This is a genomic window from Streptomyces sp. MBT53 (assembly GCF_016654115.1).
GTDB lineage: Bacteria > Actinomycetota > Actinomycetes > Streptomycetales > Streptomycetaceae > Streptomyces.
Window position 1 is genome coordinate 1 of record NZ_JAEQAZ010000027.1, and the last position, 55,226, is coordinate 55,226.

The following is a 55,226-nucleotide window of genomic DNA, read 5'->3' on the forward strand; positions in this document are numbered from 1 at the left end:
GGCAAGGACCTCTCGGCCAGCGAGGCCGTCCTCGAACTCGTCGTCGCCGGCTACGGAGTCTCGTACGCCGTGCTGCTCGTCCTCGGCGGCCGGCTCGGCGACCTGTTCGGGCGCCGTCGGCTCTTCCTGGGCGGGATGGCCGCGTTCGGCGTGACCTCGCTGGCCTGCGGGCTCGCGCCGACCGCCTGGACGCTGGTCGCCGCGCGGATCGCGCAGGGCGCGGCCTCCGCCGCGATGCTCCCGCAGGTGCTCGCGACCATCCAGGCCGCGACCCAGGGCCCGCGCCGCGCCAAGGCGATGGGCCTGTACGGCGCGACGGCCGGCCTCGCCATGGTGGCCGGGCAGATCCTCGGCGGGGTCCTGGTCGCCGCCGACATCTGGGGCACCGGCTGGCGCGCGGTGTTCCTAGTGAACGTGCCGGTGGTCGTCGTAGGACTGTTCCTGGCCGCCAAGGTCGTACCGGAGACGCGTTCGCAGCACCCGGAGCCGGTGGACGTGCCCGGCACCTTCCTGCTGGCCGCGTCGCTGCTGGCGCTGCTGGTGCCGCTGACCGAGGGCCGGGCGGCGGGCTGGCCGCTGTGGACGTGGCTGTCGCTGGCCGCGTTCCCGGGGATCGTGTCCGCGTTCTACGCGGTGGAGCGCCGGGCGGACCGGCAGGGCCGTACGCCGCTGGTGCCGCCGAGCCTGCTGGCGCTGACCTCGCTGCGGCGCGGGCTGACGATCATCCTGCCGCTGTCGATCGGCTTCTCCGGGTTCATGTTCGTGATCGCGGTGGGGCTGCAGCGCGGCGCCGACCTGGGCCCGGTCGCGGCCGGCCTGGCGCTGGCCCCGATGGCCGTGGCCTTCTTCCTCGTCTCGCTGGCCGGGCCGCGTCTGGTGACCCGGTACGGCACCCGGGTCGTGGCGGTGGGGTCGGTCGTGCAGGGGGTGGGCGTGGGCCTGATCGTGCTGGCCGCGTGGCGCTCCTGGCCGGACCTGGGCTTTGTCGAGCTGCTGCCGGCGTGATGGTGACCACCCAGCAGTCGGCGCTGGCGCTGGGCGTGGCCACCCTCGGCACGCTGTTCCTGTCGCTGATCCCGGGCATGGGCATGCGGGACGCGCTGGTGACCACGCTGCTGGTGCAGCTGGCGGGTGTGGTGCTGACCGGGCTGCTCAGCCTGCGGCTGCCGCGCACGATCGGCTGACCGCGGGACGAACAGTGGGATGACATGTTCACAGCTTGGACAACTCGCCGTGAATTGTGCCCCGTTGATGTTGGTCTTGCTGCACACTCCTTGCCGGAGACTCCTGAGCGGAGGCGAGGCGCATGTTGCAGATCAACACGAGCAAGGTGAGCCGCTGGGACCAGCACGGGCGGGAACATGTCGTCCGCGTGCAGCGCAAGGGCGCGCAGCGCATGATCGTGTGCGACACCTGCGGCTGGAAGAAGAGCGCGCAGTTCCTGCCGTGGCTGAAGGCGGAGGAGCATCTGGCGGAGGAGCACCAGGCGACGGTGGATCCGTCCGGCGGCTGAGCGGGCAGCGATGAGTTCGCGGGGCGGGGGGAGTCGTATCCGGCGTGTGCGGCACGACCGTATGCGAGATGACCGTATGCGAGATGACCGTATGCGATACGACTCCCCGGACCGGAAGGCCGACCGATGAACTCTCTCCACGACACCCTGCGGCGATCCGTCGACGACGGCACCGTGCCGGGGGCGGTGGGCCTGGTGGCCCGTGGCGACGACGTCGAGGTGGTGGCCGTCGGCTCCGCCGACGTCGAGGGCACCGCGCCGATGGCCCGCGACTCGATCTTCCGGATCGCGTCGATCACCAAGCCGATCACGGCGGCGGCGCTGCTGACGCTGGTGGACGAGGGCCGGATCGGGCTCGACGACCCGGTGGCCGAGTGGCTGCCGGAGCTGGCGAAGCCGATGGTGGTCCGCACACCCACGAGCCCCGTCGACGACGTCGTGGCGGCCGAACGCCCGGTCACCGTCGAGGACTTGCTCAGCTTCCGCACCGGCTGGGGACTCCCCTCCGACTTCGGACTGCCCGCCGCGCAGTCCCTGTTCGCGATCCAGGACCACAGCCGCCCCTTCGGCGACTGGCCGGACCCGGACACCTGGCTCGGCCAACTCGCCCAGGTGCCGATGCTGCACCAGCCGGGCGAGGCCTGGCTCTACGGCACCTCGTCCGCCCTCCAGGGCATCCTGGCCGCCCGGGTGTCGGGCCGCGCTTTCCCCGACCTCCTGGCGGAGCGGTTCTTCGAACCGCTGGGCATGAGGGACACCGGCTTCGAGGTACCGGCCTCGAAACGCGACCGCTTCACCTCGTCCTACGCCCCGGCCGAGGACGGCACCCTGCGCCTCACGGACACCCCGGACGGCGACTACAGCCGCGTCCCGCGCTTCCCCTCGGGCGGCGGGGCCCTGGTCTCCACGGCCGACGACTGGCTGGCGTTCGCCCGCATGCTGCTGGCCGGCGGGCAGGGACTCCTCTCCCCCACTTCAGTGAGCCGCATGACCACGAACCACCTCACGGCCGCCCAGCGCGAGGCCGCGACCCTCTTCCTGGAGGGCCAGGGCTGGGGCTACGGCGGCCAGGTCGACGTAGACGCGATCGACCCGTGGAACGTCCCCGGCCGCTACGGCTGGATCGGCGGCACCGGCACCACGGCCCACATCGTCCCGCCGACGGACACGGTCACGATCCTGCTGACCCAGGTGGCGATGACGGGCCCGACACCGATGCGGCTGATGCGGGAGTTCTGGGAGTGCACGGCCTGAAGGCCGTCAGCCGCGCAACCCGCGCAGCAGCAGTTCCACCATCGCCTCGAACTCCGCCTCCACGCCCGGCTTCAGCCACTCCCGCGCGTAGGACGGGTCGTGGAAGCGGCCCGTGGCCTGGAAGACGGTGCGGGCGGCGACGGCCGGGTCGGAGACCGTGAAGACTCCGGCGTCGACGCCCGCCCGGACGATCTCGGTGAGCTGGCCGGTCAGCTCGTCGATGTGCGCGCCGACGACGTCGACCGCGTCCTCCGCGAGCACCGAGTACGTGGCGAACAGCTCGGGATCGCCGCCCGCCTTCTGCCGCTTGGCCTCGAACAGCCCCGCGAGCCAGGCCCGCAGCCGGTCCTCCGGGCCGCGGTCCTCCGCCACGAAACCCGCCAGCGTCGACGCCGTACGGTCCAGCCAGCGCTTGGTGACCGCCTCGCGCAGCGCCGCCTTCGTCCCGAAGTGCCGGTAGACGGTGCCGTGGCTGACGCCGAGCGCGCGGGCCACGTCCACCACGGTCGCCTTCGCGGGGCCGTGGCGGCGCAGCACCTCCTCGGTCACTTCGAGGATGCGCTCGGCGGTCAGGGTCTCGCTCGCTGCCATGGGGAAGACCGTACCCGCAGGCCGGATGCGGATCAGTGCTCGCTGTCGAGGTGCGCCATCGCCGCGGCCGGGTAGCGCTCGCCGAGCGCCGAGTCCGCCGGTACGGCCGCCTCGATCGCGGCCAGGTCGGCCGCGTCCAGTACGACGTCCAGCGCGCCCAGCGACTCGGTCAGGCGCTCCGGGGTCCGCGCGCCGATCAGCGGCACGATGTCCTCGCCCCGGGACAGCACCCAGGCCGTGGCGAGCTGCGCGACGGTGACGCCCTTCTGTTCGGCGAGCTTCCGCAGCTGCTCGACCAGGCCGAGGTTGTGCTGGAGGTTGTCGCCCTGGAAGCGCGGCGAGTACGTCCGGTAGTCGCTCGCGCCGAGCTGCCGGTCGGCGGCGAAGTGCCCGGAGATCAGACCGCGGGACAGCACGCCGTACGCGGTGACGGAGATGCCCAGTTCACGGGTGGCCGGCAGAATGCGGTCCTCGATGCCCCGGGTGATCAGCGAGTACTCCAGCTGCACGTCCGCGATGGGCGCTACGGCGGCGGCCCGGCGGATCGTGTCGGCGCCCGCCTCGCTGAGGCCGATGTGCCGGACGTAGCCCTGCTCGACCAGTTCGGCGATCGCGCCGACCGTCTCCTCGATCGGTACGTCGGGGTCGACCCGGGCGATCCGGTACACGTCGATGTGGTCGACGCCGAGGCGCTGGAGGGAGTAGGCGGCGAAGTTCTTCACGGCGGCGGGCCGGCCGTCGTACCCGTTCCAGGCACCGTCCGCACCGCGCAGCGCCCCGAACTTCACGCTGGTGAGCGCCTGTTCGCGGCGGGCGGCGGGGGCGGCGCGCAGGGCCTCGCCGATCAGCATCTCGTTGTGGCCCATGGTGTAGAAGTCGCCGGTGTCGAGCAGGGTGACGCCCGCTTCGAGGGCGGCGTGGATGGTCGCGATGGCCTCGGTCCGGTCGGCCTCGGCGTAGGCGGAGGACATGGCCATGCAGCCGAGGCCGAGGGCGGAGACCCGGGGGCCGGTGGTGCCGAGCGAGCGTGTGGGGATCGGGGGGGTCGTGGGGATCGTCATGCGGACCACCTTGGCATGACAACTGACAGATTTCAATATCTGTCATTCCAACTCTCACTTTTACTGCCGCCGGAGTGGTCCATACCTCTTGACGAAAGGTCTGGACCACGCGCACTCTCATGCCAGCACTGTCATGCCTACGACACCTCACCGCACCCCCACCGGGAGGCCCCGTATGCTCCGCCGCCTGCTCACCGCCGCCCTGACCGCGGCCGCCCTCGTCGTCCCCCTCGGGATCGCCACCGCACCCACCGCCTCCGCGGCCGACACCTGCGCCGTCAAGTCCCGCCCGGCCGGCAAGGTTCTCCAGGGCTACTGGGAGAACTGGGACGGCTCGTCCAACGGCGTCCACCCGCCCTTCGGCTGGACCCCGATCACCAACTCCGCGATCGCCACGCACGGTTACAACGTGATCAACGCGGCCTTCCCGGTGATCCGTTCCGACGGAACGGCTCTCTGGGAGGACGGCATGGACGCCGGGGTGAAGGTGGCCACGCCCGCCGAGATGTGCGCGGCGAAGGCGTCGGGCCAGACGATCCTGATGTCGATCGGCGGCGCGGCCGCGGGCATCGACCTCAGCTCGACCACCGTGGCGAACAAGTTCGTCTCGACGATCGTCCCGATCCTGAAGAAGTACAACTTCGACGGCATAGACATCGACATCGAGACCGGCCTGGTCGGCAGTGGAAACATCGGCCAACTCTCGACATCCCAGGCCAACTTGATCCGCATCATCGACGGCATCCTCGCCCAGATGCCGTCCAACTTCGGCCTGACGATGGCCCCGGAGACCGCGTACGTCACCGGCGGCAGCATCACGTACGGCTCGATCTGGGGCGCGTACCTGCCGATCGTCAAGAAGTACGCGGACAACGGCCGCCTGTGGTGGCTCAACATGCAGTACTACAACGGCAGCCTGTACGGCTGCTCCGGCGACTCGTACTCGGCCGGCACGGTCGCGGGCTTCACCGCCCAGACCGACTGCCTCAACAAGGGCCTCGTCGTGCAGGGTACGACGATCAAGGTCCCGTACGACAAGCAAGTACCTGGCCTGCCCGCCCAGTCGGGCGCCGGCGGCGGCTACATGACCCCGTCCCTGGTCTCCCAGGCCTGGCGGCACTACGGCACGTATCTCAAGGGCCTGATGACCTGGTCGCTGAACTGGGACGGCTCGAAGAACTGGACGTTCGGCGACAACGTGAAGGCGCTGCAAGGGCGTTGAGACCCCCATGCGAAAGGCCGGACGAGCCACTCGGCTCGTCCGGCCTTTCGTTTGAACGGAGTTGAGGCTAGGCGCCGATCAGGCGACCCGCGAGGTAGCCCTCGATCTGGTCCAGCGACACGCGCTCCTGCTTCATGGAGTCGCGCTCGCGGACCGTCACCGCGTTGTCCTCAAGGGTGTCGAAGTCGACCGTCACGCAGTACGGCGTGCCGATCTCGTCCTGGCGGCGGTAGCGGCGGCCGATGGCGCCGGCGTCGTCGAACTCGATGTTCCAGTTCTGCCGCAGCGCCTGGGCGAGGCCCTTGGCCTTCGGGGACAGCTCGGGGTTGCGGGACAGCGGGAGCACCGCGACCTTCACCGGGGCCAGGCGGTGGTCGAGGCGCAGCACCGTGCGCTTCTCCAACTTGCCCTTGGCGTTGGGGGCTTCGTCCTCGACGTAGGCGTCGAGCAGGAACGCCAGCATCGCGCGGCCGACACCGGCGGCGGGCTCGATGACGTAGGGCGTCCAGCGCTCCTGGGCCTCCTGGTCGTAGTAGACGAGGTCCTGGCCGGAGGCCTTGGAGTGCGCGGTGAGGTCGTAGTCGGTGCGGTTGGCGACGCCCTCCAACTCACCCCACTCGTTGCCGCCGAACTGGAAGCGGTACTCGATGTCGGCGGTGCGCTTGGAGTAGTGGGAGAGCTTCTCCTTGGGGTGGTCGTACCACCGCATGTTCTCCTCGCGCATGCCCAGGCCGGTGTACCAGTTCCAGCGCTGCTCCATCCAGTACTCCTGCCACTTCTCGTCCTCGCCCGGCTTGACGAAGAACTCCATCTCCATCTGCTCGAACTCGCGGGTGCGGAAGATGAAGTTGCCGGGCGTGATCTCGTTGCGGAAGGACTTGCCCATCTGCGCGATGCCGAACGGCGGCTTCTTGCGCGAAGCGACGTGCACCTGGGCGAAGTTGGTGAAGATGCCCTGGGCGGTCTCGGGGCGCAGGTAGGCGATGGAGCCGGTGTCCTGCGTCGGGCCCAGGTGGGTGGAGAGCAGGCCCGAGAACTCCTTGGGCTCGGTGAACTGGCCCTTGTTGCCGCAGTTGGGGCAGTTGATGTCGGCAAGGCCGTTCTGGGGGGCGCGGCCGTGCTTGGCCTCGTACGCCTCCTCCAGGTGGTCCGCGCGGAACCGCTTGTGACAGGAGGTGCACTCGGTCAGCGGGTCCGAGAAGGTGGCGACATGGCCGGAGGCGACCCACACCTCGGGGGCCAGGATCACGGACGAGTCGATACCGACCACGTCCTCGCGCGACGTCACCATGTAGCGCCACCACTGGCGCTTCAGGTTCTCCTTGAGCTCGACACCCAGGGGTCCGTAGTCCCAGGCGGCCTTCTGGCCACCGTAGATCTCACTACTGGGGAATACGAAGCCACGGCGCTTGCTCAGGCTGACGATGGTGTCGATCTTGTCGGCGGCCACGATGCTCTCTTCATGACGAATGGACGGCGGCGAATGACTTAGGTTACCGGCGCCTCCTACCTCCGTATCAAATCGGTTCCGTACTCGAACCTTGTTGACAACGGTTTCCATCTCAGTTGAAAATGACTGTCATGAACGTACGACGACGCCACATATCCGGGATCGCGATAGCCGCGGCCACCGCCCTCGGCCTCGGGACCCTCTCGGCCTGCTCCGACAGCGCGGCGGCAGCCCAGACCGACAAGTTCGACGTCGTCGCGTCGTTCTACCCGATGCAGTACCTCGCCGAGCAGATCGGCGGGAGCCACGTCCACGTCACCAGCCTCACCAAGCCCGGCCAGGAGCCGCACGACCTGGAGATCAGCGCGCAGCAGACCGCCGCGCTGGGCGAGTCCGACGCCGTGCTCTACCTCAAGAACCTCCAGCCCGCCGTCGACGACGCGGTGAGCCAGTCCGGGCCCAGGACGAAGATCGACGCCGCCTCCCTGACCACGCTGGAGAAGCACGGCAACGAGGTCGGCGGCCACGCGGCCTCCCACGACACCTCGAAGAACGAGGAACTGGCCGGCCTCGACCCGCACATCTGGCTCGACCCGGTGCGCTACGCCCAGGTCGCCGCGGGCGTCGGCAAGGCCTTCGAGAAGGCCGACCCCGACAACGCGGCCGACTACAAGGCCAACACCGCGGCCCTGGTCGAGAAGCTGAACGCGCTCAACACGGAGTTCAAGGCCGGGCTGGCGAACACGAAGACCAAGGTGTTCATCACCACCCACGCCGCCTTCGGCTACCTCGCCGAGCGCTACGGCCTCACCGAGGAGGCCATCAACGGCCTCGACCCCGAGTCGGAGCCCAGTGCCGAGCGGGTCAAGGACCTTGAGAAGATGGCCAAGGCCGACGGCGTCACCACCGTGTTCTACGAGACGCTCGTCAGCGACAAGACCGCGAAGACCGTCGCCGCCGACGCGCATCTGAAGACCGACGTCCTCGACCCCATCGAGGGCATCACGAAGAAGTCCCGCGGCACGGACTACTTCTCGGTCCAGCGGGCCAACCTCAAGGCGCTGCAGACCGCGCTGGGAACCAAGTGACCGTTACGGAGGACGTCATGGGCGAGCCCGTCATATCGCTGCGCGGAGTCCGCGCCGAGCTGGGCTCGCGCCCCGTCCTGCGCGGCATCGACCTCACCGTGCACCGCGGTGAGGTCGTCGCGCTGCTCGGCGCCAACGGCTCCGGCAAGTCGACCGCGATCCGCACGATCATCGGCCAAGTCCCCCTCAGCGAGGGCGAGATCGAGCTGTTCGGCACGGACCGGGCCCGCTTCCGGGACTGGCGGCGTGTGGGGTACGTACCGCAGCGCACCACGGCCGCGGGCGGAGTGCCCGCCACGGTCACCGAGATCGTCACCTCCGGCCGCCTCTCCCGCACCCGCTTCGGCCTGCTGCGCAAGGCGGACCACGCGGCCGTACGGCACGCCCTGGAGCTGGTCGGCATGGCCGACCGTGCCAAGGACTCGGTGAACGCGCTGTCCGGCGGCCAGCACCAGCGGGTGCTGATCGCCCGCGCGCTCGCCGCCGAACCCGAACTGCTGATCATGGACGAGCCGATGGCGGGCGTCGACCTGGCCAGCCAGCAGGTGCTCGCGGACACCCTGTCCCGCCAAGTCGCCGAGGGCACAACGGTGTTGCTCGTGCTCCACGAACTCGGCCCGCTGGAGCCCCTGATCGACCGCGCGGTCGTCCTGCGCGACGGCTGCGTGCAGCACGACGGCCCGCCGCCGCGCGCGCTGGGCCAGCACGCGCTGCCCGGCCACGACCACGTACACCCGCACGAGCCGCTCCACACAGGACTGCTGAGCTGATGGACTTCCTGAACTACGCCTTCATGCAGCGGGCCCTGCTCGCCGCCGTCCTGGTCGGCATCACCGCCCCCGCCGTCGGCATCTACCTCGTCATGCGCCGCCAGGCCCTCATGGGCGACGGCATCGGCCACGTCGCCATGACGGGCGTGGGCCTCGGCTTCCTCCTGAACACCTCCCCGGTCTGGATGGCCACCGGGGTCTCCGTGCTCGGCGCGATCCTCATGGAACTGATCCGCTGGTACGGCAAGACCCGCGGCGACATCGCCCTCGCGATGCTCTTCTACGGCGGTATGGCCGGCGGCGTGATGTTCATCAACCTCGCGCCCACGGGCTCCAACGCGAACCTCACGTCGTACCTCTTCGGATCGCTGTCGACGGTCTCGCAGTCCGACGTGACCGCGATCTGTCTGCTCGCCGCCTTCGTGGTGGTCGTCACGCTGGGGCTGCGCAGGCAGCTGTTCGCGGTCAGCCAGGACGAGGAGTTCGCGCGGGTCACCGGGCTGCCGGTGCGCGCGCTGAACCTGCTGACGGCCGTCACGGCGGCCGTCACGGTGACCGTCGCGATGCGGGTCGTCGGACTGCTGCTGGTGTCCGCGCTGATGGTGGTCCCGGTGGCCGCCGCCCAGCAGCTGAGCCGGAGCTTCGCCGCGACCTTCGTGATCGCGGTGGCGATCGGCGTGAGCGTGACCATCGGCGGCACGGTCACCTCGTACTACCAGAACGTCCCGCCCGGCGCGACGATCGTGCTCCTGACCATCGGCACATTCATCGCGCTCACCGCCCTCGCGACCCCGCTCGCCCGCCGCCGGGCCCGGGCGGCGGCCGCCGCGCGGCCCGCCGGAGACCCGGTGGAGTGCGTGATTCCAGCCACCCGGGGGGCCGCCGACGAGGTCGGCGTCTGACCAAGCACAGTCCGGGCTGGCACAATGGCCCGGCAAAGTGCAGACGTGAGGAGGCAACGGTGACGACGGCCGGCCCGCCCGTGAAGGGACGATCCACCCGCCAGCGTGCCGCCGTGTCGGCGGCGCTCAACGAGGTGGACGAGTTCCGCAGCGCCCAGGAACTGCACGACATGCTCAAGCACAAGGGCGACTCGGTCGGCCTGACCACGGTCTACCGCACGCTCCAGTCCCTCGCCGACGCCGGCGAGGTGGACGTCCTGCGCACCGACGAGGGCGAGTCCGTCTACCGCCGCTGCTCCAGCGGCGATCACCACCACCACCTCGTCTGCCGCGTCTGCGGCAAGGCGGTCGAGGTCGAGGGCCCGGCCGTCGAGAAGTGGGCGGAGGCGATCGCGGCGGAACACGGCTATGTGAACGTGGCCCACACGGTGGAGATCTTCGGCACGTGCGCGGAGTGCGCGGCGGCGGCCGGATAGGCCCTGCGGCCTAGACCCGGCTGAGGTGGGCGTCGAGGATCTCTCGCAGCCGGTCCGCGTCGGCGGGGTCCCGCAGGCCGCGCTTGGGCAGCATCGTGAAGTTGGCGGCGTTCTTCTCAGGGCTGAACATGTAGAAGCCGTCCGCCGTCTCCCGGTAGCGGGGCTGCACGGTCCACTGGAGCGAGGTGGACGAGTCGTCGCCGGCCACGGTGACCCCGACGTCCGTCACGGTGACCCGGATCACGCCCCGCTGCTGGGCGAGGCGCTGGAACTGGCGGGCTTGGATCCGGGGCATGAACACCACCAGCAACACCACGGCGCACGCGCCGGCGATCATGGGGATCGGTATCGACTCGCCCTTGTTCAGTGAGGTCACGGTCGCCATGGCGATGCAGAAGACCCCGATCACCAGCAGCCAGCGCTGTCTTCGCGTCGACGGGAGGACGCTTCTGCGCGCTCTCAGCGCCGCCGCGAAGTCCTCGACGACCGGCCGGAACTCCAGCTCGACCACTCGCCCTGTCACGTCATCCCGCCCCATGTCCATGAGGCGGGATCGTAGCCGTAGTGTCTAGCCCTCCTCGGGCCGCCCCCGCATCGCCGCTTCCATCGCGAGCAGCTTCTCGTTCGGTACCGCGCCGCCGAACCGCCGGTCCCGCTGGGCGAATTCGACGCAGGCGCGCCACAGGTCACGGCGGTCGAAGTCCGGCCACAGCACGTCCTGGAAAACCAGCTCGGCGTAAGCGCTCTGCCAGAGAAGGAAGTTGGAGGTGCGCTGCTCGCCGCTGGGGCGCAGGAACAGGTCCACGTCCGGCATGTCCGGGTAGTACAGGTACTTCGCGAGGGTCTTCTCGTTGACCTTCGACGGGTCGAGCTTGCCGGCCTTCACGTCCTCCGCCAACGCCCGTGCGGCGTCGCCGATTTCGGCCTGGCCGCCGTAGTTCATGCAGAAGTACAGCGTGAGCGCGTCGTTGTTCTTGGTCTGCTCCTGAGCGATCTGGAGCTCTTTCGCCACCGACCGCCACAGCTTGGGCATACGCCCCACCCACCGCACCCGGATGCCGAGTTCGTCGAGGGTGTCGCGGGTCTTGCGGATGAAGTCGCGGTTGAAGTTCATCAGGAAGCGCACCTCGTCGGGCGAGCGCTTCCAGTTCTCGGTGGAGAAGGCGTACAGCGAGATCGCGCCGACGCCCATCTCGACGCCGCCCTGCAACACGTCCAACACCCGCTCGGCGCCGACCTTGTGGCCCTCCGTGCGCGGCAGCCCGCGCTGCTTCGCCCACCGCCCGTTCCCGTCCATGACGATCGCCACGTGCTTCGGAATCAGCTCACCCGGCAGCTTCGGCGCGGTGGCCCCCGACGGGTGCGGCTCCGGCGCCCTGTACTCACGCCGCTGGCGCCCCAGGATCCCGCGTACAACCATGACGTTCCCGTCTCCCTCTACGACCTCTATGACTTACGACGACCTACGACGACCTACGACTTCTCCACGTACCGCAGCGAGCGCAGCCCGCGTTCCAGATGCCAGTGCAGATAGGCGGAGACCAGCCCGCTCCCCTCCCGCACATGCCGTGCCTCGCACGCGTCCGCCGTCTCCCAGTCTCCCGTGAGCAGCGCACCGAGCAGTTCGAGGGCCTGCGGTGAGGGTACGACGCTCCCGGCCGGCCGGCAGTCCGCGCAGACGACGCCGCCGGACGCCACGGAGAAGAACCGGTTGGGTCCGGCCATGCCGCACTTCGCACAGTCTCCGAAGCTCGGGGCGTACCCGTTGACGGCGAGCGACCGCAGCAGGAACGCGTCGAGAATCAGATGCGGCGCGTGCTCCCCGCCGGCGAGCGTCCGCAACCCGCCCACCAGCAGCAGATACTGCTGTACGGCGGGTTCGCCCTCGTGGTCGGCGAACCGCTCCGCCGTCTCCAGCATCGCCGTACCGGCGGTGTAGCGGGCGTAGTCGCTCACGATCCCGCCACCGTACGGAGCGATCGTCTCACTCTGGGTGCACAACGGCAGCCCGCGGCCGATCAGTTCGCTCCCCCGCGCGAAGAACTGGACGTCCACATGCGAGAAGGGCTCCAGCCTGGCCCCGAACTTCGACTTGGTCCGCCGCACCCCGCGCGCCACCGCGCGTACCCGCCCGTGCCCCCGCGTGAGCAGCGTGATGATCCGGTCCGCCTCACCGAGTTTCTGGGTGCGCAGGACAATGCCGTCGTCCCGGAAGAGACTCATCGGGCACCCCCGCGGGTTTTCTGCCGGGGGTACGGGGGTCGGCCCCCGGGAGACTGCAGCATGATCCGGTCCGCCTCGCCCAGCTTCTGGGTGCGCAGCACGATGCCGTCGTCGCGGAACAGACTCATGGCTCCCATTGTCCCCTACGGCCCAGCGGCCCTACGACGTTCCCGGGCACCAGTGCCTCAAGGCACCTCGCCGCGGCTGCGGGCGTTCGCGTACGCGGTCGCCGCGCTGAGCCGCTCGGCCGGGGTCGCGTCGCGCACGGCGGCCGGTTCGGCGTCCCACTCCCGTCCGCCGCCGTACGGCCGCAGCTGGACGTAGGGTCCCTCGTGGCCCATGACGATGCCCACTCTCCCGGTCCGGGTGTCCACGGCGACCGATCCGACAGTCGGCTTCATCGCACTCCTCGCACCCGAACAACTCCGGCGACCAACGGCACCGACCACGATTCCCTCAAGGTGTCCTCCGCCTCCGAGCAGTGTGCCCACACCTGGCTCCCCTCCCCTTCCGGGTTTCACGCTTCTCCTCTCCGGGGTGCCTTGCTCCGCCTACACTCGGCAGGAGTCTGTCGACGGGGTGTCACCTAGTTCACGGACACAAGTCCCGCCTCATAGGCGAGGATCACCAGCTGGACCCGGTCGCGCGCGTCCAACTTGGTGAAGAGCCGGGTGAGATAGGTCTTCACGGTGGCGACGGTGATGCACAGCTCGGCCGCGATCTCCGTGTTGGACAGCCCCGAGCCGACCAGGGTCAGCACCTCGCGTTCCCGCTCCGTGACGCCCCTCAACTCGCGGCGGGCGGTGGCCTGTTCGGGGCGGGACGAGGCGAAGTGCCGGATCAGGCGCCGGGTCACGCTCGGGGCGATCAGGGCGTCCCCGGCGGCCACCACGCGGACCGCGCCGATGATGTCGTCCAGGGCCATGTCCTTGACCAGGAACCCGGACGCGCCGGCGCGCAGCGCGCCGTAGACGTAGTCGTCGTCGTCGAAGGTGGTGAGGACGAGGACCCGGGCCGCCGCCGAGTTCTCCGCCGGATCGGTGGTGATGCCGCGGGTGGCCTCGATGCCGTCCATCCCGGGCATGCGGATGTCCATCACCACGACGTCCGGGGCGAGTTCGGCCGTGAGCCGTACCGCCTCGGCGCCGGTGCTCGCCTCGCCGACGACCTCCATGTCGTCGAGGTCGGCCATCACCATGCGCAGTGCCGTGCGGATGAGTTGCTGGTCGTCGGCGAGGAGCACGCGGACGGGGCCGTTCATCGGGCCGCCGTCGCCGGTGCGGGCAGGCGGGCCGCGACCCGGAAGCCGCCCTCGGGACGCGGTGCGGCCGTGAACTCCCCGTGCAGCAGCGCCACTCGCTCGCGCATACCGGCCAGCCCGAAGCCGGTGCCGGTGCCGGTTTCGTGGCCTCGTCCGTCGTCCGTGACCTCCAGGGCGAGTTCGTCGGCGCGGTAGTCGAGGGTGACCCGGCAGGCGCGGGTGCCCGCGTGCCGTACGACGTTGGTGACGGACTCCTGGACGATGCGGAAGGCCGACAGGTCGATGTCGGGCGGGAGTTGACGCGGTTCACCGCGGCGGCGCACCTCGACCCGTACCCCGGCCGCCGTGGTCGTGGCGGCGAGGCGGTCGAGGTCGCCGAGGCCCGCGGCCGCGACGGGCGGCTCGCTGTCGGCCGCCCGCAGCGCGACCAGCATGCGGCGCAGCCCGGCCAGCGTCTCCCGGCCCTCGTGCTCCACCGCCCGCATCGCCTCCCGGGCGGCCTCCGGCTGGGTGGTGGTGACCCGGGCCGCCGCACCCGCCTGGAGGGCGATGATGCCGATGCTGTGGGCCACGGTGTCGTGCATCTCCCGGGCGATCCGCAGGCGTTCGGCGGTGACGGCCTGGGTCGCGGCCTGGGTGGTGAGCCGCTCGGCGTAGACGCGGTTCTGCCGGACGGAGTTGCCGATCAGCCAGGCGACGACGGCCGTGAGGACGAGCACCGACCAGCTCTGCCAGTCGCCCCGGCCGTTGTCATAGGCGGCGAGGAGGGGGCGGCCGAGACCGGTCCGGGTGAGTTGGTGGGCGGGCAGGACGGCGATCGCCAGGGCGAGGGCGGTGAGGCTTCGGCGGCGGTCGGCGGTCGTGGCGATCCAGCCGACAGCGATGTCGATCGCCGCGTAGTGGACCAGGCCCACGGTCAGCCCGTTCAGGCCCAGCGTCACGGCGTACGTCCCCGCGAGCAGCAGCCCCAACGCCGGCAGCGGGCGGCGGCGCAGCAGCGCGCATCCGGCCGGGGCGAGGACACTGCCCGACGCGATGAGCACCCAGCCGTCCGGCGTGGGCGGGAAGGGATCGGTCGGCATGAGGGGGAGGTGGAAGAAGGCCCGGATCGCGAACAGCGTGCCGTAGATCCAGGGCACGGCCGTCCAGGCGACCGGCGGCACGCGCTTGAGCAGAGGCCGGGTCGGTGTGGCGGGCATACCGCGATCGTAGGAGCGCGGGAGGGCCCCGGTCATCGGCCCGGAGACGTACGACCACGGTCGACATGGTGTGGGTGGTGGTCATGGTTGTCGCAGTGGATCGGCGGGGCGGGTGACCGTCCCGCCGCCGTCCGCCGCCGGGTCCGGTGCGCTGTCGGGGGTCGGTTCCGTCGCCTCCCACAGGACGTCGAAGCGGTTGACGCGTTCCTCCACGTGTTCGCGGGTCATCTTCAGGGTCGTCTTGGCCGGCATGACGTGGATGTCGGGCTCGGTCTCGTAGGAGAGTTCGCCGTCGAAGATGATGAAGTCGTTCAGCGAGTTCATCTGGGCGGTGGGTTCCAGCAGGGTCCGGACCGCGATCCGCGCGTCGATCCCGAACTTGCGGTGCCGCTCGCAGAGTTCGCGGAGGTCGCGGGTGACCTCCGACTCCTCGTCGACGAGGAACACGCGCCGGATCTGCACCCGCCGTGACTTGATGGCCGTCTCCTGGGCGGCCAGATAGCGCCGCGCGGGCTCGCTCGACCAGAAGTCGCGGTCCACGGACGTACTGGTGGCGTAGAGCGTCCGTTTGACGCACCTGGTGAGATCGATCAGCCACTCGTGGTTCTCACCGGGGCAGTCCGCCGTACGGTTGCCGAGGTTCTCCATCAGCAGCGCGAGCCGGCCCAACTCCTCCTCGGCGAAGGCCTTCACGATGTCCGCGCCCTGCTCGCCGACCTTCGTGTAGCCCAGCACCAGCCGGGTCACCTCGTCCGAGCGCAGCACGGAGCCGTCGACCTTGCTGTACAGCTCCGTCGCGGCGTTGATCTTCGCGAAGCTCTCGTCGACCGCCGCCCGCATCTCCACATGATGGGCGGACAGGCTGTCCCGCATGTCCCGGATGCGGCGCTTCTGGCTCTCCTGGACGGCCTCAAGACGCTCACCGAAGTCCACCAGCAGCTGCACGATCAGTGTCGCGCTGCCGAGGACGATGGACATCGTCCACTGCCACAGGGCGCCGTTGTCCTCGTTCAGGACGTTGGTCACGAAGAAGGCGGCGCCGCCCGCTAATATCGCGAACAGCGTCTTGAGGAACAGTTTCGATCTGCGCTGGTCCTGGCCCTGTTGCGGTACGGACCGTAGCCCGCCTGCTCCTGTTGTCGTCGCTCCGTTCATGTCGAGCCTCCCCCGTCGGAAATGCGGTACGTGCCGCCCCGTCAGCTTGTGCTCAGTGCCTGGTGCAGCAACGGAATGGCCTGTATGGCCAGTTGGTCCCGGATACGCTGGCGAAGGTTCTCCCACTGGCGACTGAAGCCCGGTTCCCGCTCCAGTACGTCCCAGAGGTGACCCAGCGTGCGGTCCACGTGCGCGCGCGGCATCCACAGATGCAGCAGATGATCGACGGCCGGGCGCAGGGCCAGGACCGCCGCGGGCCCGTCCGCCGCTCCGAGCCTGCTGTGCTCCAGCATGTGGACGACGGTCGTCAAAAGCCAGTCGTGCAGCGCGAGGTCTTCGCACAGCCCGGCGACCGCGGCGGCCGGTACGTTCTCCGGCACGCGCAGTTCGACGGTCCGCAGTCCGTCCTCGGCGAGCGTGAAGCGGTCCAGCGAGGGGCCGCCGTTCTCGGGCGCCTGCCGCGCGGCCCAACGCAGGTGTGTGCGGCGGGACTTGAAGGGTGCCTTGTGGTCGAGGAGCGGATGCCGCACGAGCTGCGCCAGCAGTTCCTCGGCGATCGCCCCCAGGTCCAGTTCGCCGCGTCCGGCACCACGGAGCACACCGTCCGCGGTGGCCTGTACGGGCAGTTTCCCGAACGGCTCGACCATCCCGGGCCGTACCAGGTAGTGCCCCCAGGGACGGCGTACGTCGGGGCCCTCGGCGGGGGCGCCGAAGTAGGCGGTGGCCTGCAGGACGCGGCCCTCGGTGAGCGCCGCGCGGGCGGTGACCGTGCCGACGGCCCGGACCTTGGCGCCGTTCGCGGTGGGCAGCCGGCAGTCCACTCCGGTCAGGATCTCGGGCGAGAGGGCGTACAGGTTGGGCCGCTCGGAGACCCGGACGTGTTCGTCGGCGCGCAGCCGCAGCAGTTGGGCGGCGGCCCGGCCGTCGAGGGACTGGAAGGACGGCAGCAGACAGGTGCGCACCTCACCGCAGGCGAGGACCGGACGCGCCGGCCTGCCGAGTGCCGTCATGTCATGTCCCTTCGGGTAAGGGGGAGTTGGAGTGGGTGGGCTCCTCGTAGAAGACGTAGGTCGCGCGCTGTGCCACCGCCTCCGGCACCTCGATGCCCTCGCTCCTGGACCGTTCGGCGACCTGTTCGAGCGCGCCGGAGTCGACGTCCACCTGGTCGAGGATGAGCCGTACGGCGTCCTCCACGGCGAGGAACCGGTTCGGCATCAGCGTGCAGGTGCGGTAGGCGCTGAACGCGACCCGGGAGTCGCTGAGTTTGAGCAGCGGCGGCAGCCGGTCCCAGTCACGGGGGAAGTCCCCGCCTGTCCAGGGCCGCGGGGTCAGCACGGGCTCGCCCAGGTGCCGTAGCAGGCCCAGGCGGGCCAACTGCCATACGGCGGCCAGGAACGGGCAGGACCAGAGCCGGCCGTCGTCCGTCTTGGACCACAACTCGACGTCCATGAAGACCGAGTGGTTGCGGGCCGCGGTCTCCTGCGGCGGCTGCCAGGCGGTGATCTCGGCGAGGGCGCTGCGGGTGGGGGCGGTGCGCCGGCCGTTGGCGAGCCAGCCGGTCTGGCCGACGGGGGGCCGGGAGCCGTGGCTGCCCGGCGGCGGCGACTCCACCAGGCGGTGCATGACGGACTCGGCCGGCTCGATCCGGTCGGCGACCGCGCACCCCGACTCGCGGGCGAGGTAGTCGATGACGAGCCCGGCCTTCGCTGCCTCTTCGAGGACCAGCGGGATGAGTTCGGCGGGGGTGGAGAAGCGGGTGAAGTAGTCGTCGATCAGGAAACAGGTGCTGACGCGGGGGCGTTTGCCGCCGATCCGGCGGGCCGCGGAGGCGCGGGCGGCGTCCACCCAGATCCGTACCTCGGCGAAGTGCTCGCGCAGCCGCTCGGGGCCCGCCTCGAAGTCCTCCATGTAGAGGTGGCCCAGCTCCAGTGAGAGATGGGCCAGGGGCACGGACTGGGTACGCGGGTCCGCGGTGGTCTCCCGGAACACGGCCTCGGTCACGCCTGCTCCCAGTGCTTGTCGTCGGTGAGCCGCCCGGCCAGGTCGCTCAGCGCCTGCCAGGTCTCCATGGTGGCGATCTGGCTGTCGAGCACGTCCTCGTCGGTGATCAGCTGCTCGCGCCACTGCAGGACCGGTTCCAGCGGAATGGAGCCGAGGACCTGGCTGTAGCCGATGCCGTGGTGCGAGGCCAGCTGCTTCAGTTCGAGGTCGCACTGCTCCATCCACGCCGACTGGGTGGGGGTGGCCTGCGACCACAGCGCCGACTCGGGATCGGGTACGGCGGCCCGGACGAAGCGGATGGCGCCGCGCAGCGTGTCCTCGTCGTGCCCGCGGGCGACCCCGCCGGCGACGATGCCGCGCTTGCCGAAGACCAGGCTCGCCGCGGCCTCCACATGCTGGCGGGTCCAGCGGTGGAAGACCAGCCAGCGGGCCTCGACACCGCTCAACTCCCGCTGTGCGGTGGCCGCCAGCGCCATGTCGACGGCGTAGCTGCGGCCGGCGCTGAGGTCGACGACGATCAGGTCGAACTCGCCGTTGAGGCGCAGCAGCAGGTCCACGCAGCGGCGCAGATTGTCCCCGGTGGTGGCGAACTCGCCGCCGCTGAGGTCACCGGGCATCAGGATCAGCCGGCCGGCTCCGGGCGGCTGGTTGCGCAGCACCCGGTGTTCGGTGTCGGCCCAGACGTCGATCCTGACCGGTTCACTGATCTCGCCGATCAGATACGAGTGCAGCCCGCGGTCCTCGGCGGCCTGGCGGGCGTCGGGCACGTCGAAGACCGCAGAGGCGGTGGGCGAGCCGAAGTCGAAGTCCAGGTAGCAGACGTCGTCGCCGGTCAGCGCCCGCTGGTAGGCGAGGTTGGCGCTGGTCACGGAGCGGCCGGTGCCGCCCTTGTCGGAGGCCGCGAAGATCAGCACGGTTCACACTCCCTGGACCGCGGCGGCGCGGGCCCGGGCGAGTGCGTCGAGCTGGCCGAGCACTTCGAGCGTCAACGCGTAGGCGGTGCCGGGCTGTTCGTCGATCAGGTCGCGGGCGCGGCGTAACTTGACCTCGATTCCCCTGAGTTGCATACCGCGTTTTCCGTCGGAGTTCGGCGCGGGGGCCATCTGCTCGTTGCCGAGGAGGTGGGTGGACTCGGAGAGCAACGCCTTTGCCAGTTCGGTGAGTTCGAGGCTGCGGATCGGGGGCTGCGCGTACATGCTGTGGACCTGGACCATCACCTCGGTGACCCGCTCGGTGATGCTCCAGGACACCGGCCCCTCGGTGAGGGAGGTGCCCGGGTAGGCGGCGTGCACGTTGTCCCAGAGTCCGGAGCCCTCGCCCTCGCCCATGCGGCGCCGCCACACATGGCCGAAGATGTCCTCGGCCAGCCTCAGCAGCCGGTCGTGCGCGGAGAGGTTGCGGGAGAGCGTGCACAACTGGACGGTCCGCTTGAGGAGTTGGGCCGAGAAGTCGCTCATCGTCCAGTTCATCGGCGGACCGATGGTGCCGCCGCCCTGCAACGGCAGGGTGACTCCCGGGCTGTGCAGCTGGATCATGGGGTCGTCGCGGGTCATCCGGCTGGTGATACGGCCGCGTTCGGCGAGGCGCTCCATGACGGTGACCGTGCGGGTCAGGTCGTCGTCGGTGGCCCGGCGGCGCATCAGGTCGTGCACGAGGATGGCCGCGACGGAGAGGGAGAAGTACTCGGACTCCAGCCGCTGTCCCGTCGTACGCCAGGGGATGTCCTCCAGCGGCCAGCGCTCGCGGTCGAAGCGGGCGATGCGCGACCAGTACTGCTGGGTGATCTCCCAGCGCAGCCGCAGCGCCTCGGCGAGCTTCTGCTGCTCGGCGTTGAGGAGGCCGAGCGTCAGGGTGCGGTCGGAGAACAGGTCCTGGATGCCGTCGAGGGCGACCACGGTGAAGTACAGGTACGGCACCGGGTTGGCGACGCCGACGGGCTGTGCCCCGATGTCCTCGTCGGTCTCCACCTCGGGCGCGTCCCGGACCAGGCTCCAGGCCCAGCCGCACTCGAAGAGCTGGCTCTCGTCCTTGAGTGCCTCCTGCACGTCGACGCCGAGGATGAAGCTCTCGATGATGGCGGCGCGCAGCGGCCTGAACCGCTTCTGGAAGTTCTCCAGCACCTGACGCTGCGACAGCCGTCCCTGGCCGAGGAGTTCGCAGAGTGTCTGGCCCTGGGAGGACTCGGTGTCGTAGATGTTGACCGTGAACGAGCGCAGCAGGCTCACCATGGCGGCGGTGAGCCGGTTGCTGGTCGCGGCCTTCAGTTCCCTGATCGTCTCCTGCATGTCGGAGCGGCGGGTCTTGGACTCGTAGACCTTGAGGAAGCCGAGCAGTGCCAGGCAGAGCGTGATGGACATGGAGAACGAGTCCGTGACGCCGAGTTGGCGCTGTTCCTCGGTGAGGTCCTTCTCCGTGTCCCGGGACTGGAAGTAGTAACCGCCCGCGAACGTGGGCCGCTTGTCGTCCCTGTGGGTGTGCATGAACTCGGCGGCGGCCGTCACGAGGTTGGCCGGGATGTCCTGCCGTCCGCCCGCCTTCTTCAGCGACTGCTGGACGTCGCTCTGGGTGGTGTCGGGGTCGTCCAGCCGGAACGACGGCAGTTCGGTCGCCGGGTACAGCAGACAGAGCAGGCGCTCGGCGTCGGCGACGCTGCTCTCCCCGCCCCATTTGCCCCACGCCCACGCGCCGTCCTCGAAGGAGTGGCGGGCGACCGCCTGCCAGATGTCCAGCAGATGCTGGCGCGGCTTGATCTGCATTCCATGCCCCTCACACAGACCGCACTGCCATCAGTCGAGGAATGTCCCTCTTCTGTTGTGACGACTCACCGATCATTTTCGATCGGCCCGATCGGCCCGGTCGCTTCGATCAGCCGACCGGAACATGTGCGTCCGAATTCCCGCGCCAGCCATAGGAGAGGATCATTCCGGAATATCCGTCACGTACCCGGTCCTTGGCTTCGAGCCGGTGCACCTCAAAGTCATCCGCGAATGGTTCGAGACTCGCACGCACCTCCGATTCTCCCACGTCGCACGCCGGAAAGAAGTTCTTTCCCGTGTAATAACCCTTCGAATGTTCCATGAAAGCTGCGGCGAAGGGTGCCTCTGGGGCCAGTGCGCGCATGAAGCAGGCGACACCCAGGGTGAACTCCTCGTAGGAAGTGGTCATCGACTCGGCGACGAAGAACATCGTCCCGGCGGACCGCGGGGGGCCGAACCGCTCAAGATCGAAGATGTTGCCCTGCTCGACCTTGACGACCTTGCGGAATTGCTGACGCGGGTCGATGGGGAACTCGCCGTAGGCCTTGTGCTCGCCCAGGACACGCCAGAACTGGTCCCAGTTCGGGCGGTAGTTGTCGAGCTGGCCCCGGAGGTACTTCACGTTCGCGGGCGAGCGCTCGACGAGCGTGACCTCGTCGCACCACGGCATCAGGGCGAACGCGGGGTAGAGATTGGCACCCGCGCCCACGTCGATACCCGAAACCGGGCCGACGTCCTGCTTCCGGAAATGACCGCCGAAATGATCCCGGATGATATGCAGGATCTCCTCGTCCTCCGGCTGCAGGTAGCGGTAGTTGTGCTCGACGTAAGCCGTCGAGTCGAATGCTTCCCAGGAGACGTCAGCATTCATCACCTGGGTGTCCCCCGAAGATCTCGCGCTCATTTACTCACGGTACCAACACCCAAGACTCGTTGCGGCGATATCGCGCCATCGCAGACCGGCCACCGGGGGCGCACAGGGGGCGCATCGTCGCGAATGTATTCTTGCGACCAGAATCGGCCTTGAACTGCCGGATTACCCCGCCCAAGATGTTCGGAAACCAGTCGAAGATGCCGGAAATATAGAGAGATCAAACCCGCACCACTCGTACGAGTGTCGCGGCACCCACGTGACCCGCTCCCCCCAGGAGGCAGCATGACGGTTTTTCCGGAGGAACGTTCCTCTTCCCTGGGCCGCCGCGCTGACCAGGCGTTCCTGGCCGACCGCGGCGACCGGCACCTGACCCTGAGAGGCATCACCGAGGCCGATCTCCCCGAACTCCTCCGCGTCGACAGGGAGGCCTTCCCCGAGGAGCCGTACCCCGTCTTCGTGGTCCGTCAGCTCTACGACATCCACGGCGACCGCATCCTCGTCCTCGACGACGGCGAGGCGCTGCTGGGCTACATCCTGTTCGTGAACACCTCGGACGGCTATGTGAGTTGGATCATGAGCCTGGCCGTCACACCCCACCAGCAGGGCCACGGGCTGGGCCGGCGCCTGATGGTCGAGGCCCTGCGCCGACTGCGCGCGGAACACGTCCACCAGGTGCGCCTGACGGTGGAACCGACCAACGCGGCGGCGATCATGCTGTACCGCTCACTCGGGTTCTCCTCCGAGGAGGGCGTCCAGCGGGACTACTTCGGGCCGGACGAGCACCGCCTCCTCATGACCCTCGCCCTGTGACCGCGGCGCCGCGCCGACGAGGTCTCAGGCGGCGAAGCCGTCGACCGCCCCGGCGATGTCGTCCCCGGTCAGAGGCTGCTGCATGTCGCTGAGCAGCCGTGCCAGGGCGGGCAGTGCGGTCCCCTGGCCGGCGAGGGCCACGCTCACGTAGTCCCGGTCCGGGACCAGGACCATGGCGGCCCGGTAGCCGGGCAGCCGTCCGTTGAGATACATCTGGCCAGACCGTCCCAGGGCCCAGCCGAGCCCGTATGTCATGGGGTCGTCGGACCGGGTGCGCGGACGGCCGATCTCCGCCAGGAGAGCCCGGTCGGCCAGCAGGCCCTCGCCGACGGCCAGGAGGTCCGACACCGACGACCACAGGCCCCCGCTGGGCCGGCGGGTGCGCGGATAGCCGGACAGCGGGAGTTCCGTCGTGCCGTTCCATCCGGTGACGGACGCCGCCGGGGTGTCGAAACCTGTCCGCGTGAGGCCCCAGGGGTCGAGGAGGTTTCCCCGCAACGCGCTCTCGAAGGTCGTGCCGCTCAGGGCCGCGAGGAGCGAGCCGGCCAGGAAGTAGTTGCCGTTGTAGTAGGACCACCGCTCGCCCGGCTCCCGCTCGTTCCCGGCCCGGACCACGAGCCGGGCGGCTTCCAGGAGCGCGCCGTCCCCGTCGCCCAGGGCCGTCACGGTTGCCGCGTCCACCGATTCGCGCAGGCCGGAGACCTGTCCCAGGATCTGCTCGACGGTGAGGCTCTCGTCGGCCCGCCAGTCCGGCGCGAGGCCGGGAAGCAGTTCGACGACGGGTGTGGCCAACGGGACGCCCTTGTCCCGCAACGTGCGGACCAGCGCCGCGGAGGTGAGGACCTTCGTCAGCGACGCGATACGGAAACACGACTCCGCCGTCACCGCGACCGGCCCTCGTGCGTGCGCCCGCCACCGATGAACCTGCCGCTACCGCCGGGACATCACGAAGACTCGTCTGCTCCGCCATCAGCTCCTGAAGATTCACAGTGGGCATGGTAGTGACGGAGAGATCGTCGACGGGAACCGACCGGTCGTCGACGCAGACCGAACAAGGGAGAGCGTGATCTCAGGCTCCGAACAGTCCCCTACGACCCCTACGACCCCTGCGACGACCCGCCGCGGTCTCCTCGCCGCCGGTGCCGCCACCACCGCGGCCCTCCTCGCCGGCGCCACCCCCGCGCAGGCATCCACCGGCACCAACGTCTCCGCGCGTCTGGCCGCCCTCGAAGAGCAACACACCGCCCGCGTCGGGGTGTTCGCGCACCACCTCGGTACGCGGAAGACCGTCGTGCACCGTGCCGACGAACTCTTCCCGATGTGCTCGGTGTTCAAGACCCTCGCCGCAGCGGCCGTCCTGCGCGACCTGGACCGGCACGGCGAGATCCTCTACAAGGTCGTGCACTACACGGAGGCCGATCTCGTCGACGGTTCGGACCGGACTCGGGCGCACCTCGCCGACGGCATGACGGTCGAGCAGCTCGCCGACGTGGCGATCCGCTACAGCGACAACGGCGCCGGCAATCTGCTCCTGCGCGAGCTCGGCGGCCCGACCGCGATCACCCGCTTCGCCCGTTCCCTCGGCGACCCCGTCACCCGCCTCGACCGCTGGGAGACCGAACTCAACTCGGCCGAGCCGGACCGGATCACCGACACCACCAGCCCGCGCGCGATCGCCGGACTGTACGGCAGGCTGGTCCTCGGCGACGCCCTGCGCCGCCCCGACCGCGACCGGCTCACCGCCTGGCTGCTCAACAACACGACGAGCGCCGCCCGTTTCCGCGCCGGACTCCCCGCGACCTGGACGATCGCCGACAAGACGGGCAGCGGCGACTACGGCACCGCCAACGATGTCGGCATCGCCTGGACACAGGCCGGTGACCCGGTCGTCCTCGCGGTCCTGACCACCAAGCCGACGCTGCCCGACGCGCCGTACGACAACCAACTGGTCGCCGAGACCGCCGAGTTGGTGGCTGCGGCTGTCGGCTAGCGCGGGAAGTACTGCCTCGGTGTCACCCCCACCACCCGGTGGAACGCCGCCGTGAAGGAGCTCGCCGAGGCGTACCCGACCCGCCGTGCCACGGACTCCACCGGCAGCCCCTCGACCAGGTACGGCAACGCGGCCTGCATCCGTAGCCGTTCGCGCCACTGGCCGAAGCCGAGGCCGGTCTCCGCGACGAAGAGCCGCGCCAACGTCCGTGCGCTGGCGCCGACTTGAGCGCCGTACGCGGCGAGGGCCCGTCCGTCCGCCGGGCGGGCCCGCAGCGCCTCGGCCACCGCGCGCGCCCGTGGATCGCGCGGTTCGGGCACGGCCACACTGGTCACCGGCACCGGACGCAGCTCGTCGAGCAGCACCAGCTCGGCACGTGAACGGGCCTCCCGTGTCAGGTCGGTTCGGTCCAGATGCACGACGAGCGCGTGGAGAAGCGGGGTGACCGCGACGACCGTGGGGTCCCGCCAGGCGATGTGCGGGCAGCTCCCCGGTTCGACGAACGCGCCGCGCATGACGGCGTCACCCTCGGAGGCTGTGGCGTGCGGGACGTGCGCGGGGATCCACAGGGCCAGCGACGGCGGCAGCAGCCATGTCCCGTGCTCGCTGCGGATACGCAGCAACCCCCGTTCGGAACAGAGGAGTTGGTGGTCGGGATGCCAGTGCTCGGCGAAGGCGGTGCCGCGCGGCATGACGAACTGGCCGACGAGGATGGCCGTGCCGAACCGGCGGTCGCGCTGCTGTCCGTTCCGCGACATGACACGGCAGCCTAGCCCGTGGCGGACAACCGCCGGCCCCGCCTAGCGTCGACGTATGCCGATGAACCGAGCCCATCGCAAGATTTGCAGCTCAGAGGAGTGGGCACAGACGACGAAGGACCGCATCCTGCCCTGGGCCCTCGAACACGTCGAACTCGGCGCGGACGTACTGGAGATCGGGCCCGGCTACGGCGCGAACCTCCGCGTTCTCGTCGAGCGGGTCGACCACCTCACCGCCGCCGAGATCGACGCCGACAGCGCCCGGATGCTCCGGTCCAAGTGGGGTGACCGGGCCGATGTGCTGCACGCGGACGGCGCCGAACTGCCCCTGCCCGACGGGTCGTTCGACTCCGTCGTCTGCTTCACGATGCTGCACCACGTGCCCACCGCCGCCCACCAGGACCGTATCTTCGCCGAGGCGTTCCGTGTGCTGCGCCCCGGCGGCACCTTCGCGGGCAGCGACAGTCAACCCAGCTTCCGTTTCCGGGTGTTGCACTTCCGGGACACCATGAACACCCTCGATCCGGCGACGCTCCCGGCCCGGCTGGAGCGGGCCGGATTCACGGACGTGGCGGTCGACCTGGAACCGGAGAGCCGCCGCCTACGCTTCCGGGCCCACCGGGCCTGACGACGCCCCGAACCGCAGCACGTACCGCCGCTGCCACGGTGTCTCCACCGCGTGCCGGTCGTAGTGGGCGCGGACGTAGGAGACCGCCTCCCCGGGCGGTACCCCGTCGAGGACCGCGAGGCAGGCGAGTGCCGTGCCGGTGCGGCCCCGGCCGCCGCCGCAGGCGAGCTCTACGCGCTCGGTGAGCGAGCGGTGCCAGGCCTCGGTGAGAACCGTGCGTGCCTCGGCGCGGTCGGCGGGCAGCCGGAAGTCCGGCCAGCGCAACCACCGCACCTGCCAAGGGACTTCGGGCGGCGGCCTGCCGAGCAGATAGATGCCGTACGACGGGTTCGGCGCCCCGGGTGCGAGGGGGCGCCGCAGGCCGCGGCCCCTGACCAGACGGCCGGACGGCAGCCGTAGGACACCCGCGTCCCGCTCGTCCCACGCCTCTGTCATCGCGTCGCCTCTCACGCGTCCGGTGCCTCGCGCACCGCCTTCTCCAGCAGGGCGCTCGCCGCCCATCGCATCACGTCCCGCGCCTCCTCGGGGTCGAGTCCGCAGGCGTCGCGGGTCGCGATCAGCGCCTCCACGCCGTACACGAGGGTGACGGCCATGGTCAGGCGGCGGTGGAGTTCGGGCGGGAGGGTCTCGGCGAGGGGTTCGAGGGCGGTGCGGGTGTAGCCGAGGCGGGTCTGGTTGCGGGTGGGAATCTCCGGCTCGCCGCCCTCGTCGCCGTGCCCGTGCTCGTGCTGGGTGAACCAGCGTTCGAGGCTGGCCCGCACCAGCGTCCGCCACATGGCCTCGTCGCCGAGCTGGAGCTCGGCGACCCGGGAGACCAGCGTGTCGAGGCGCTCGGCCGGGTCGGCGGGCAGATCGGCGGTGACATCGGGGGTACGGATGAGGAGTCGCGTCTCCTGGAGCAGCTCCTGCGGGCTGGAGAAGTAACGATACGCCGTGGCCAGGGACACGTCGGCGGCCTCCGCCGCCTCCGCGATCGTGACCGTCCGGCCCTCGCGGATCAGGGCGCCCGCGGCCTCGATCAGCGCGCGGCGGGTGCGCAACTTCTGTCTGCTGCGGCCTTCCGGCATGCGAATACCTTCTTGTCGTGAGAAAATTTTCTCATTACAGTATATCCGTCTCACCAAACGGGGGTCGCGGCCCGACCGGCACGCGGCACGACGAGAGGAGGAGCTCCATGGGCTCCATCACACCGGCGGAAATGGAAGTACTGATCGGCACGCACATGCTCGCCGAGGAGCACGGGGACCCGGCGGCGGCGGTGTCCGTCTACACCGAGGACATCGAGCACGACGCCGTCGGCTGGCCGGGCGGCCCCGCGGTCGGCGTCGCCGCCGCGCAGGCGCGCTACGAGCAGTTGGTGCAGGACATCCGTACCGAGAAGTCCGAGCGCACCCACACCTACTACTCGGAGAACGCGGCGACCGTCGAGGACCTGATCACCTGCACGGTCCCCGGCTCACTGCTGGGCGTACCCGGCAACAACCGCCGGATCACCTTCCGGATGCTGCACGTCTTCGAGTTCACGGACGGCAAGATCTCCCGTGAGAACGTGTGGCTGGACGGCGCGTCGATCGTGGCCCAACTGACCGCCCCCTGACCGCAGTTCAGGGTCTCCCTGAACGTCAGCCCACTCCCCGCGACTCCTGCGCCGCGCGCGCCTCGATGCCGCGGAAGTGGTCCGCCATCGCGCGCTGCGCGCCCTCGACATCGTGGGCGCGCAGCGCTGTGACGATGTCGCGGTGGCGGCGGACGGTGATGCCGGGGGTCGGGTCGTCGGTCCAGCCGCGGGCTCCGGCGACCCGGTGGAACACCGTCCAGAAGGCGCCGAGGAGTTGCGGGACGAGTTCGTTGCCGAGCGACGCGTAGAGCAACTCGTGGAACTCGCGGTCGAGTTCGGGGAAGGGCCGGCCGGCGCGGCCCGCCTCCTCCATCCGGTTCACCACCGCTTCCAGGCGGTCAAGCTCCGGTTCGGTGAGGGTGGCGGAGACCCGATGAATCAGGCCTTCCTCCAGCACCTCGCGCACCTGGAGGATCTCGGCCAGCGCGTCCGCGTCGTCCTCGTGCCGGGTCAGGGTGCGGAAGGTCAGGCCGTCGGCGAGCGGGGTCAGCGAGGCCCGGCCGACGTAGGTGCCGTAGCCGTGCCGGATCTCCACGATGTCGAGGGCCTGGAGCGCCTTGAGGGCCTCGCGGACAGAGTTTCTGCTGATCCCGAGGTCTTCCATCAGCTCGGCCTCGGTGGGCAGGGGCGCACCGGGCTGGAGCTTGCGGTCGAGGATCAGCTGAACGACCTCGCGCTGTATCCGACTGTTCCTCGGCTCCCCGGACATGCGCCGCATCGTAGCCCCACCGGACGTCCCACGTCCCATCTCCGGCCCCGACGCACCCCCGAGAGGGGTCAACTTCCGCCATTTCAAACCGCCATTGGTCCGACCTCTGACGGCTACGCCATTCGTGTGTGATGCCTTGACCGCCCCCACGGGCGCTCTTATGGTCGCGCTGACCGCAGGACGTAGGACGTCGTACCTCCTGGAGGAACCGTGCGCGAAGACGTGAACCGGAACGTGCCTGCGCTGCACCGCCGGGCGTTCCTGAAGTACTCCGGCGCGCTGGGCGCGGCGGCGGCGATCTCCTCGTCCCTGACGGCCTGTTCGTCGGGGCCGCAGTCGACGAACGACACCGGCGGCGGGGGCACCGGCAAGAACCGCACCCTGACCGCGGTGATCGGTTACGGCAACGACGGCAGCTGGGACCCGACGCAGACGGCGTCCGCGTTCGCGATGGCCGGCAACAACCACATCTACGAGGGTCTGATCGACACCGACCCGATCACCCGCGCGCCCTACCCGGCACTGGCGACCGCCGTGCCCAAGGACACCAGCGGCACCTCGTGGAAGTTCACCCTCCGTGCGGGCGCGAAGTTCCACGACGGGCAGCCGGTCACCGCCGACGACGTCGTGTTCGTCTTCGACCGCATCCTCGACCCGAAGACGGCGACGCTCGCGCAGGGCTTCTTCGTGAGCTGGCTGAAGGAGGCCCGGAAGATCGACGCGCAGAACGTCGAGCTGGTCCTCAAGTTCCCCTTCCCGGAAGGGATTTCACGCCTCACCCTCGCGAAGATCATGCCGAGGCACATCTTCTCGCAGCCGGGTGCGTGGGACGACGCGATCAAGGGCAAGGCGGTCGGCTCGGGGCCGTACCGGCAGACCGCGCACCACCCGAAGTCCAACACCACCTTCGCCGCGTTCACCGGCTACAACGGCCCGCGCCCGCCCGCCTTCAAGACGATGAACTGGCTGACGATCGTCGACGCGGCACCCCGCGTCGCCAAGATCTCCGGCTCCAGCGCGGGCGCGCAGATCGCCGACAACATCCCCTACGCCAACATCCAGCGGCTCCAGAGCGGCGGACTGACGGTCGCGGGCGGGGCCGGGATGAACAACCTGTTCCTGATGTTCAACACCCAGCACAAACCCTTCGACGACGTACGCGTACGCCAGGCACTCCACTACGCCATCGACACCGGCAAGATGGTCCAAGTGGCCCTGCGCGGACACGGAAAGCCGTCCTCGTCGTTCCTCAACGAGGGCAACCCGGCCTACCGGCGGGCGAAGACGGTCTACGACTACGACCCCGACAAGGCGAAGGCTCTGCTGAAGGCGGCCGGGGTCAGCGGACTGAGCGTCAATCTCATGTCGGTGAACGTGAGTTGGATCGTCGACTGCCTGCCCACCATCAAGGCGTCCTGGGACGCGATCGGCGTGAAGACCACCCTCTCCCCGCAGGAGACCACGGCCGTCTTCACCAAGATGGACCAGAAGCAGGACTACCAGATTGTCGCCGCCGCCTCGAACCCCAACCAGTTCGGCCTCGACGCCGACCTGATCATGCACTACAACTACGGCCCGCAGAACCTCTGGATGGGCTACGCCCGTTGGGCCGGCAACTCCACCGCCAAGCAGCTCTTCAAGGACATGGACCGGGCGACGCAGGAGCCGGACGCGGCGAAGAAGAAGGCGATGATCCAGGACTACATCGACATCGTCGCCGAACAGGCCGTGCTCTACCCGGTCGTCCACAACGAGCTGATGACCGCCTGGGACCCGAGGAAGCTGACCGGGATAAGGGCACAGCCCTACCCCGGCATAAACGTCCTCCAGGCCAAGTGGGTCTAGCCGTACAGGAGTTGACCAGTACAGGAGTTGTTGACCCATGGTCACCGTCGTCAGGATTCTGGCCCGCCGTGTCGTCCTGCTCGTGCCGCTGATGCTCGGCATCGTGCTGTTCGTGTTCGTGGTGATGCGCTTCTCGGACGTCGACCCGGCGTCCGCGTTCTTCCAGGGCGCCAACCCGACCGCGCAACAACTGCACGACTTCCGCGAGCGGAACGGCCTGCTCGATCCCCTCCCCCTCCGCTACGTCCATTTCGTGGGCGCGCTCCTCCACGGCGACATGGGCACCAGCGCGCTGACCCGGGCGCCGGTCGTCCAGCAGGTCACCACCGCGCTGCCGCTCACCCTCCAACTCACCTTCCTGGGGCTGGCGATCGCGATAGTGCTGTCGCTGCTCGGCGGGGTGACGGCGGCCATCTACCGGGACCGGCTGCCCGACCAGATCATCCGCGTCGTGTCGCTCACCGGGGTCGCGGCGCCCGGCTTCTGGCTGGCGCTGCTGATGATCCAGTACCTGGCGGTCGACCGGGGCTGGTTCCCGACCGGCGGCTACATCAACCCGGCGGACTCCCTCACCGGCTGGCTCAAGACCATGGCGCTCCCGGCACTCGCGCTGTCACTGCCGGTGGCGGCCCAACTCACGCGCATCGTAAGGACGTCGGTGGTCGAGGAGCTGGACAAGGACTACGTCCGGACCGCGATCGGCAGCGGCCTCCCGCCGCGGGTCGTGGTCGGCCGGAACGTACTCCGCAACGCCCTCATGAACCCACTGACCGTGCTGGGCCTGCGCGTCGGATACCTGCTCGGCGGTGCGGTCGTCATCGAGACCATCTTCTCCCTCCCCGGGATGGGCAAGTTGATGATCGACGCCGTGCAGAACGGCGACCCGGCCGTCGTCCAGGGCGTGGTGCTCACGACGGCGACCGGGTTCGTCGTGGTGAACCTGGTCATCGACATCCTCTATCTGCTGGTCAACCCGCGCCTGAGGGATGCCTCCTGATGTTCACTCAGCTCCCCCGGTTCTCCCGCAAGGGCCTCGCCGAGACCCTGTCCCGGCCCGGCATCCGACTGCGCGGCTGGCGCCGGCTGCCGCTCGCGTCGAAGGTCGCGGTGTGCTTCCTGGCGGTCGTGGTCCTGGTGGCACTGTTCGCACCGCTCCTCGCACCCGACGACCCGCTCGACCAGCAACTCCCCGTCGACGGCACCGGGCACCCCTCCGCCGACCACTGGATGGGCCAGGACAGCCTGGGCCGGGACATCCTCAGCAGGCTGATGTACGGCGCCCGTTGGTCCCTCGCGATCGGGCTGGGGGCGACCGCGCTGGCGCTCGTCGTCGGCGCGCTGATCGGCGCGGTCGCGGCGACCGCCCGCAAGGGCGTCGACGAGACGCTGATGCGCTGCCTGGACGTGGTGATGGCGTTTCCGGGTATCGCGCTCGCGGCCGTCCTGGTCGCCGTGTTCGGCGGCGGGATCACGGTCCTGATCTGCGCGATCGCGTTCCTGTTCACCCCGCCGGTGGCAAGGGTCGTACGGGCCAACGTACTTGACCAGTACGGCGAGGACTACGTCACCGCCGAGCGGGTGATCGGCGCCCGCACCCCGCACATCGTGATCAGGCACGTGGCCGTCAACTGCGCCGCCCCGATCCTGGTGTTCTGCACCGTCCAGGTCGCCGAGGCGATCGTCTTCGAGGCGTCGCTGTCGTTCATCGGCGCGGGCGTACGGCCCCCGGACCCGTCGTGGGGCAGTGTCATCGCGGACGGCAAGAACATGGTGCTGACCGGGGGTTGGTGGGCCACGGTCTTCCCCGGCCTGCTGATGCTGATCACCGTACTGTCCCTGAACATACTGTCCGAGGGAGTCTCGGACGCGTGGGCGGCTCCGGCCCCGCGCGAGGTGGACGTACGGCAGGCCAACGACGACGACCCGCTCGACGCGCCGGAGCCCGGTACCGGCGAGATCCTCCCGCTCCCCGGCCTGACAGAGGCGGCGCTACGACTCCGGTCCCGCGCACGGCCGTTGCCCGACCTGGACGCGCTTCCGGTGCTTGCGGTGGAGAACCTGGCCATCGGCTTCGAGGGCCGTCACCACGGCGTGGACATCGTGGACGGCATCAGCTTCGAGGTGCGGGCGGGTGAAGTCCTGGGCCTGGTGGGCGAGTCGGGCTGCGGCAAGTCGCTGACGGCGCTCGCGGTGATGGGCCTGGAACCGAAGGGCGCGCGGGTACGCGGCCATGTCCGTTTCAACCAGCGCCAGTTGGTGGGCGAACCGATGCGGGTGCGCCGCAAGTTGCTCGGCCACGAGATGGCGATGGTGTACCAGGACGCGCTGTCGTCGCTGAACCCCGCGATGACGATCCGCGCCCAGCTCAAGCAGGTGATAAGGCGCGGAGGCCGCCGTGGGGCGGGCGAGTTGCTGACCATGGTCGGCCTCGACCCGGAGCGCACCCTGCGCAGCTACCCGCACGAACTCTCCGGCGGCCAGCGCCAACGCGTCCTGATCGCCATGGCGTTGTCTCGCGACCCCAAGCTGATCGTCGCCGACGAACCGACCACCGCCCTCGACGTCACCGTGCAGGCACAGGTCATAGAGCTACTGCTGCGCCTGCGCGAGGAGTTGGGCTTCGCGCTGGTCCTCGTCTCGCACGACCTGGCACTCGTCGCCGACGTCACCGACCGGGTGGTCGTGATGTACGGCGGACAGATCGTGGAGACGGGCGTGACCGCCGAGCTGGTGGAGTCACCGGCCCACCACTACACGCGCGGCCTGCTCGGCAGCGTGCTGTCGTTGGAGTCGGCGGCCGAACGCATGACCCAGATCAAGGGTGTCGTCCCCTCCCCCGCCGACTTCCCGGCCGGCTGCCGCTTCGCCGACCGCTGCCCGCTGGCGAGCGACCTCTGCCGTACGACCGCGCCGGACCTGGTCGGCCCGCGCACACACACGGCGGCCTGCCACCACCCGGCGATCGACCTGGTGACGACGGAGAGCGAGGCGGTGTCATGAGCGGCGCGGAGGTCGAACCGGAGGCGGCCCGCAGTCAACTGGGCGGCCCGCTGGTCGAGTTGACCGGCGCCCATGTCGTGCACAAGGCGCGCAGCGGTGGTCTGTTCAACCGCGACCGGGTCTACGCCCTGACCGGCGCCGATCTCACCATCGCGCCCGGCGAGACGGTCGGCGTGGTCGGCGAGTCCGGCTGCGGCAAGTCGACGCTGGCGAAGGTGTTGGTGGGCGTACAGCGGCCGACGTCCGGCACGGTGTCGTTCCGGGGCCGTGACCTGTGGTCGATGCCGGACGGCGAACGCCGGGCCGCGGTGGGCACCGGCATCGGCATGATCTTCCAGGACCCGTCGACCGCGCTGAACCGCCGACTGACGATCCGCCAGATACTGCGGGACCCGCTGGACGTACACGGCCGGGGCGTCCGGGCCCAACGGGAGGAACGGGTAAGGGAGTTGATGTCCCTGGTCGGCCTCCCGCGCGCGCTCGCGGACGGCCTGCCCGGGCAGCTGTCGGGCGGTCAGCGCCAACGGGTCGCGATCGCGCGGGCGTTGGCGCTGGACCCCGACCTGGTGGTGGCCGACGAGCCCACCAGCGCCCTGGACGTCTCGGTCCGCGCCCAGATCCTGAATCTCCTGCTGGACCTGAAGGAACGGCTGGGCCTGGCACTGGTGTTCGTGTCCCACGACATCCAGACGGTACGGCGGATGAGCGACCGCGTGATCACCATGTACCTGGGCCGGATCGTCGAGGAGACCCCGGCCGACCAGGTGACCGACCGGGCGAGGCACCCGTACACCCGGGCCCTGTTCTCGGCGACGCCGGGCCTGCTCCACCCCATCGACCCGATTCCGCTGGTCGGCCCGGTGCCGTCGGCGACCCGTCCGCCGAGCGGGTGCCCGTTCCGGACCCGCTGCTGGAAGTCCGACAACGTGTGCGCATCCGCCATGCCGGACTTTTCGCCCGCGTCGACGCCGGGACATCGCTACCGCTGCCACCATCCTGTGGAGGAGGACCTGACCACCCGCGACCTCGTTCGCCAAAGCCGCCCCATGGAGCCTTCATGACCTTCCCCGCCCCGCTGACCGGTGTCGTACCGCCCGTCTGCACGCCCATGACACCGGACCGCGAGGTGGACGTACGTTCACTGCTCAGGCTCGTCGACCACCTGGTCGGGGCCGGGGTGCATGGACTGTTCCTGCTCGGCTCGACCTCGGAGGCGGCGTATCTGACGGACCGGCAGCGCAGGTATGTCGTCGAGGCGGTGGTGGCCCACGTGGGCGGCCAACTCCCGGTACTGGCAGGCGCGATCGACATGACGACCCCGCGAGTCCTTGACCACGTGGCGGCGGTGACGGACGCGGGCGCGGACGCGGTGGTGGTGACGGCCCCCTTCTACACGCGCACGCACCCGGCGGAGATCGCCCGCCACTACCGTCTGATCGCCGCCGCGTCACCGGTCCCCGTCGTGGCCTACGACCTCCCCGCCTCCGTCCACACCAAGCTGCCCGCCGACCTCGTCCTCGAACTCGCCGCCGAGGGTGTTCTGGCCGGCCTCAAGGACTCCAGCGGTGACCTCGGCGGCTTCCGTACGGTCGTGATGGGCACCCGCAGCCGCCCCGACATCACCGGTTTCAGCGTGCTGACCGGTTCCGAACTGTTCGTCGACTCCGCGCTGGCACTGGGGGCGGACGGGGCGGTGCCCGGTCTCGCCAACGTCGATCCGCACGGATACGTCCGCCTGAACGCGCTGTGCCGGGCCGGAGACTGGTCGCGTGCGCGGGCCGAACAGGAGCGGCTGTGCGGGTTGTTCGGGCTGGTGGGTGCCGGTGACCCGGCGCGGATGGGCGGCAGCTCGTCGGCCCTCGGGGCGTTCAAGGCGGCACTGCACCTGCGGGGCGTGATCGACTGCGCGGCGACTGCGGAGCCGCAGGTCGCGTTGTCGGCGGACGAGGTGGAACGGGTGGGGAAGTTCCTGGCGGCGGCGGGGCTGTTGTGACCGCCTGGGGGCTCCGCCCCCAGACCCTCGGCCTATGCCCGCCCACCACCCGTTTACTGTCTCTTAAAGGGTGACCGTCAAAACGGCCGAGTCGGGTGGGTGGGAAACCGGGGTCTGGGGTCGGAGCCCCCAGGTACCTCGGCTACCTCGGCCTCAGCCGAGCTCGGCAATCGGCACCCGCCGGAACTCGATCGTGTCGTACGTCCCCGTCACCCCCGTCTCGTACAACACCCCCACCGTGTCCGCCCCCACCCGCACCATGTCGGAGTACCCCGCCCGCTGCGGCGACAGGACGAGCGCCTTTGCGAAGGTGGCCCCGGCGTCGCCGCTCCGCCAGATCGCCATGCCCTGGCGGACGTTGGGGACGGACGGTGCCGAGAACAGCAACGCCCCGTCCGCGCCCGGGAGTTGGAGCACGCTGCCCTCCACCACCGAGACGTCGTCCAACGTGTGCTGTACCGCGTACGGCCGGTCGAGCGTCTCGCCCCCGTCGCTGGAGTACGTGTCGAGGCGGTTGCCCGGGCTCGTGCCCAGCTGGTCGCGGGAGCTGAAGTACAGGCGCCCGTCGGGGAGTTCGGCCGCCGAGGACTCGTTCGCGTTGTTGGCCCCGGTGTAGGTGGAGTCCACGAAACCCAGGTGCCAGGTCTCGCCGCCGTCGTCGCTGTAGAGGTCGTGGCCGCCGTAGTACCTGGCCTCCTGCCCGGTGTCGGTCGAGCCGGGGGGTGGCGCGGCGGAGTGGTTCGCGGGGATCACCAGGCGGCCCGCATGCACGCCCCGCGTGAGCGCGACCGCGTGCCCGGGCCCCGTCGCGTACCAGCGCCAGGTCGGGAGTTTCACCTCGCCCGTGATGTCCCGGGGAGTCGTGAAGGTGCGGCCGTCGTCCCAGCTGCGCTGTACGAAGACGCGGCGGCTCTGTTCGGGCGTGACCTCGCCTCGCATGATCTGGCCCTCGGTCACGGTTCCGCTGTTGTAGGAGGTGACCAGCACGATCGCGCCGGTGCGGGGGTCGATCACGGGTGCCGGGTTGCCCCGGGTGTCGCCGTCGCCGGCGGCCACCACGGACAGGGGGCCCCAGGTGCAGCCGCCGTCGGTGGAGCGCCGTAGGACGACGTCGATGTTGCCGGTGTCACCGGCGTCGTTGTGGCGCCCTTCGGCGAAGGCGAGGACGGTGCCCTGGTCGGTGGTGAGGGTCGCGGGGATGCGGTAGGTGTCGTAGCCGCCGTCCCCCGAGACGTACGGCACGGACGACGTGCAGCCGGAGCGCGCGGAAGCGTGCCCGGCATAGGCGATCGGAGTGACCAGTACTGCGGCTACGAGAAGCGTGCGGCTCAGGATGGTCATCGCGCTCCCTTGCGGAGGTCGCCCTCGCGGGACGACGCCGACCTGTCCGTCACAGCCTCCCCGGTGTCACCATCCCGGACTCGTACGCCACGATCACCAGCTGGGCCCGGTCCCGCGCCCCGAGTTTGCCCATGATGCGGCTGACGTGCGTCTTCGCGGTGAGCGGACTCAGGCCCAACGCTTCGGCCACCTCGGTGTTGTTGAGGCCGCGGGCGACCAGGGCGAGCACTCCGCGTTCCCGTGCGGAGAGGCATTCGGGGCCACCGGTGGCGGGTACGACCGGGCTGCGCAGGAAGCGGGAGATGAGCCGGGCGGTCGGACCTGGCGACAGAAGCGCCTCTCCGGCGGCCACCGTGCGGATCGCGTCGAGGAGTTCGGCCGGACGGGTGTCCTTGACCAGGAATCCGGAGGCGCCGGCGCGCAGCGCCTCCACCACGTTCTCGTCGGTGTCGTAGGTGGTGAGGACGAGAACCCTGACCCCGGCGAGGTCCTCGTCGGCCGCGATGAGACGGGTGGCCTCGATGCCGTCGAGGTCGGGCATGCGGATGTCCATGAGGACGAGGTCGGCGCGTGACGTGCGGGCCAGCGCCACGGCCTCACGGCCGGTGGCGGCCTGTCCTACGACCTCCATGTCCCGCGCCGACTCGACGAGCATGGCGAACGCGGCCCGTACGAGGGTCTGGTCGTCGGCGAGGAGTACGCGGATGGCGGTCACCTCATCCCCTCCTCGCCGTGCGTGTGCAGCGGGAGTACGGCGTTCACGTGGAAGCCCCTTGAGTCGAGTGGTCCGGCGGTCAGCGTGCCGCCGACACTGCGGACCCGTTCGCGCATGCCGACCAGTCCGAAGCCGGGCGGGGCGGCGCCGCTGCCGAGTCCGTCGTCCGTGACGTCCACGTGCAGGGCGCCGTCGCGTTCGCGCACGCCGACCCGCACGGTGAGGTCGGCGCGCCCGCCGTGCCGTACCGCGTTGGTGAGCGCCTCCTGGACTATCCGGTAGGCGGCGGCGCCGACGGCGGCCGGGACGGTGTCGGCGCGCACCGCGAGTTCGACCTTCGCGCCCGCGCCCCGGGCCGTGGCGGCGAGGTCGGGCAGTCCGTCGAGGCCGGGGAGCGGACCGCGTTCGTCGGGCGGGCCGTCGTCCCGGAGTACCTCCAGGGTGGTGCGGAGTTCGCCGCGTGCCGCCCGGCAGGTGTCCGCGATGTCGTCGAGGGCCTGGGCGACGGCGGCCCGGTCGAGGCGGTCGGGGTCCTCGGTGAGTACGTGCGCGGCCACCGATGTCCGCACGCCGATGAGGGTGATGCTGTGCGCGAGCAGGTCGTGCAGATCGCGGGCGATGCGCAGGCGTTCCTCCGCGACGCGGCGGCGGGCCTCCTCCTCGCGGGTGCGTTCGGCACGTTCCGCGCGTTCGAGGGCGGTCGCGGTGAGTTGACGGTGGACGCGGAGGTAGCCGCCGAGGACCAGCATGGAGACGACCCAGCCGGCGATCTGGAAGCTCTCGGCGACCCCGGCCATGCCGTCGCCGACCTTCAGCGCCAGCATCAGCCCGATGACCGAGCAGCCGACGACCACCGTACGCCGGACGCTGCCGGTGGCCGCCACCGTGTAGAGCAGCACCATGGAGGCGCCGGTCGGCGCGGAGTGGTTGTAGTTCTGCTCGTGGAAGGTCGCGATCAGCGGGATCATCACGCACAGCGCCACCAGCGGGGCGCGGCGCCGCCAGGCCAGCGGGACGTGCAGGGCGAGCAGCAGGGTCCAGCCGAGCGCGTCCGGCCGCCGTCCGCTGCCGAAGCTGACGGCGACGATCGACGCGAGCACGGCGAGACCGGCGGCGAGGAGCGCGTCCTGCCGCCGGACGCTCATCGTGATGGCCCGCACGGGGTTCATCTTCCGTCAGCCGGACGTGCGGCCCTCACACCGGCTCCGGCTGCCGCTCGGGCCGTACGGCCTCGGGCTCCCGGGACAGCCGCCCCGGCCACCACACCTTCCGCCCCAGCAGCACGCTCGCGCTGGTCACCAGATACGTCCGCACGAGGAAGGTGTCCAGCAGCACGCCCACCGCGATCACGAAGCCCAGCTCGACGAGTTGCACCAACCCCATGTTCGTCAGCACCGCGAAGGTCGCGGCCAGGACCAGCCCGGCGGAGGCGATGACCCCGCCCGTCGTCCGCAGGGCGGTCAGCGCGGCGGCCACCGGTTCGGCGCCCCCCGTCGACTCCTCCCGCATCCGGTGCATGAGGAAGATGCCGTAGTCGACGCCCAACGCGACCAGGAAGACGAAGGAGAGCAGTCCCAGCCCCGGGTCGGTCCCCTGGAATCCGAACAGCGGGCCGAACACCAGCCCGCCGATGCCGAGTGCCGCGCCCCAGACCGCGATCACGGCGGCCACCAGCATCAGCGGCGCGACCAGCGACCGCAGCAGGACGATCAGGATCAGCAGCACGGACGCGAGGACGATCGGCACGACGACCAGCCGGTCCCGCGCGTTGGTGTCCCGCAGGTCGATCTGCTGGGCGCTCGGCCCGCCGACGTAGGAGCCCTTGAGCGTGTGCCGCAGGTCGGTGATGGTGCGGGTCTCGGCCGCTGATTGCGGAGCGTCCACGGCCGTGACGGATATCTCCGTCCAGCCGTGTCCGCTACGGCCCTGCTGGGCGCCCGCGACACCCTGAGTGCCCCGGATCGTGGCCAGGGTCGCGTCGGCGCGGGCGGCCGGGGTGACGACGTCGATGGGCTGTGCGGAGCGTTCGGGGTAGGCCTCGGCGAGGGTGCGCATCGCGGTGACGGAGTCGGGGCGGTCGACGAAGGTGTCGTCCTGTTTGAGGGAGCCGGGGAGGTTCAGGACGCCCAGGGCGAGTGCGCCGAGCAGGACGGCACCGCCGGTGAGGACGAGGAGGGGCCGGCGTCCGGCGGAGCTGCCCATCGCGGTGAACAGCGAGCGGCGGGCCTTGGGTGTGGAGCCGTAGGCGGGGACGAGCGGCCAGAACACGCGGCGGCCGAGGAGGACGAGGAGCGCGGGCAGCAGGGTGAGCATCGCGACGAGTGCGGACAGGACCCCGACCGTGCCCAACGAGCCCATTCCGCGGCTGGAGTTGAGGTCGGCGGCGAGCAGGCAGAGCAGTCCGGCGGCGACCGTGCCGGAGGAGGCGAGCACGGCGGGCCCGCAGCCGCGCAGGGCGGCGCGCATCGCGTCGTAGGGGCGCTCGACGCGTCGTAGTTCCTCGCGGTAGCGGGAGACGAGGAGCAGGGCGTAGTCGGTGCCGGCGCCGAAGGCGAGGATGGTCATGATGCCGGTGCTCTGGCCCGAAATGGTGGTCCCGAAGGCCTGGTTGAGGCCGTAGGCGACCCCCGTGGACAGGAAGTCGCCGACTCCGGCGACCGCGAGCGGGACGAGCCACAGGACGGGGCTGCGGTAGATCAGGATCAGCAGGACGGCGACCACCGCGACGGTCGTGTAGAGCAGGGGTCCGCCGAGCGAGTCGAAGACCTTGCCCGCGTCGGTGGCCAGTGCGCCGGGGCCGCCGACCTCGACCGTCAACCCGGCCTTGTCCTGGGCGACTTGGCGTATGTCGTCGACGAGGGCGGTGCGCTTCTTCTCGTCGGTGCCGGGCCAGTTGCTGGTGACCGGGTACATGAGGGTGGTGCCGTCGGCGGACGGGACGCCGTGGGGTGTGGCGGACAGCGGGTGCAATGTGCTGATCCGCGCGAGTTGTTGGGCCGCCGTGGTCCTGTCGGCGGCGGTGAGTCCGCTGTCCCGGTGGTAGACGAGGACCAGCTCGGTGGTCTGGCCGCCGGGCAACTGCTCCTGGATCTTGGCCACTTGGGTGGAGTCCGCGCTCGCGGGCAGATAGTCGGTCACCCGGTCGTGCTGCACCTCACCGAGCTTCGACGCGAACGGCGAGGCCAGCGCGAGCACGCCGATCCAGAGCGCGAGCACCACCCAGGGGATGGCTCGTCGCCTTGTGCTGTTCCTCTGTTCGGCCCCCATGAACGGGTCCCCTCCCGGCGCGGCGCGGATGTCTGGTTGCGATCTCCAGACTTCCGGAGCGGGACGGTTGAGTCGTCGCACGGGAGGGCGAGTTCCGGCGTACTGCCGGGGGTGGCCGGGGCGGCCGTATTACTCCCCGGGGAGTAGCGGGCGGGTCGGGGTCACGACGGCGTACGCGCCGCCGCCAGCAACCTGGTCACGTCGTCCGAGCAGATGGTGAGGGCCGCGCCCACCGTGGCGAGGGCGTCTCGTTCCGCCGGTGTGTAGGGGCCATCCGCCAGCGCGATGCGGGCGCCCTGGAGCAGGATCGATTCGCGGCCCGCCGGGGCGAGGTGCGGGGCGAGCGGGTCGAGGGCCTCGTGGAGCTCTATGGCGAGGCCCGCGCCGCTGGGTTCGCCGAAGACGCGGCCCGTGTCGGCGGCCAGGGCCTCGACGAGGGCGCCGAGCTGGTCCTCGGTGCAGTCCTGGAAGCCGGCGGCGCGCACGGTGCCCGCGGCGGCCTCCAGGGACGTACGGGCGCAGGTGCCGCCCGCCGCGAGGACGGCGAGGGCGACCGTGTGGACGGCGTCGCGGAGCATCGCGGAGAAGCGGCTCGTGGTGGGGTGGTCGAGGACGTCGGTGCCGTAGTGGCCCTGGCAGGCGGCGCACTCGACGACCGGGCCGGTGTCGCCGCGCGGCAGCACCGGCATGCCGAGCAGGGTGAAGCGGCGGCGCCCGGTGAGCCGCTGGTAGTTGCGGTCGCCCCCGCAGCCGGGGCAGAAGAACTCGCCGTCTCCGACGCTGGTCCACGCGGTACGGATGCCCAGCACGCGCGCTACACGGCCCTCATGGACAACTCGGCCGTTTCGTCCCCGTTCTGGCAGCACGTCGCACCTCCGTAACGCCGCGGCAACATCGCCGCGCTGGCGTGATGTTAGCCACATTGTTGAGCTGGAGTCAGTACCCAGGACGAGACCTGCTCGTGACCTGCACATCGATTGGCCGGGAAACGACGGGGCCCCGCCCGCCGGAGAGCGGCGTGCGGGGCCCTTGAGCGACGGGTAAACCGCCGGTCAGGATGGTTCAGCGGGTAGCGCGGTTGACGGCCGAGACGACCGCCTTCAGTGAGGCACGTGTCGTATTCGCGTCGATCCCGATTCCCCAGAGGATCTTGTCGTCGATCGCGCATTCGATGTACGAGGCGGCCTGCGCGGAGGCGCCCTCGCTCATCGTGTGCTCCTGGTAGTCCAGCAGGCGTACGTCGATGCCGACGGACTGCAGGGCGTCGAAGAACGCGGAGATCGGGCCGTTGCCGGAGCCGGTCAGGACGGTGTCGACGCCGTCGACGGTGGCCTCCACCTTCAGCGTGTCCACGCCGTCGGTGTCGGTGGTCGACTGGCCGGTCTTGACCTGGATACGGCCCCAGGGGTTGTCCGGGTTCGGCAGGTACTCGTCCTCGAAGGTCGCCCAGATCTCCTTCGGGGTGACCTCGCCGCCCTCGGCGTCCGTCTTGGCCTGGATCAGCTTCGAGAACTCGATCTGCATCCGGCGCGGCAGGTCCAGCTTGTGGTCGTTCTTCAGGACGTACGCGATACCGCCCTTGCCGGACTGCGAGTTGACGCGGATGACGGCCTCGTAGGAGCGGCCGACGTCCTTCGGGTCGATCGGCAGGTACGGGACCGCCCACTCGATGTCGTCGACCGTGACGCCCTTGGCCTTGGCGTCGGCCTCCATGGCGTCGAAGCCCTTCTTGATGGCGTCCTGGTGGGAGCCGGAGAAGGACGTGTAGACCAGGTCGCCCACGTACGGGTGGCGCGGGTGGACCTCCATCTGGTTGCAGTACTCCCACGTACGACGGATCTCGTCGATGTCGGAGAAGTCGATCTGCGGGTCGACGCCCTGGGAGAACAGGTTCATGCCCAGGGTGACCAGGTCGACGTTGCCGGTGCGCTCGCCCTGGCCGAACAGGCAGCCCTCGACGCGGTCGGCGCCGGCCATCAGCGCCAGCTCGGCGGCGGCGACGGCCGTGCCGCGGTCGTTGTGCGGGTGGATCGACAGCACTACGTGCTCGCGGCGGGACAGGTGGCGGCCCATCCACTCGAAGCGGTCGGCGTGCGTGGACGGGGTCGAACGCTCCACCGTGGCGGGCAGGTTGAGGATGATCTCGCGGCCCGGTCCGGGCTGCCAGACGTCCATGACCGCCTCGCAGACCTCCAGCGCGAAGTCCAGCTCGGTGTCCGTGAAGATCTCGGGGCTGTACTGGTAGCCGAACTCGGTCTCCGGGCCCAGCAGTACGTCGGCGTACTTCATCACCAGGCGGGTGCCGTCGACGGCGATCTGCTTGATGTCGTCCCTGGAGCCGCGGAAGACCACGCGGCGGAAGACGGGCGCGGTCGCGTTGTAGAGGTGCAGGGTGGCGCGCTTGGCGCCCTTCAGGGACTCCACGGTCCGCTCGATCAGGTCCTCGCGGGCCTGGGTCAGTACGGAGATCGTGACGTCGTCCGGGATCGCGCCCTCTTCCTCGATGATCGAGCGCACGAAGTCGAAGTCGGTCTGGCCGGAGGCCGGGAAGCCGACCTCGATCTCCTTGTAGCCCATCTTGACCAGCAGGTCGAACATCGCGCGCTTGCGCACGGGTGACATGGGGTCGATCAGGGCCTGGTTGCCGTCACGCAGGTCGGTGGAGAGCCAGCGGGGGGCGACGGTGATCCGCTGCTGGGGCCAGGTGCGGTCGGGGATGTCGACCTGCTCGTACTGGCCGTACTTGTGGATCGGCATGGAACTGGGCTGCTGGCGATTGGCACGGCTGTGGCTGGTTGCCATGATGCGTGGGCTCCTCGTGGTGTCCTGAAGGACGGCCGACGCGCAACGCGAAGCTCCGCGGGGAGGGAGTCGACCTGGACTACAGGCCCTCGCCGCGGCAGCTAAGGAGAAGCAGCCCGTAACGCATGATGCTCAGCAGAGTAGCCGAGTCGTACGCCGTGCGGGGGGCCGTATCACTATGCGGGACATCCCCGGCCGTATACCACTCTCTGCTACGAGACTGTGATGATTGTCCCCGTATTTCACCAATCATGGTTGCCGGTAGTGACAGCGGCATAACTCAGTGCCAAGGTGCCGGGCATGACGACACACGGGGGCTTCGAGCCCGTCTTCTGCACGATCGTCCCACCGCATGTCCTCGACAAGCTCGCCCAGCACGAGGACCCCGCGCTCGCCGGTCCCGCCCGCGAGACCCTGGAGCGCGACGCCTACGAGCGCACCCACCGCCGGCTGACCACCGTGCTCGGCGCACCGACGCTCGCCGCGCCCACGGCGACCGACAAGCCGCAGCGCACGATCTACGACGCCAAGCACAAGCAGGACCTGCCCGGGAAGAAGGTCCGTGCCGAGGGCTCCGACCCCGGCAAGGACGCGACCGTCAACCGCGCCTACGCGGGCCTCGGCGCCACCTTCGAGCTGTACCTCAACGCCTTCAACCGGCACTCCATCGACGGCGAGGGCCTGCCGCTCAACGCGTCCGTCCACTACGACGTGAACTACGACAACGCGTTCTGGAACGGCGAACAGATGGTGTTCGGCGACGGCGACGGCGAGCTGTTCCTCGACTTCACCATCCCGGTCGACGTCATCGGCCACGAACTCACCCACGGCGTCACGCAGTACACCGCGAACCTGACCTACTTCGGCCAGTCCGGCGCCCTGAACGAGTCGATCTCCGACGTCTTCGGCTCGCTCATCAAGCAGTACTCGCTCGGCCAGACCGCCGCCGAGGCCGACTGGCTGATCGGCGCGGGCCTGCTCGCCCCGCGCGTCACCGGCGTCGCCCTGCGCTCCATGAAGGCCCCGGGCACGGCCTACGACGACGACGCCCTCGGCAAGGACCCGCAGCCCGCCACGATGGACGGCTTCATCAAGACCGGGCGCGACAACGGCGGTGTGCACCTCAACTCCGGCATCCCCAACCACGCCTTCTACCTGGTCGCCGACGCGCTCGGCGGACACGCCTGGGAGAAGGCCGGACAGATCTGGTACGACGTGCTGACCGGCGGCGAGCTCAAGAAGGACGCCCTGTTCACCGACTTCGCGACGCTCACCGTGGCCGCCGCGAAGACCCGGTTCGGGGACGGCGGCGAGGAACTGCAGGCGGTACAGAAGGCGTGGGAACAGGTCGGCGTGCCCACGTCGTAGTCGCGCCGGGCCCGTATCCGTACTAGACAGGACCCATGCGTATTCAGGTACGGCGCACGGGCGGTTTCGGTGGCATCGAGCGCCGCGGCGAGGTCGACACCTCGGCGCGGCCCGACGCCCATGAGTGGCACGCGCTGGCCGAACGGGCGGTCGCCGACGGCCAGCGCACGCCCAAGTCCGGTGTCCCGGACGGCTTCCACTACGAGATCACGGTGGACGGGAAGACCGTGTACACGGCCGACCCCAGGCTTACGGAGGAGCAACGGACACTGATCCAGAGGGTGTTGAAGGAAGGTGCGTAACTGCTTGTTCACGCCCGCCCGTTGACACCCGTTACCACCGGTACGGATGATCCGGCGCATGGCGACTGATGCAGGCAATCCGATACCCCGGTTCCCGGCCGATTTCCTCTGGGGTGTCTCGACCTCGGCCCACCAGATCGAGGGTGCGGCCGACGAGCGCGAGCCCTCCGTCTGGGACGTGTTCGAGGCCGAGCCGGGCCGAATCAAGGACGGTTCGACGGCGGCGGTGGCCTGCGACCACTTCCACCGCCACGGCGAGGACGTGGCCCTCCTGGCCGACCTGGGCGTGGACGCGTACCGTTTCTCGATCTCCTGGCCGCGGGTGAACTCCCCCGGCGGCCTCGACTTCTACGACCGTCTCGTCGACGACCTGCTCGCGGCGGGCGTCCGTCCGGTCCCGACCCTCTTCCACTGGGATCTCCCGGTCACCCAGAACTGGTTGCAGCGGGACACCGCCTCGCGTTTCGCCGAGTACGTGTCGGTGGTCGCCGACCGCCTCGGCGACCGGGTCAAGAAGTGGATCACCCTCAACGAGCCCGCGGAACACACCCTGTTGGGGCACGCGCTCGGCGCCCACGCACCGGGCAAGGAGTTGCTCTTCGACGCGCTCCCGGTCGCCCACCACCAACTCCTCGCCCACGGCCTGGCGGTACGGGCGCTGCGCGCGGCCGGTGCCACCGACATCGGGATCGCCAACTCGCACGGCCCGACCTGGCCGGCCTCGCAGGAACCGGAGGACATCGAGGCCGCGAACTTCTACGACCTGCTGCTGAACCGCCTGTTCGCCGACCCGCTGCTGCTGGGTGAATACCCCTCCGGGCTGGGCGAGTTGATGCCGGGCGATGTCGAGTCCGACCTGAAGGTGATCGCCGAACCGATCGACTGGTACGGCATCAACTACTACGCGCCGAGCCGGGTCGGCGCACCCCAGGGCGCCGAGATCGAGTTCGGCGGTCTGACCCTCCCCGCCGAACTCCCCTTCTCCGTAAGGGAGATCGAGGGCGTCCCGGTCACCGACTTCGGCTGGCCGGTGGTCCCCGAGGGCCTCACCGAACTCCTCACCACGTTCCACGACCGCTACGGCGACCGCCTCCCGCCCGTCGTCATCACCGAGAACGGCTGCTCCTACGACGGCCTCGACGACCAGGACCGGATCGCCTACCTGGACGGCCATGTCCGGGCGCTGCACGGGGCGTTGGAGGCGGGCGTGGACGTCCGCGGCTACTTCGTGTGGTCGCTCCTCGACAACTTCGAGTGGGCGGAGGGCTACGAGCGCCGCTTCGGCCTCGTGCACGTCGACTACGAGACGCTGGCGCGCACCCCGAAGGCGTCGTACGGCTGGTTCCAGGGCCTGCTGCGGGCCCAGAGAGAGCGGGGACAGGGATGACCACGGCCGACGCGGCGGACGCGGTCTCCGCGCCCAACGCCCTCGCCGAGCCCGTCGAACGCGTCGGCCGGGGCTGGACCTCCGCGCTCTCGCTCGCCAACGGGGCGATCTGGGTGGGCTGGTACGGCCCGCTGCAGATCCTGCTGGCCTCCCAGGCCAAGGACTTCGCGCCCGGCACCGGCATGTCCAAGGAGACGATGCTGGCGTGGGTGACCGGCGCGGGCGCGCTGGTGTCCCTGGTCGCCAACCCGCTGTTCGGCGCGCTGTCGGACCGTACGACGTCCCGGTGGGGCCGCCGTACGCCGTGGATCGTGGCCGGGTCGGCGGGCGGGGCGCTGTCGTTGCTGCTGCTCGCGGGTGCGGGCGGGGTGTGGACGATGGCGGCCGGCTGGTGCCTGGTCCAACTCACCCTGAACGCGGCCTTCGCGGCGGTCACGGCGGCCGTCCCCGACCGCGTCCCGCGGCTTCAACGGGGCTCCGTGGGCGGCTGGTTGGGCGCCGCGCAGATCCTGGGCGTGGTCGGCGGCACGGGCCTGGCGACGGCGGCCGGGGGCATCGGGGCGGGCTATGTGGCGTGCGCGGTGTTCACGGCGGTGGGCGTACTGCCGTACGTCCTGCGCCACAAGGATCTGCAACTCCGACCGGCGGACCGGCCGTTGTGGTCCTGGCGGGGTTTTGTGAAGGGCTTCTGGCTGAGCCCGCGCCGCTATCCCGACCTCGGCTGGGCATGGCTGACCCGCTTCCTGATCAACCTGAGCAACGCGCTCGTGCTGCTGTACCTCCTGTACTACCTGCGCGACCGCCTGCACTACCACGACCCCGACCAGGGCGTCCTGATCCTCACAGCGGTGAACGGCCTCACACTCCTGGCCACGGTCGTGGTCGGCGGGGTCTGGTCCGACCGGGTCGGCCGCCGCAAGCCGTTCGTGATCTGGTCCGGCGTGCTGATGGCGGTGGCGACGGCGGTCCTCGCGGGCTGGCAGACCTGGCCCGGCGCGGTGGCCTCGGCGGCCCTCCTGGGCATCGGCTTCGGCGTCTTCACCTCGGTCGACTTCGCCCTGATGACGGACGTACTCCCGAAGGCCCTGGACCGCGGCAAGGACCTCGGCGTCATCAACGTCGCCAACGCCCTCCCCCAGGTCGCGGCCCCCGCCCTGGCCGCGCCGATCGTGACGTATCTGGGCGGGTACCGGGTGCTGTACCTGGTGTCTGCGGTGATCGGGATGGTGGGGGCGCTGCTGGTGCGGCGGATTCGGGGGGTGGACTGAAACGCGGGCCACCGGGCGCCATATCGCTGTATGGTCGACGCATGGCCAGCAAGAAAATCACTATCACCGTGCCAGAAGAGCTCGTGGAGGCTGCCCGCGAGCTCACTGACAACATCTCCGGGTATGTCGCGGAGGCGTTCGCTTCCAGAATCCGGCGCGAACTGCTCGCCGAGGATCTACGGCTTTACGAGGAAGAGCACGGGGCGTTCACGGAAGAGGAGATGGCCGAAGCCTTCGCCCGCCTCAACGGCGCCGCCGTTTCGAACCAGGAAGCCGCGTGACGCAGATCGCCAACATCGTCCTTGACTGCGAAGGACTCTCGGCCTGGATGACCCAAGACCGGAAGACCGCCTCCCTGTTCAAGGCCCTTCTCCACACCAAAGCCAATCTCGTGGTGTCGGCGAACAGCATCATCGAGGTGACCCACGCGGGTACGAACATGCCTCGGCTGAATTGGGCCCTCTCCCGCATCAAGGTAGAGCCCGTCACCGCGGAGCTCGCCAAAGCAGCCGCGAAGCTCCTCAAGGACACCGGGCTGCACGGTCACAAATACGCGATCGACGCCACCGTCGCAGTCACCGCGCTCAACCAGCCCGGGCCTGTCGCCATCCTCACCTCGGCCGTCGACGACCTGACGAAGCTGTGCGGCGGTCAGCGGGTCAGGATCATCCCCCTGTGAGCCACCGTCAGAGCGCGCCCGCGTCCCGCGCCGACCACACCGTCGGGTACAGCGGGCGGTAGCCCAGCTCCCGGCGGATCCGCTCCGTCGACATGACGCCGAACCAGGGGTCGGGGTCGGTGCGGGTGTGCATGTCGGTGGGGATCTCCACGCCGTTGAGCTGGTACAGCTCGACCGCCGTCACCGGGGCGTCGTCGGCGATGTTGTAGATCCGGCCGGCTACTCCCGGGGTGTGCAGGACGCGCAGCAGGCCCTGGGCGACGTCCGCGTGGTGGCCCATGTGCAGGCGCTGGTTCGAGGCCCAACTCGTCGCCCAGCGGAGGGAGTTGGCGAGGTGGGGGTCGCCCTCGCCGTAGACGAAGGGAAGGCGGGCGACTCGTACGTCCATGGTGTCCAGGGCGAGCAACTCCCGTTCCGCGGCCACCTTCGACTCGCCGTAGGCGCCCCACATCTCGCCGCCGGGACGGCTCTCGTCCTCCTCCGTCAGCGGACGGCCCCGCCCGACCCCGTACACGATCCCGGTGCTGACCTGGACGAAGCGCCGTACGCCGGAGGCCGCCGCGGCCCGTCCCAGGGCCACGGCCGCGTCGCGGTTGACGGCCCACGCCTCCTCGTCCGGGACCCCGCGGAAGGACGCGGCGACGTTCACGACCGCGTCGGCGCCGGACGCCGCCTTGCCGAGTGCCGTCTCGTCCCTCAGGTCACCGAGTACGACCTCGGCGCCCAGCTCCGCGAAGGGTGCGCCGCGTGCCTCGTCGCGGACCAGGACCCGTACCCGCTCCCCCGCCCGGGCCTGTGCCAGCAGCCTCGGTACGAAGCGGCGGCCGACCTGTCCCGTCGCGCCTGTCACCAGTGTCAGCATCATGTGCTCCTCTCGTCTCGTCCCGATCAGCTTTGGGCAGCCGGGCCGCGGCCGGGAGAGACCTTCCGATCAGGGGATCGGCAGTCCCTGGATAAGGCGGGCGGACTGCCGCACGCTGGAAGCGTGAACCGAGCCGAACTCGCCGACTTCCTGCGCCGGAGCCGGGCCCGCCTGGACCCCTCCGACGTGGGCCTCACGGCCGGCGCCCGCCGCCGTACGCCGGGCCTGCGCCGCGAGGAGGTGGCGCAGCTCGCCGGGATGTCCGTGGACTACTACACGCGCCTCGAACAGTCCCGGGGCCCGCGCCCGTCCCGCCAGATGCTCACGGCGCTCGCGCGGGCGCTGCGGCTCACGGACGACGAACGCGACCACCTCTTCCACCTGACGGGCGAGGAGCCGCCGCGCCGGGGAGGCGGGACCGCGCATCTGCGGCCGGCCCTCCTGCTGGTCCTGGACCGGCTGCACGACACCCCGGCGCACGTGTCGAGCGACTGCGGTGAGGTGATCGCGCAGAACGCGATGGCACGGGCGCTGTCGGGCGACGCGTTCGCCCGCCCGCCCCGCGAACGCAACCTGCTCCGCCGCTTCTTCCTGGACCCCGCCTCACGGGAACTGTTCCCGCCGGAGGACATCCCGGAGCACGCACGCGCCCACGTGGCGAACCTCCGGGCGGTGGCCGCGGCCCGCCCCGACGACCCGGAACCGGCCGCGCTGGTGGCCGAACTACGGGCGGGCAGCGAGGAGTTCGCCCACCTCTGGGACCAGCACGAGGTGGCCGTACGACGCCAGTCCACGAAGCGATTCCGGCATCCGCTCGTCGGCCTCCTGGAACTGGACTGCGAGGTCCTCCTGAACCAGGACGCCCACCACCTGCTGATCATCCACACGGCGCGCAAGGGCACGGAGTCCTACGAGCGCTTGCAGCTGCTGCGGGTGATAGGCGTGCAGGACATGACCCTCGCCCCTGAGCCAAAGCCCAGGCAGCGATAACTCAGCCCCTCCGGCGATTGAGGAGCGGGGTCCGGGGCGGAGCCCCAGAGGGATGGGACGGGTAGGGGCGGCGGGGGCGAAAGAAGCCCTCCGAACCCCCAACTCCCCCTCTAGAACCCCAGCTTCCGCAACTGCCGAGGATCCCGCTGCCAGTCCTTCGCCACCTTCACATGCAGGTCCAGGAACACCGGCGTACCCAGCAACGCCTCGATCTGCTTGCGCGACTTGATCCCGACCTGCTTCAGCCGCGCGCCCTTCGGGCCGATGATGATGCCCTTCTGGCTCGGGCGCTCGATGTAGACGAAGGCGTGGATGTCGAGGAGCGGCTTGTCGGCGGGCCGGTCCTCGCGCGGGAGCATCTCCTCCACGACGACGGCGATGGAGTGCGGGAGTTCGTCCCGGACGCCCTCCAGCGCGGCCTCGCGGATCAGCTCCGCGATCATGACCTGCTCGGGCTCGTCGGTGAGGTCGCCCTCGGGGTAGAGGGCCGGGCCCTCCGGGAGCAGCGGAATGAGCAGGTCGGCGAGCAGATCCACCTGCTGGTCCGCGACCGCCGACACCGGCACGATCTCCGCCCACTCGAAGCCCAGCTCCTTGCCGAGCTGGTCGATGGCGATGAGCTGCTCGGCGAGGGTCTTGGAGTCGACGAGGTCCGTCTTCGTGACGATCACGATCTTCGGCGTCTTCTTGATCGACGCCAGTTCCTTCGCGATGAAACGGTCACCCGGGCCCAGCTTCTCGTTCGCCGGGAGGCAGAAGCCGATGACGTCGACCTCGGCCCATGTCGTGCGGACGATGTCGTTGAGCCGCTGCCCGAGCAGCGTGCGCGGCTTGTGCAGGCCAGGCGTGTCGACCAGGATCAGCTGCGCGTCCGGCCGGTGGACGATGCCGCGGACCGTGTGCCGCGTGGTCTGCGGCTGGTTGGCGGTGATCGCCACCTTCTGGCCGACCAGAGCATTCGTAAGGGTGGACTTGCCCGCGTTGGGGCGGCCCACGAAGCAGGCGAAGCCGGCGCGGTGGGGAGCCTCCGACGAGTCAGACGGCTTGGATGACGGGGTACGAACGCTCATGGCGCCCATTGTCCCTGATCCACAGGCCCCCGCCGCACAACAGTCCACCGGAGCCTCACACGGTGAGCTTTCGGTAACCCCGACGCAATGAAACGTCACGGAAACACGGACGTGCACAACCGGAAACCCGGGCCGGTGACCCTCTGACGAGCCCCCACACCGTTGGAGACGACCGTGACCCTCGCCGCCGCCCATGTCGACACAGGCGACACCGCCTGGCTGCTCGCCGCCACCGCTCTGGTCCTGCTGATGACCCCGGGCCTGGCCCTCTTCTACGGCGGCATGGTCCGCACGAAGAGCGTCCTCAACATGCTGATGATGAGTTTCGTGTCGATCGCCCTGGTCACGGTGGTGTGGCTGGCGGCCGGTTACTCGCTCGCCTTCGGCGACGACATCGGCGGCGGGCTGCTCGGCGGCCTCAAGCACGCCGGCATGGCGGGCCTCGGCCCGGACTCCGTCCACGGCACCGTGCCCACCCTCCTCTTCGCCACCTTCCAGCTCACCTTCGCGATCATCACGGCCGCACTGATCAGCGGCGCGGTCGCGGATCGGGTGCGGTTCGGGGCGTGGCTGGTGTTCGTACCCGTGTGGGCGCTGCTCGTATACGTTCCCGTCGCGCACTGGGTGTGGGGCCCGGGCGGCTGGATCGCGGCGCACCTCGGCGCCCTCGACTTCGCGGGCGGCCTGCCCGTCGAGATCACCTCGGGCGCCTCGGGCTTGGCCCTGTGTCTGGTGGTCGGCCCGCGGCTCGGCTTCAAAAAAGATGCCATGCGGCCGCACAACCTCCCCATGGTCATGCTGGGCGCGGGCCTGCTCTGGTTCGGCTGGTTCGGCTTCAACGCGGGCTCCGCGCTCGGCGCCAACGGCCTCGCCGCCGCGGCCTTCCTCAACACCCTCGCCGCCGGCTGCACCGGCCTCCTCGGCTGGCTCTTCGTCGAGCAGAAGCGCGACGGCCACCCCACCACCCTGGGCGCGGCCTCCGGCGCGGTGGCCGGCCTGGTCGCGATCACCCCGTCCTGCGGTTCGGTCTCGCTGCTCGGCGCGCTGGTCGTCGGCCTCGCCGCCGGTGCCGTCTGCTCGTACGCGGTCGGCTGGAAGTTCAAGCTCAACTACGACGACTCGCTCGACGTCGTCGGCGTCCACCTGGTCGGCGGCGTCATCGGCACCCTCCTGATCGGCGTCTTCGCGGCCACCTCGATGACCGGCGGCCCGGAGGGTCTTCTCTACGGCGGCGGGCTCGCCCAGCTCGGCAAGCAGCTGGTGGCCGTGGTCGCCGTAGGGGCGTACGCGTTCCTCGTGACGTACGGGATCGGGAAGCTGCTCGACAGGGTGATGGGGCTGCGGGCGAGTGAAGAGGAGGAGCGGACGGGTCTGGACCTTACGGTGCACGCCGAGACCGCATACGATCACGGCGTCCTGGGGCACGGAGCCCCGGTCAGTCCGTCCGTCCCCTCCCTCCAGAAGGTCAAGTCCCAGGCATGAAGCTCATCACCGCGATCGTCAAGCCGTACCGCCTCGACGAGGTCAAGACGGCGCTCCAGGAGCTCGGCGTGCACGGCCTGACCGTCACCGAGGCCAGCGGCTACGGCCGGCAGCGCGGCCACACCGAGGTGTACCGGGGCGCCGAGTACCGCGTCGACCTCGTGCCCAAGGTGCGGATCGAGGTCGTCGTCGACGACGCGGACTCGGAGGCCGTGATCGAGGCGATCGTCAAGGCCGCGCAGACGGGGAAGATCGGGGACGGGAAGGTGTGGTCGATGCCGGTCGAGACGGTCGTACGGGTGCGGACGGGCGAGCGCGGCCCCGACGCGCTCTGACCGCCAGCACTCCCCCGGCGAAACCGACCGCGAGCAGCAGCGCCGCCGCGAGCCAGGGCAGCGCGAAGAACGAGGCGCTCGCCGACTGCTTGGTGCCCGGCGCGCTCGCGGTCAACGTGATGTCGCCCCAGTCGAGTTGGGGCGCGCCCTTCCACGACTCGGTCAGTTTCACGCTCTGCCCGGGCAGCAACTCGGCCGGGATCCGGGTGAGTCCGCGTGAGAGCAGCGTCCGGCCGAACAGGCCCTGTGCCTTCAGGGTCACCTTCGGGTCGAGGGTGACGTTGCCGGTGTTGTGCAGCGTGTAGGAGATCGTCGCGTCGCTGCTGCCCAACCCCGGTACCAGCGGCTGGTGATGGGCGATGTGGACGTGCTCGACGGCGAGCGCGGGCAGCGTCGGACCGCTGACCCGGAGGTAGAGACGGGCGCCGACGGCCCGCTGCACGCCGAGGGCGAGCGATCCGTCGCCCTTGTCGACGCGCTCGTCGAGGGCGACCAACGCGCCCGGGTGGTCGCCCGGTTCGGCCCCTTCGGGCACGTGCAGGGTGAACGGCACGGTGACCGACTTGTGGGCGGGGACGGTGACTTGGGACTTGGTGGGCTTCGCCCACGCCCCCACCCCGCGCATCTTCTCCTGCACCGTCCGTACGGCGAACCCGCCGTCGCGCGCGGTGTTGTAGGCGTCGGCGGCGTACAGCCGGAAGGTGAGCGGCTTCGCCGTCTTGTTGGCGACGACCACCTTGTCCTGGATGGTCTGGCCGGGGTCGGCGGAGAGATAGAAGTACGGCCGCGCGGCGATCTGCGAGGCGGCCGGGTACACGGACCAACTGCCGTTGTCGGCGGCATGGGAGGACGGCGCGGCGAGCGCGCCGAAACAGAGGCTCAGGAGGAGGACGTACAGCTTGCGCATGGGTGCGGACCCCCACGGACGTGGTGTGCGGCGGTCGGGCGGGTGCGGGCGCCCGGCCACCGGAGGTGAGTTCGGACGGTCAGGTGAGCGTGAGCGTCAGAACGCCGGAGTACGAGCCCGGAGGCGTGAACGCCGGTACGTTCAGGGAGAGTCCGGCGTCGGCGGTGAACTCGCCGCCGGTGACCGTACCGTCGGGCGTGGACGCGAGCGTCGCACCCGAACTGCCCACCGTGCCCGCCGAACCGGCGACACAGGTGCTCGGGCTGCCCGCCTTGGTGGCGCAGGCGGGAGTCCAACTCAGCGCCCCGGCATCGATCTTGGCGCCGGGACCGGTGAAGTCGGTGACCTTGCCGGTCAGGGACCAGCCCGCGGGTCCGCCGCGGAAGTCCTGGACCGTCACCGTGTTGAGGGCGCCCGTGGAGGCACCGCCCTTGCCGAAGTCGACGGCGGAGAGGCTCACGGCGTCCCCGGCCTGCGACATCGACAGACTGCCCGCCTTGACGGTGGTCGTCAGCTTCTGGCTCCCCGGCGGGACGGGCGTGGTGTCGTTGACGACATAGGCGGCCGGTCCGGCACCCAGGTCGGCACTCCACGCACTGCCCTCGTACGCCACGATCCCGGTCGTCGTCTTGTCGTTGACGACCAGCGAGCCGCTGATGGTGCCGGCGCTGGTGGCCGTGACGGTCGCCGTGTCCGCGGTCTGGGCGCTGCCGGACCGTCCGGCCAGGGTCACGGTGGCACCCGGGGTGAAGTTGCTGCCGGTGACGGTGACACTGTCACCGGGGTTCCCGGAGGCCGAACCCAGGCTGATCGCGCGGGTGTTGACCGGAGTGGTGGCGGTCGCCGTGACGGTCTCGGAGACCGGCGCCGGCGGGTTCGTCACCGTGCAGGGGGTGTCCAGCTCCAGGATGTAGCTGGTGTGGATGTTGTAGTCGCTGGGCGAGAGGGTGATCGCGCCCGGGGTGGTGACCGTGAAGGTGCCGGTCATGGAGAACGACGGGAAGGCGCCGTTGCCGGGCACCGGGTCGTTCTTCTTGGGCCCGGCGACCGTGACGTTGCCGGTCTGGGCACCGCCGAGGGTGACGTTCCCGGTGGGCGTCATGATGTCGGCCGGCAGGGCGATCGCCGTCGGGTTGCTGGCGGCCGGCTTGACCACCGTGTAGGTCACGGTGACGGTGTCGCCGACCTTCGGCGCGGTGTTGTCCACCGTGATCGCGGCGGTCGTGGTGCCGTCGATCGGCGGGATCCCCGCGATCGCCGGCGGGATGCAGTGCGTGGCGAAGTCCACGTTCGTCGACGCGCCG

55 protein-coding genes and 2 pseudogenes (1 of these 57 running past the window's edge) are annotated in these 55,226 nt (G+C 70.1%); 26 read left to right on the forward strand and 31 right to left on the reverse strand.

The features are described 5' to 3' along the window. The 3 genes and pseudogenes from JHN45_RS12455 to JHN45_RS12465 all read left to right on the forward strand — a co-directional run. Positions 1–1,184: pseudogene (locus tag JHN45_RS12455) on the forward strand (MFS transporter); the annotation flags it as partial. Positions 1,185–1,306: 122 nt separating this feature from the next. After that, positions 1,307–1,513 carry a hypothetical protein gene (locus JHN45_RS12460; RefSeq protein WP_200710779.1) on the forward strand — a complete coding sequence of 69 codons (207 nt, stop codon included), beginning with the start codon at positions 1,307–1,309 and terminating at the stop codon, positions 1,511–1,513. 126 nt (positions 1,514–1,639) lie between these two features. Next, positions 1,640–2,767 carry a serine hydrolase gene (locus JHN45_RS12465; RefSeq protein ID WP_201049075.1) on the forward strand — a complete coding sequence of 376 codons (1,128 nt, stop codon included), beginning with the start codon at positions 1,640–1,642 and terminating at the stop codon, positions 2,765–2,767. 6 nt (positions 2,768–2,773) lie between these two features. On the opposite strand, the gene JHN45_RS12470 is transcribed toward JHN45_RS12465, so the two are convergent. Next, positions 2,774–3,358: a TetR family transcriptional regulator gene (locus tag JHN45_RS12470; protein WP_200710777.1), complete on the reverse strand. Its 585-nt coding sequence runs from the start codon at positions 3,356–3,358 to the stop codon at positions 2,774–2,776. 32 nt (positions 3,359–3,390) lie between these two features. Continuing rightward, entirely contained in the window at positions 3,391–4,419 is a 1,029-nt protein-coding gene (locus JHN45_RS12475; RefSeq protein WP_200710776.1) for an aldo/keto reductase, read from the reverse strand. 175 nt (positions 4,420–4,594) lie between these two features. Between JHN45_RS12475 and JHN45_RS12480 the strand changes: the two genes are divergently transcribed. Beyond that, positions 4,595–5,641, forward strand: coding sequence for a chitinase (locus JHN45_RS12480; RefSeq protein WP_201049076.1), 1,047 nt, complete (start codon positions 4,595–4,597; stop codon positions 5,639–5,641). Positions 5,642–5,708: 67 nt separating this feature from the next. On the opposite strand, the gene JHN45_RS12485 is transcribed toward JHN45_RS12480, so the two are convergent. After that, the gene (locus JHN45_RS12485) at positions 5,709–7,091 is read right to left on the reverse strand and encodes a glycine--tRNA ligase (RefSeq protein ID WP_201049077.1); all 1,383 of its coding nucleotides are present in this window, start codon (positions 7,089–7,091) and stop codon (positions 5,709–5,711) included. A gap of 131 nt (positions 7,092–7,222) precedes the next feature. On the opposite strand from JHN45_RS12485, the gene JHN45_RS12490 reads away from it, so the two are divergent. The 4 genes from JHN45_RS12490 to JHN45_RS12505 are packed head-to-tail and all read left to right on the forward strand — an operon-like array spanning position 7,223 to position 10,327. Beyond that, positions 7,223–8,179 carry a metal ABC transporter substrate-binding protein gene (locus JHN45_RS12490; protein WP_200710773.1) on the forward strand — a complete coding sequence of 319 codons (957 nt, stop codon included), beginning with the start codon at positions 7,223–7,225 and terminating at the stop codon, positions 8,177–8,179. 17 nt (positions 8,180–8,196) lie between these two features. After that, positions 8,197–8,949 (forward strand): metal ABC transporter ATP-binding protein, encoded by a 753-nt coding sequence (locus tag JHN45_RS12495; RefSeq protein ID WP_093626482.1) that lies wholly within the window; start codon positions 8,197–8,199, stop codon positions 8,947–8,949. Further along, positions 8,949–9,851, forward strand: a complete 903-nt coding sequence (locus tag JHN45_RS12500; RefSeq protein WP_200710772.1) for a metal ABC transporter permease — start codon at positions 8,949–8,951, stop codon at positions 9,849–9,851. The genes JHN45_RS12495 and JHN45_RS12500 overlap by 1 nt, the downstream gene beginning before the upstream one ends. A 59-nt stretch (positions 9,852–9,910) precedes the next feature. Beyond that, the gene (locus JHN45_RS12505) at positions 9,911–10,327 is read left to right on the forward strand and encodes a Fur family transcriptional regulator (protein ID WP_200710771.1); all 417 of its coding nucleotides are present in this window, start codon (positions 9,911–9,913) and stop codon (positions 10,325–10,327) included. A gap of 10 nt (positions 10,328–10,337) precedes the next feature. Here the strand turns inward: JHN45_RS12505 and JHN45_RS54360 are convergent, their stop codons facing one another. From JHN45_RS54360 to JHN45_RS12570, 13 genes are all read right to left on the reverse strand, one after another. Next, complete coding sequence (locus JHN45_RS54360; RefSeq protein ID WP_201049078.1) at positions 10,338–10,850, reverse strand: YcxB family protein; 513 nt, start codon at positions 10,848–10,850, stop codon at positions 10,338–10,340. A gap of 45 nt (positions 10,851–10,895) precedes the next feature. Then, positions 10,896–11,747 carry an isoprenyl transferase gene (locus JHN45_RS12515; protein ID WP_200710769.1) on the reverse strand — a complete coding sequence of 284 codons (852 nt, stop codon included), beginning with the start codon at positions 11,745–11,747 and terminating at the stop codon, positions 10,896–10,898. A gap of 53 nt (positions 11,748–11,800) precedes the next feature. Beyond that, on the reverse strand, positions 11,801–12,550 hold the full coding sequence (gene recO / locus JHN45_RS12520; protein WP_200710768.1) for a DNA repair protein RecO: 750 nt from the start codon (positions 12,548–12,550) through the stop codon (positions 11,801–11,803). After that, on the reverse strand, positions 12,547–12,678 hold the full coding sequence (locus tag JHN45_RS54365) for a hypothetical protein (protein ID WP_307783093.1): 132 nt from the start codon (positions 12,676–12,678) through the stop codon (positions 12,547–12,549). Before JHN45_RS54365 ends, recO begins: the two co-directional genes overlap by 4 nt. A 57-nt stretch (positions 12,679–12,735) precedes the next feature. Beyond that, complete coding sequence (locus tag JHN45_RS12530; protein WP_019074146.1) at positions 12,736–12,951, reverse strand: hypothetical protein; 216 nt, start codon at positions 12,949–12,951, stop codon at positions 12,736–12,738. Positions 12,952–13,136: 185 nt separating this feature from the next. Beyond that, positions 13,137–13,811: a response regulator transcription factor gene (locus JHN45_RS12535; protein ID WP_201049079.1), complete on the reverse strand. Its 675-nt coding sequence runs from the start codon at positions 13,809–13,811 to the stop codon at positions 13,137–13,139. Beyond that, positions 13,808–15,010 (reverse strand): sensor histidine kinase, encoded by a 1,203-nt coding sequence (locus JHN45_RS12540; RefSeq protein ID WP_201049080.1) that lies wholly within the window; start codon positions 15,008–15,010, stop codon positions 13,808–13,810. The genes JHN45_RS12535 and JHN45_RS12540 overlap by 4 nt, the downstream gene beginning before the upstream one ends. A gap of 81 nt (positions 15,011–15,091) precedes the next feature. Beyond that, positions 15,092–16,165 carry a hypothetical protein gene (locus JHN45_RS12545; protein WP_236583623.1) on the reverse strand — a complete coding sequence of 358 codons (1,074 nt, stop codon included), beginning with the start codon at positions 16,163–16,165 and terminating at the stop codon, positions 15,092–15,094. A 41-nt stretch (positions 16,166–16,206) separates the two neighbouring features. Further along, the gene (locus tag JHN45_RS12550; RefSeq protein ID WP_201049081.1) at positions 16,207–17,175 is read right to left on the reverse strand and encodes an SCO2521 family protein; all 969 of its coding nucleotides are present in this window, start codon (positions 17,173–17,175) and stop codon (positions 16,207–16,209) included. Between the two features lies 1 nt (position 17,176). Beyond that, on the reverse strand, positions 17,177–18,166 hold the full coding sequence (locus tag JHN45_RS12555; protein ID WP_201049082.1) for an SCO2522 family protein: 990 nt from the start codon (positions 18,164–18,166) through the stop codon (positions 17,177–17,179). Then, positions 18,163–19,080, reverse strand: coding sequence for an SCO2523 family variant P-loop protein (locus JHN45_RS12560; protein WP_200710763.1), 918 nt, complete (start codon positions 19,078–19,080; stop codon positions 18,163–18,165). Before JHN45_RS12560 ends, JHN45_RS12555 begins: the two co-directional genes overlap by 4 nt. 3 nt (positions 19,081–19,083) lie before the next feature. Beyond that, on the reverse strand, positions 19,084–20,922 hold the full coding sequence (locus tag JHN45_RS12565) for an SCO2524 family protein (RefSeq protein ID WP_200710762.1): 1,839 nt from the start codon (positions 20,920–20,922) through the stop codon (positions 19,084–19,086). A gap of 109 nt (positions 20,923–21,031) precedes the next feature. Then, positions 21,032–21,826, reverse strand: coding sequence for an SCO2525 family SAM-dependent methyltransferase (locus JHN45_RS12570; RefSeq protein ID WP_236583624.1), 795 nt, complete (start codon positions 21,824–21,826; stop codon positions 21,032–21,034). A gap of 252 nt (positions 21,827–22,078) precedes the next feature. Here JHN45_RS12570 and JHN45_RS12575 point away from each other — a divergent pair, with 252 nt between their 5' ends. Next, entirely contained in the window at positions 22,079–22,606 is a 528-nt protein-coding gene (locus JHN45_RS12575; protein ID WP_200710761.1) for a GNAT family N-acetyltransferase, read from the forward strand. Between the two features lie 24 nt (positions 22,607–22,630). Here JHN45_RS12575 and JHN45_RS12580 read toward each other — a convergent pair. Beyond that, a pseudogene (locus tag JHN45_RS12580) lies at positions 22,631–23,512 on the reverse strand (serine hydrolase domain-containing protein); the annotation flags it as partial. A 157-nt stretch (positions 23,513–23,669) separates the two neighbouring features. Here JHN45_RS12580 and bla point away from each other — a divergent pair. Further along, positions 23,670–24,596 carry a class A beta-lactamase gene (bla, locus tag JHN45_RS12585; RefSeq protein WP_201049084.1) on the forward strand — a complete coding sequence of 309 codons (927 nt, stop codon included), beginning with the start codon at positions 23,670–23,672 and terminating at the stop codon, positions 24,594–24,596. On the opposite strand, the gene JHN45_RS12590 is transcribed toward bla, so the two are convergent. After that, the gene (locus JHN45_RS12590; RefSeq protein ID WP_201049085.1) at positions 24,593–25,354 is read right to left on the reverse strand and encodes a helix-turn-helix transcriptional regulator; all 762 of its coding nucleotides are present in this window, start codon (positions 25,352–25,354) and stop codon (positions 24,593–24,595) included. The genes bla and JHN45_RS12590 overlap by 4 nt on opposite strands. Before the next feature lie 55 nt (positions 25,355–25,409). On the opposite strand from JHN45_RS12590, the gene JHN45_RS12595 reads away from it, so the two are divergent. After that, positions 25,410–25,982 (forward strand): class I SAM-dependent methyltransferase, encoded by a 573-nt coding sequence (locus JHN45_RS12595; RefSeq protein ID WP_200710757.1) that lies wholly within the window; start codon positions 25,410–25,412, stop codon positions 25,980–25,982. Here the strand turns inward: JHN45_RS12595 and JHN45_RS12600 are convergent. Together JHN45_RS12600 and JHN45_RS12605 are read right to left on the reverse strand one after the other, a co-directional pair. Then, positions 25,956–26,417, reverse strand: a complete 462-nt coding sequence (locus tag JHN45_RS12600) for a protein phosphatase (RefSeq protein ID WP_201049086.1) — start codon at positions 26,415–26,417, stop codon at positions 25,956–25,958. The two genes, JHN45_RS12595 and JHN45_RS12600, sit on opposite strands and share 27 nt — an antisense overlap. A gap of 11 nt (positions 26,418–26,428) precedes the next feature. Then, complete coding sequence (locus JHN45_RS12605) at positions 26,429–27,049, reverse strand: TetR/AcrR family transcriptional regulator (RefSeq protein WP_200710755.1); 621 nt, start codon at positions 27,047–27,049, stop codon at positions 26,429–26,431. Positions 27,050–27,156: 107 nt separating this feature from the next. Here JHN45_RS12605 and JHN45_RS12610 point away from each other — a divergent pair, with 107 nt between their 5' ends. Continuing rightward, positions 27,157–27,579 (forward strand): ester cyclase, encoded by a 423-nt coding sequence (locus JHN45_RS12610; RefSeq protein ID WP_200710754.1) that lies wholly within the window; start codon positions 27,157–27,159, stop codon positions 27,577–27,579. A 25-nt stretch (positions 27,580–27,604) separates the two neighbouring features. On the opposite strand, the gene JHN45_RS12615 is transcribed toward JHN45_RS12610, so the two are convergent. Beyond that, complete coding sequence (locus JHN45_RS12615) at positions 27,605–28,318, reverse strand: FadR/GntR family transcriptional regulator (protein WP_201049087.1); 714 nt, start codon at positions 28,316–28,318, stop codon at positions 27,605–27,607. 201 nt (positions 28,319–28,519) lie between these two features. Between JHN45_RS12615 and JHN45_RS12620 the strand changes: the two genes are divergently transcribed. Genes JHN45_RS12620 through JHN45_RS12640 form a run of 5 tightly spaced genes read left to right on the forward strand, consistent with a single transcriptional unit; the run spans position 28,520 to position 35,147 of the window. Further along, positions 28,520–30,154: an ABC transporter substrate-binding protein gene (locus JHN45_RS12620; protein ID WP_201049088.1), complete on the forward strand. Its 1,635-nt coding sequence runs from the start codon at positions 28,520–28,522 to the stop codon at positions 30,152–30,154. Between the two features lie 37 nt (positions 30,155–30,191). After that, positions 30,192–31,151, forward strand: coding sequence for an ABC transporter permease (locus tag JHN45_RS12625; RefSeq protein ID WP_201049089.1), 960 nt, complete (start codon positions 30,192–30,194; stop codon positions 31,149–31,151). Next, positions 31,151–33,154, forward strand: a complete 2,004-nt coding sequence (locus JHN45_RS12630; RefSeq protein WP_201049090.1) for a dipeptide/oligopeptide/nickel ABC transporter permease/ATP-binding protein — start codon at positions 31,151–31,153, stop codon at positions 33,152–33,154. The genes JHN45_RS12625 and JHN45_RS12630 overlap by 1 nt, the downstream gene beginning before the upstream one ends. Then, on the forward strand, positions 33,151–34,215 hold the full coding sequence (locus JHN45_RS12635) for an ABC transporter ATP-binding protein (protein WP_201049091.1): 1,065 nt from the start codon (positions 33,151–33,153) through the stop codon (positions 34,213–34,215). The genes JHN45_RS12630 and JHN45_RS12635 overlap by 4 nt, the downstream gene beginning before the upstream one ends. Then, positions 34,212–35,147, forward strand: a complete 936-nt coding sequence (locus tag JHN45_RS12640; protein ID WP_201049092.1) for a dihydrodipicolinate synthase family protein — start codon at positions 34,212–34,214, stop codon at positions 35,145–35,147. Before JHN45_RS12635 ends, JHN45_RS12640 begins: the two co-directional genes overlap by 4 nt. Positions 35,148–35,300: 153 nt before the next feature. Here JHN45_RS12640 and JHN45_RS12645 read toward each other — a convergent pair whose 3' ends face one another. The 6 genes from JHN45_RS12645 to leuA form a co-directional block, all read right to left on the reverse strand. After that, a complete protein-coding gene (locus JHN45_RS12645) occupies positions 35,301–36,488 on the reverse strand; it encodes an exo-alpha-sialidase (protein ID WP_201049093.1) in 1,188 nt (395 codons plus the stop codon). A gap of 49 nt (positions 36,489–36,537) precedes the next feature. Next, a complete protein-coding gene (locus JHN45_RS12650) occupies positions 36,538–37,203 on the reverse strand; it encodes a response regulator transcription factor (protein WP_200717150.1) in 666 nt (221 codons plus the stop codon). Then, entirely contained in the window at positions 37,200–38,348 is a 1,149-nt protein-coding gene (locus tag JHN45_RS12655) for a sensor histidine kinase (protein ID WP_236583629.1), read from the reverse strand. Before JHN45_RS12655 ends, JHN45_RS12650 begins: the two co-directional genes overlap by 4 nt. A gap of 49 nt (positions 38,349–38,397) precedes the next feature. Next, on the reverse strand, positions 38,398–40,470 hold the full coding sequence (locus tag JHN45_RS12660) for an MMPL family transporter (RefSeq protein ID WP_201049095.1): 2,073 nt from the start codon (positions 40,468–40,470) through the stop codon (positions 38,398–38,400). A 161-nt stretch (positions 40,471–40,631) separates the two neighbouring features. Beyond that, complete coding sequence (locus JHN45_RS12665; protein WP_201049096.1) at positions 40,632–41,336, reverse strand: TerB family tellurite resistance protein; 705 nt, start codon at positions 41,334–41,336, stop codon at positions 40,632–40,634. A gap of 196 nt (positions 41,337–41,532) precedes the next feature. Beyond that, positions 41,533–43,272 (reverse strand): 2-isopropylmalate synthase, encoded by a 1,740-nt coding sequence (leuA, locus tag JHN45_RS12670; RefSeq protein WP_201049097.1) that lies wholly within the window; start codon positions 43,270–43,272, stop codon positions 41,533–41,535. A 300-nt stretch (positions 43,273–43,572) separates the two neighbouring features. On the opposite strand from leuA, the gene JHN45_RS12675 reads away from it, so the two are divergent. Genes JHN45_RS12675 through JHN45_RS12700 form a run of 6 tightly spaced genes read left to right on the forward strand, consistent with a single transcriptional unit; the run spans position 43,573 to position 48,276 of the window. Then, positions 43,573–44,640 carry a M4 family metallopeptidase gene (locus tag JHN45_RS12675; protein WP_200712878.1) on the forward strand — a complete coding sequence of 356 codons (1,068 nt, stop codon included), beginning with the start codon at positions 43,573–43,575 and terminating at the stop codon, positions 44,638–44,640. Positions 44,641–44,675: 35 nt separating this feature from the next. Next, on the forward strand, positions 44,676–44,942 hold the full coding sequence (locus JHN45_RS12680; protein WP_200712879.1) for a protealysin inhibitor emfourin: 267 nt from the start codon (positions 44,676–44,678) through the stop codon (positions 44,940–44,942). A 46-nt stretch (positions 44,943–44,988) separates the two neighbouring features. Beyond that, a complete protein-coding gene (locus tag JHN45_RS12685; protein WP_374192770.1) occupies positions 44,989–46,329 on the forward strand; it encodes a GH1 family beta-glucosidase in 1,341 nt (446 codons plus the stop codon). After that, positions 46,326–47,597, forward strand: coding sequence for an MFS transporter (locus tag JHN45_RS12690; RefSeq protein ID WP_200712881.1), 1,272 nt, complete (start codon positions 46,326–46,328; stop codon positions 47,595–47,597). Before JHN45_RS12685 ends, JHN45_RS12690 begins: the two co-directional genes overlap by 4 nt. Before the next feature lie 41 nt (positions 47,598–47,638). Further along, complete coding sequence (locus JHN45_RS12695) at positions 47,639–47,878, forward strand: type II toxin-antitoxin system CcdA family antitoxin (RefSeq protein ID WP_200712882.1); 240 nt, start codon at positions 47,639–47,641, stop codon at positions 47,876–47,878. After that, on the forward strand, positions 47,875–48,276 hold the full coding sequence (locus JHN45_RS12700; RefSeq protein ID WP_374192771.1) for a PIN domain-containing protein: 402 nt from the start codon (positions 47,875–47,877) through the stop codon (positions 48,274–48,276). The genes JHN45_RS12695 and JHN45_RS12700 overlap by 4 nt, the downstream gene beginning before the upstream one ends. A 7-nt stretch (positions 48,277–48,283) precedes the next feature. Here the strand turns inward: JHN45_RS12700 and JHN45_RS12705 are convergent, their stop codons facing one another. Then, positions 48,284–49,138: an NAD(P)-dependent oxidoreductase gene (locus JHN45_RS12705; RefSeq protein WP_201049115.1), complete on the reverse strand. Its 855-nt coding sequence runs from the start codon at positions 49,136–49,138 to the stop codon at positions 48,284–48,286. A 123-nt stretch (positions 49,139–49,261) separates the two neighbouring features. On the opposite strand from JHN45_RS12705, the gene JHN45_RS12710 reads away from it, so the two are divergent. Then, on the forward strand, positions 49,262–50,128 hold the full coding sequence (locus JHN45_RS12710) for a helix-turn-helix transcriptional regulator (RefSeq protein ID WP_201049098.1): 867 nt from the start codon (positions 49,262–49,264) through the stop codon (positions 50,126–50,128). A 110-nt stretch (positions 50,129–50,238) separates the two neighbouring features. Here JHN45_RS12710 and era read toward each other — a convergent pair whose 3' ends face one another. Continuing rightward, positions 50,239–51,207, reverse strand: coding sequence for a GTPase Era (gene era, locus JHN45_RS12715; RefSeq protein ID WP_201049099.1), 969 nt, complete (start codon positions 51,205–51,207; stop codon positions 50,239–50,241). A 165-nt stretch (positions 51,208–51,372) separates the two neighbouring features. Between era and JHN45_RS12720 the strand changes: the two genes are divergently transcribed. After that, the gene (locus tag JHN45_RS12720; protein ID WP_201049100.1) at positions 51,373–52,680 is read left to right on the forward strand and encodes an ammonium transporter; all 1,308 of its coding nucleotides are present in this window, start codon (positions 51,373–51,375) and stop codon (positions 52,678–52,680) included. Then, a complete protein-coding gene (locus JHN45_RS12725) occupies positions 52,677–53,015 on the forward strand; it encodes a P-II family nitrogen regulator (protein ID WP_201049101.1) in 339 nt (112 codons plus the stop codon). The genes JHN45_RS12720 and JHN45_RS12725 overlap by 4 nt, the downstream gene beginning before the upstream one ends. Here JHN45_RS12725 and JHN45_RS12730 read toward each other — a convergent pair. Both JHN45_RS12730 and JHN45_RS12735 read right to left on the reverse strand, forming a co-directional pair. Further along, complete coding sequence (locus tag JHN45_RS12730; RefSeq protein ID WP_201049102.1) at positions 52,909–53,922, reverse strand: WxL protein peptidoglycan domain-containing protein; 1,014 nt, start codon at positions 53,920–53,922, stop codon at positions 52,909–52,911. The genes JHN45_RS12725 and JHN45_RS12730 overlap by 107 nt on opposite strands. A 79-nt stretch (positions 53,923–54,001) precedes the next feature. Continuing rightward, positions 54,002–55,226, reverse strand: partial view of a beta-xylosidase gene (locus JHN45_RS12735; RefSeq protein WP_201049103.1) — the 3' portion only. The gene runs 92 nt beyond the window's last position; the window shows 1,225 of its 1,317 coding nt (coding positions 93–1,317); the start codon falls outside the window, past its right edge; the stop codon is at positions 54,002–54,004.

Coding starts and splice junctions, on each gene's coding strand:
- JHN45_RS12460 (WP_200710779.1), top strand. CDS start 1,307: ATGTTGCAGATCAACACGAGCAAGGTGAGCCGCTGGGACCAGCACGGG.
- JHN45_RS12465 (WP_201049075.1), top strand. CDS start 1,640: ATGAACTCTCTCCACGACACCCTGCGGCGATCCGTCGACGACGGCACC.
- JHN45_RS12470 (WP_200710777.1), bottom strand. CDS start 3,358: ATGGCAGCGAGCGAGACCCTGACCGCCGAGCGCATCCTCGAAGTGACC.
- JHN45_RS12475 (WP_200710776.1), bottom strand. CDS start 4,419: ATGACGATCCCCACGACCCCCCCGATCCCCACACGCTCGCTCGGCACC.
- JHN45_RS12480 (WP_201049076.1), top strand. CDS start 4,595: ATGCTCCGCCGCCTGCTCACCGCCGCCCTGACCGCGGCCGCCCTCGTC.
- JHN45_RS12490 (WP_200710773.1), top strand. CDS start 7,223: ATGAACGTACGACGACGCCACATATCCGGGATCGCGATAGCCGCGGCC.
- JHN45_RS12495 (WP_093626482.1), top strand. CDS start 8,197: ATGGGCGAGCCCGTCATATCGCTGCGCGGAGTCCGCGCCGAGCTGGGC.
- JHN45_RS12500 (WP_200710772.1), top strand. CDS start 8,949: ATGGACTTCCTGAACTACGCCTTCATGCAGCGGGCCCTGCTCGCCGCC.
- JHN45_RS12515 (WP_200710769.1), bottom strand. CDS start 11,747: ATGGTTGTACGCGGGATCCTGGGGCGCCAGCGGCGTGAGTACAGGGCG.
- recO (WP_200710768.1), bottom strand. CDS start 12,550: ATGAGTCTCTTCCGGGACGACGGCATTGTCCTGCGCACCCAGAAACTC.
- JHN45_RS54365 (WP_307783093.1), bottom strand. CDS start 12,678: ATGAGTCTGTTCCGCGACGACGGCATCGTGCTGCGCACCCAGAAGCTG.
- JHN45_RS12530 (WP_019074146.1), bottom strand. CDS start 12,951: ATGAAGCCGACTGTCGGATCGGTCGCCGTGGACACCCGGACCGGGAGA.
- JHN45_RS12535 (WP_201049079.1), bottom strand. CDS start 13,811: ATGAACGGCCCCGTCCGCGTGCTCCTCGCCGACGACCAGCAACTCATC.
- JHN45_RS12540 (WP_201049080.1), bottom strand. CDS start 15,010: ATGCCCGCCACACCGACCCGGCCTCTGCTCAAGCGCGTGCCGCCGGTC.
- JHN45_RS12545 (WP_236583623.1), bottom strand. CDS start 16,165: ATGAACGGAGCGACGACAACAGGAGCAGGCGGGCTACGGTCCGTACCG.
- JHN45_RS12550 (WP_201049081.1), bottom strand. CDS start 17,175: ATGACGGCACTCGGCAGGCCGGCGCGTCCGGTCCTCGCCTGCGGTGAG.
- JHN45_RS12565 (WP_200710762.1), bottom strand. CDS start 20,922: ATGCAGATCAAGCCGCGCCAGCATCTGCTGGACATCTGGCAGGCGGTC.
- JHN45_RS12570 (WP_236583624.1), bottom strand. CDS start 21,826: ATGAGCGCGAGATCTTCGGGGGACACCCAGGTGATGAATGCTGACGTC.
- JHN45_RS12575 (WP_200710761.1), top strand. CDS start 22,079: ATGACGGTTTTTCCGGAGGAACGTTCCTCTTCCCTGGGCCGCCGCGCT.
- JHN45_RS12590 (WP_201049085.1), bottom strand. CDS start 25,354: ATGTCGCGGAACGGACAGCAGCGCGACCGCCGGTTCGGCACGGCCATC.
- JHN45_RS12595 (WP_200710757.1), top strand. CDS start 25,410: ATGCCGATGAACCGAGCCCATCGCAAGATTTGCAGCTCAGAGGAGTGG.
- JHN45_RS12600 (WP_201049086.1), bottom strand. CDS start 26,417: ATGACAGAGGCGTGGGACGAGCGGGACGCGGGTGTCCTACGGCTGCCG.
- JHN45_RS12605 (WP_200710755.1), bottom strand. CDS start 27,049: ATGCCGGAAGGCCGCAGCAGACAGAAGTTGCGCACCCGCCGCGCGCTG.
- JHN45_RS12610 (WP_200710754.1), top strand. CDS start 27,157: ATGGGCTCCATCACACCGGCGGAAATGGAAGTACTGATCGGCACGCAC.
- JHN45_RS12615 (WP_201049087.1), bottom strand. CDS start 28,318: ATGCGGCGCATGTCCGGGGAGCCGAGGAACAGTCGGATACAGCGCGAG.
- JHN45_RS12625 (WP_201049089.1), top strand. CDS start 30,192: ATGGTCACCGTCGTCAGGATTCTGGCCCGCCGTGTCGTCCTGCTCGTG.
- JHN45_RS12630 (WP_201049090.1), top strand. CDS start 31,151: ATGTTCACTCAGCTCCCCCGGTTCTCCCGCAAGGGCCTCGCCGAGACC.
- JHN45_RS12635 (WP_201049091.1), top strand. CDS start 33,151: ATGAGCGGCGCGGAGGTCGAACCGGAGGCGGCCCGCAGTCAACTGGGC.
- JHN45_RS12640 (WP_201049092.1), top strand. CDS start 34,212: ATGACCTTCCCCGCCCCGCTGACCGGTGTCGTACCGCCCGTCTGCACG.
- JHN45_RS12645 (WP_201049093.1), bottom strand. CDS start 36,488: ATGACCATCCTGAGCCGCACGCTTCTCGTAGCCGCAGTACTGGTCACT.
- JHN45_RS12655 (WP_236583629.1), bottom strand. CDS start 38,348: ATGAGCGTCCGGCGGCAGGACGCGCTCCTCGCCGCCGGTCTCGCCGTG.
- JHN45_RS12660 (WP_201049095.1), bottom strand. CDS start 40,470: ATGGGGGCCGAACAGAGGAACAGCACAAGGCGACGAGCCATCCCCTGG.
- leuA (WP_201049097.1), bottom strand. CDS start 43,272: ATGGCAACCAGCCACAGCCGTGCCAATCGCCAGCAGCCCAGTTCCATG.
- JHN45_RS12675 (WP_200712878.1), top strand. CDS start 43,573: ATGACGACACACGGGGGCTTCGAGCCCGTCTTCTGCACGATCGTCCCA.
- JHN45_RS12680 (WP_200712879.1), top strand. CDS start 44,676: ATGCGTATTCAGGTACGGCGCACGGGCGGTTTCGGTGGCATCGAGCGC.
- JHN45_RS12685 (WP_374192770.1), top strand. CDS start 44,989: ATGATCCGGCGCATGGCGACTGATGCAGGCAATCCGATACCCCGGTTC.
- JHN45_RS12690 (WP_200712881.1), top strand. CDS start 46,326: ATGACCACGGCCGACGCGGCGGACGCGGTCTCCGCGCCCAACGCCCTC.
- JHN45_RS12695 (WP_200712882.1), top strand. CDS start 47,639: ATGGCCAGCAAGAAAATCACTATCACCGTGCCAGAAGAGCTCGTGGAG.
- JHN45_RS12705 (WP_201049115.1), bottom strand. CDS start 49,138: ATGCTGACACTGGTGACAGGCGCGACGGGACAGGTCGGCCGCCGCTTC.
- era (WP_201049099.1), bottom strand. CDS start 51,207: ATGGGCGCCATGAGCGTTCGTACCCCGTCATCCAAGCCGTCTGACTCG.
- JHN45_RS12725 (WP_201049101.1), top strand. CDS start 52,677: ATGAAGCTCATCACCGCGATCGTCAAGCCGTACCGCCTCGACGAGGTC.
- JHN45_RS12730 (WP_201049102.1), bottom strand. CDS start 53,922: ATGCGCAAGCTGTACGTCCTCCTCCTGAGCCTCTGTTTCGGCGCGCTC.